Genomic DNA, 53,888 nt, shown 5'->3' on the forward strand with positions numbered 1-53,888 from the left:
CTCGAGGCCCTCATCCTCCTCTCGGCCCTGAGCGCCGTCTACACCGGCACCCAGACCCTGCGGCAGACCGTGGGGGAGGACCCATACCTCTACCTCAAGCTCCTCTCCACCGCCCAGGACCCCCTGCCCTCCTTCGTGGGCTTCCTTTCCTTCTTCGTCCCCCTGGCGGCCATCGCCCTGGCCTTTGACGCCGTGAACGGGGAGTACGCGCGGGGCACCCTTTCCCGCATCCTCTCCCAGCCCATCTACCGGGACGCCCTGCTCTTCGGCAAGTTTTTGGCGGGCCTCGGGACCCTCTCGGTCCTCCTCCTGGCCCTCCTCCTCCTGGTGCTGGGGCTAGGGCTTTTCACCCTGGGGGTCCCCCCGGGCGGGGAGGAGGTGGCCCGCATCCTCTTCTTTTTCCTGGCCACCCTGGCCTACGCCGGGGTCTGGCTGGCCTTGGGCCTCCTCTTCTCCGTCCTCTTCCGCCAGCCCGCCACCGCCGCGCTGGCCGCCCTAGGGGTCTGGCTCTTCTTCGCCGTCTTCTTCCCCATCCTCACGGACCTCATGGCCAACGCCCTTCTCCTCCGGGCCGACCCCTTTGACCCGGAAAGCCAGCTCCGCCAGGCCACCCTGGCCCTTTGGATCTCCCGTCTCTCCCCCAACACCCTCTTCGCCGAGGCCCTCACCGCCATCCTGAACCCGGCGGTGCGCTCCTTGGGGCCCATCCTCATCACCCAGCTGGAAGGGGCCGTCCTCGGCACCCCTCTGCCCCTGGGGCAGAGCCTCCTCCTCATCTGGCCCCAGCTCACGGGCCTCTTCGCCCTGGCGGTCCTCCTCTTCACCCTGGCCTATGTGGCCTTCCAACGGCAGGAGGTGCGGGCCTAAGTACCCCTTCGCCCAAGGCCAGGCGTGAGGGCTCTGCGGGCCTTCTTTACCGGGGCCCCGTGCTGGTCCAAGCCAGCATGGGGTGGTATCATTCCAGCCACTCCGTGGCGTAGGCGCTGGTTTTGGGGATGACGCAGAGGAACTCCACGGGCTCCTCCCCCTCGTTGACGTAGGCGTGGGGGGTTTCCGGGGGGATGTACACGGTTTGGCCTGCGGAAACCTCCCGCACCTCCTCCCCCAGCACCACCCGCATGCGCCCCGAGAGCACGTACTGCTCGTGCTCAATGGTGGGATGCTTGTGCTTGGGAATGCGCCCCCCGGGGAGCAGGGTGAACTTGCGCAGGATGAAGTGGGGCGCCCCGTCCTCGGGACCGATGAGCACCTGGATGAAGGCCTTTTCCCCCCGCTCCACGGGGCGGGCCTCCACGTGGGCCGCCTGCTTGACCACGGGCTTCATGGGGCCCATTGTAGCAAAAGGGCCTCCACGTCCTCGTCGGTGACCTCGCCGAAGTCCAGGTAGTAGGCCCCCACGGCGGCGAAATCCCTGGGGGCCGAGAGGGCCACCACCTCCGCCCGCTCCCTTAACCTTTCCAAGGCCTCGGGGCTTCCCACGGGCACGGCCACCACCACCCGCTTGGGGCCTTCCTGGAGGACCACGGAGAGGGCCGCTTCCACGCTGGCCCCCGTGGCCACCCCGTCGTCCACCAGGACCACCTCCCGGTCCTTCAAGGACACCTTGGGCCGGACCTTGCGGTAGCGCTCCGCCCGCTTGCGGATCACGTCCCTTTGCCGCGCGGCCTCCCGCTCCAAGTAGCTCATGTCGGCGTACTGCAGGGCGTAGGGCTTGAGGACGAGCTCCCCCTTCTCCCCCACCGCCCCCAGGGCGAACTCCGGGTTCCCCGGCGCCCCCACCTTGCGCACCAAGACCACGTCCAGCTCCCCGCCCAGGCGCCTGGCCACCTCGTCGGCCACCACCACCCCTCCCCGGGGGATCCCCAGGACCACGGGCCTCTCCAGGCCCAAGGGCTTCAGGGCCTCCGCCAAGAGGGCCCCCGCGTGCCTGCGGTCGCGAAAGCGCATAGGAAACCTCCCTTCCCATGCTACACCGGCCCCTGGTCTTGCACTCGGTATAAGGCTTTTGGTAGGGTGAGGGCAAGGAGGTAAAGCATGCAGGTAAGCGCAAAACCCTGGTTGGCCCACTACGACCCCGGTGTCCCCGCCGAGGTGGAGGTGCCCCCTATCCCTCTTTGGCGCTTCCTGGAGGAAAGCGCCCGCCGCTTCCCTGAAAACCCCGCCCTGGAGTTCCTGGGGAAGACCGTGAGCTACCGGGAGCTATGGGGGCTTGCCCGCCGCTTCGCCCAGGGGCTTAAGGACCTGGGGGTGCGCCCGGGGGACCGGGTGGCCATCATGCTCCCCAACACCCCCCAGTTCGTCATCGCCTTCTACGGCACCCTCCTTGCGGGAGGGGTGGGGGTGAACGTCAACCCCCTGTACACCCCGAGGGAGCTACGGCACCAGTTGGTGGACGCGGGGGCCGAGACCTTGGTGATTCTGGACCACCTCCTCCCCCGCTTTTTGGAGGTGGAAAGGGAAACCCCGGTGAAGCGGGTGGTGGTCACGGGGATCAAGGACTTCCTCCCCTTCCCCAAAAACCTCCTCTACCCCCTGAAGGCCCGAAGGGACCGGCTCCCCTTGGGCTTCCCCAAGCGCGAGGGGTTCCACGCCTTCGCCGACCTCCTGAAGCGCCCGCCTGCCGAACCCCTCCCGCAAGACCCCGAGGACCTGGCCCTGCTGCAGTACACCGGGGGCACCACGGGGATCTCCAAGGGGGCCATGCTCACCCACGGGAACCTGGTGGCCAACGTGCTCCAGATCGACGCCTGGGACCCCACCTCCCGGGAGCTTTTGGGCAAGGGGGTGATGCTGGGAGCCTTGCCCTTCTTCCACGTCTACGGCATGACCGTGGCCATGAACTACGGTCTCTTCGCGGGTTACAAGATCGTCCTCCTCCCTAGGCCCGAGATCCACGCCATCGTGGAGGCCATAGAGAAGCACGGGGTGACCCACTTCCCCGGGGTGCCCACCCTCTACGTGGCCTTCAACAACTTCCCCGAGATTGAAAAACGGAACGTCAAGAGCATCCGCATCTGCCTCTCGGGGGCCGCCCCTTTGCCGGTGGAGGTGGCCAACCGCTTCGAGGAGATCACCGGGGCCAGGCTCATCGAGGGCTACGGCCTTTCCGAGGCCAGCCCCGTGACCCACTCCAACCCGGTGCTGGGGGAGGTGCGCAAGGGGTCCATCGGCATGCCTTTCCCCAGCGTGGAGGCCAAGGTGGTGGACGAGGAGGGGAAGGAACTCCCCCCAGGCGAGGTGGGCGAACTGGTGGTCAAAGGCCCCAACGTCATGAAAGGCTACTGGAACCGCCCCGACGAAACCCAAAAAGCCCTCAAAGAAGGCTGGCTCTTCACCGGCGACCTGGCCAAAATGGACCAAGACGGCTACTTCTACATCGTGGACCGCAAAAAAGACATGATCATCGCCGGCGGCTACAACATCTACCCCCGCGAGGTGGAAGAAGTCCTCTACCAGCACCAAGCCGTCCAGGAAGCCGCCGTGGTGGGCGTTCCCGACCCCTACCGCGGGGAAACCGTGGCCGCCTTCCTCGTCCTCAAACCCGAGTACCGGGGCAAGGTCACGGAAAAGGACATAGAGCGCTTCTGCCGGGAAAACCTCGCCGCCTACAAGGTCCCCCGCATCATAGAGTTCCGCGAAAGCCTCCCCAAGTCCGGGGTGGGGAAGATCCTGAGGCGGGAGCTACGGGAGGAGTTCGCCCGGCGAAAAGCCTAGCGGGCCCGGGCCACCGCCTCCCGGAAGGCCTCCACCGCCCGGTCCACCTCTTCCTCCGTGGTGAAGCGGCCCAGGGAAAAGCGCAGGGAAGCCTTGGCCTCCTTGGGGGAGCGGCCGATGGCGAGAAGCACGTGGGAGGGCTCGAGGCTCCCCGCCGAGCAAGCCGACCCCGAGGAGACCGCCACCCCCAGGAGGTCCATGGCCAGGAGCAGGGCCTCCCCGTCGGCCCCCTTTACCGTGACGTTCACCAGCTTGGGGAGCCTCCTTTCGGGGTGGCCGTTGAGCTCCACCCCCTCCACGGCCAAGAGGCCGGCCTCGAGGCGCTTGCGCAAGCCGAGGAGCCGGGAGGTCTCCCCAGGAAGGAGCCGCAAGGCCTTCTCCAGGGCCACCGCCAGACCGTGGGCCAGGACGGGACTCTGGGTGCCACCCCGCCTTCCCCCCTCCTGCTTGCCCGGAACCAGGGGAAAAAGCTCCACCCCGTGGCGCACCACGAGGGCCCCAATACCCTTAGGCCCATAGAACTTGTGGGCGCTTAAGGAGAGGAGGTCCGCCCCCACCTCTTCCACGGAAAAAGGCACCTGGCCCACGGCCTGCACGGCGTCCGTGTGGAAGAGGGCCCCGTGGGCGTGGGCCACCTGGGCGATCTCCTTCACCGGGTAAAGGGTGCCGAGCTCGTTGTTGGCGGCCATGACGCTCACCAAAAAGGTGTCCTCCCGCAGGGCCTCTTCCACCTGCTCCGGGTAGACGAGGCCGTGGCGGTCGGGCCGGAGGCGGGTCACGGAAAAGCCCAGCCGCTCCAGGAGCCTCAAGGCCCCCAGGACGGCGGAGTGCTCCACCCCGGTGCTCACCACGTGGCCCCGGCCCCGGGCCAGGGCCACCCCCAGGAGGGCCAGGGCGTCGGCCTCAGAACCCGAGGCGGTGAAGACCACCTCCCGGGGCCTTACCCCCAGGAGGGCGGCCACCTTTTCCCGGGCGCTTTCCAGGACCTTCCGGGCCTCCTGGCCGAAGCGGTGGATGCTGGAGGGGTTGCCGAAGACCCCCTCCACCTCCCGCATGGCCTCCCGCACCTCGGGGTCCAGGGGGGTGGTGGCGGCGTAGTCCAGGTAAACCCTCAACTGGCCTCCAGTTGGATGAGGCGCTTGGCCTCCAGAAGCCTCCGCTCCTGGATGAGGTCCTGGAGGGTGGTGCCCCCCAGGACCTGGCGCATGGCCAGGTCCACCCGCTTCCAGAGGAGCTCCGTGGAGCACTGCCCCACCTTGGCGCAGGACTCGGGGTCCTCGATGCAGGAAACCGGGGCCAGGCTCCCCTCCAGGGCCTCCACCACCTCCAAGGCGGTCACCCGCTCGGGAGCGCGGGCCAGCCGGTACCCGCCCTTAGCCCCCCGGACGGAGCGGATGAAGCCCGCCCGGCGGAGCTGGGCGGCGATCTGCTCCAGGTAGTGCTGGCTGATGCCCTGGGCCTCGGCCACCTCCTTCAGGGGAACGGCCTCGGGAGCGCGGAGGCCGATCTCCACCAGGGCGCGAAGCCCGTATTGGGCCTTGGTGGATACCCACATGGCCCCATTATACCCCTATTTCCCACCCGAAAATCCCGTTTTTAGCAGGGCGAGGCCGAAGAGGAGGGCCTGGAAGAGGACCACGCTGGCTCCGCTGGGCCAGTCCAGGAGGAAGGAGAGGAAAAGCCCCCCGAAGGTGGAAAGGAGGGCCAGGAGGAGGGAAAAGAGGGTCATCTGGGCGAAGGTGCGGGAGAGAAGCCTGGCCGCCGCCCCAGGGATGACCAAAAAGGCCGCCACCAGGAGAATCCCCACCACCTTCACCGCCAGCACCAGGCTCACCGCCAAGAACCCCGAGAGGAGGTAGTCGTGAAGCACCACGGGCACCCGATCGGAAAGGGTCAGCTCCCGGTCCAAGGTGGCGTAGGCCAAGGGCCCCCAGAGGGGCAGGAGGAAAAGGGCCAGGAGGGCCATCAAGCCCACCGCCAGGAGGTCGGCGGGCCCCACGGCCAGAAGGGAGCCGAAGAGGTAGCCCATGGCGTCCCCCACATACCCCTTGGCCTTGGCGAGAAAGACGGCCCCCAGGGCCACGGACAGGGCGAAAAAGACCCCGATGGCCGTGTCCTCGGAAAGCTCGGTGCGCTCCTTGACCCAGGTGATGGCCAGGGCCACCAGGAAGGTGAAGGGCAGGGCAAACCAGAGGGGCTCCCCCCGGAGGAAAAGCCCCAGGGCCACCCCGGCGAAGGCGGCGTGGGCCAGGCCGTCTCCCAGGAAGGAGAGGCGCCTTTGCACCACAAAGGGGGAGGCGAGGCCCGAGAGGAGGGCCACCAGGAGGCCCGCCACAAGGGCCCGCTGGAAGAAGGGATAGCCCAGAGCCTCAAGCACGGCCACCCTCCACGAAAAGGCCGTGGGCGTGGCCCACGTGGCCGAAGGCCTGGCGCAGGCACTCCTCGGAAAGGGCCCTTTCGGGGGGGCCGAAGCCCACCACCCGGCGGTTTAAGACCAGGACGTGGGTGGCGTGGTGGGCCGCCTCCCAGTCATGGGTGATCATGAGGACCGTGGCCCCAGACTCCCTCTGGTAGGCCTCGAGGTAGCGGTAGAGGTCCTCCTCCCCCACCCGGTCCACCCCGGTGGCGGGCTCGTCCAGGAGGAGAAGCCGGGGCCTGCGGATCAGGGCCCGGGCCAGGTAGACCCGCTGAAGCTGCCCCCCGGAGAGCCGCCCTAAAGGGCGGTGGGCGAGCTCCCGGGCCCCCACCCGCTCTAGGGCGGCCAGGGCCCTCTCCCGCTCGCCCTTCCCCAGGCGGAAGGGCCAGCGCCGCCTCAGCCCCGTGGCCACCAGCTCCAGGGCCAAGGCGGGGAAGGAGCGGTCAAAGGTCTTGATCTGGGGCACGTAGCCGAACCAAAGGGGGTCGGCCCGCTCCGGGGGAAGGCCGAAGACCCGCACCTCCCCTCGGTAGGGCACCAGGCCCAGCACGGCCTTCAAGAGGGTGCTCTTCCCCGCCCCGTTGGGCCCCACGATGGCCACGAAGGCCCCTTCGGGCACGGAGAGCTGGACCTCCTCCAGGGCCCAAAACTCCCCAAAGCGCACGGAAAGACGGCGGATCTCCAAGGCGGTCATCACAAAAATGATGATGCATTCTCACTAAACTGTCAAGGGAAACCCCCAGGGACCTCTTTCCGGGGTACTCAAAAGCTGTGCTCCGGGCCCGGGAACACCCCTTGCCGCACCTCCTCGGCGTAACGGGCCAGGGCCTCCCTTAGAAGCCTTTCCCCTTCCAGGTAGCGCTTGACGAAGCGGGGCTTGAACTCCCCGTAAAGCCCCACCACGTCGTGGAAGACCAGGACCTGGGCGTCGGTGTGGGGCCCGGCCCCGATCCCCACGGTGTGGACGGAAAGCCTCTCGGTGATCTCCTTGGCCAAGCGGGCGGGGACCATCTCCAGCACCACCCCGTAGGCCCCGGCCTCCTCCAGGGCCAGGGCCCCTTTCAGGATGCGCTCCGCTTCCTCCGGGCGCTTGCCCTGGAGCTTGTAGCCCCCGAGCTGGCTTGCCGTCTGGGGGGTGAGGCCGACATGGCCCAAAACCGGCACCCCCGCTCGCACCAGGCCCCGGACGATCTCCGCCACCTCCTCGCCCCCCTCCAGCTTCACCGCGTCCGCCCCGCCTTCCTTAAGGAGGCGCTCGGAAGCCGCAAGCGCCCGGTCCAGGGTGGCGTAGGAAAGGTAGGGCAGGTCGGCCACCAAGAAGGTTTCGGGGGCCCCCCGCCGCACGGCCTTGGTGTGGTGGAGGATCTCCTCCAGGGTCACGGGCACCGTGGAGGGGTAGCCCAGGACCACCATCCCCAGGGAGTCCCCCACCAGAAGGGCATCCACCCCGGCCGCCTCGGCCAGGCGCGCCGTGGGGTAGTCGTAGGCGGTGAGGTAGACGAGCCGCTTCCCCTTGGCCTCACGGAAGTCTTTGACCGTCCTCCGCACGGGAAAAGGCTATCATGAAAGGGCGTGGACGTGACCCCGGACCTCGCCTTAAGGCCCAAGAGGCTAGACGAGTACATCGGCCAGGAGCGCCTGAAGAACAAGCTCCGGGTCTACCTCGAGGCCGCCAAGGCCCGGGGCGAGCCCTTGGAGCACCTCCTCCTCTTTGGCCCCCCAGGCCTCGGCAAGACCACCCTGGCCCACGTCATCGCCCACGAGCTCGGGGTAAACCTCCGGGTCACCTCCGGGCCGGCCATAGAGAAGCCCGGGGACCTGGCGGCCATCCTGGCCAACTCCCTGGAGGAGGGGGACATCCTTTTCATCGACGAGATCCACCGCCTAAGCCGCCAGGCGGAGGAGCACCTCTACCCGGCCATGGAGGACTTCGCCATGGACATCGTGGTGGGCCAGGGGCCGGCGGCCAGGACCATCCGTCTGGAGCTCCCCCGCTTCACCCTCATCGGGGCCACCACCCGCCCTGGCCTCATCACCGCGCCCTTGAGAAGCCGCTTCGGCATCGTGGAGCACCTGGACTATTACTCCGTGGAGGAACTGGCCGAAGGCATAAGGCGGGACGCCCGGCTCCTAGGGGTGGGCATCACCGAGGAGGCCGCCCGGGAGATCGCCCGGAGGAGCCGGGGCACCATGCGCATCGCCAAGCGGCTTTTCCGCCGGGTGCGGGACTTCGCCCAGGTGGCGGGGGATGAGGAGATCGGGGAAGGGCGGGCCAGGGAGGCCCTGGAGGCCCTGGGCCTGGACGAGCTGGGCCTGGAACGGCGGGACCGGGAGATCCTGGAGGTCCTCATCTTCCGCTTCGGCGGGGGGCCGGTGGGCCTGGGCACCCTGGCCACCGCCCTCTCCGAGGACCCGGGCACCCTGGAGGAGGTTTACGAGCCCTACCTCATCCAGCAAGGCCTCCTAAAGCGCACCCCCAGGGGCCGGGTGGCCACGGAGCTGGCCTACCGCCACCTGGGCCTTCCCCTTCCCTTGGAACCCCTCCTATGATCCGGGCCACCCTGGAGGAGCTGGACCTGGCCGAGCTCCTGAAGGCCCTGGAGGCCAATCGCAAAAGCGCGGTGGTGAGCTTGCAGGGCAGGGTCTACGGCCGGGTGCACCTCCTTTCGGGGCGCATCCTCTACGCCCGCACCGAGCCTGGCCCCCACCTGGGGGAGTACCTGGTGCGCCTGGGCCACCTGAGCCTGGAGGAGGTGCAGGAGCTGGTGGAGCGCCAGGGACGGGAGAACCCCGGCACCCCCCTGGGGGCTTTGGCCCTGGAACTCGGCCTCATCGGGGAGGAGGAGCTTAAAGAAGCCCTTCAGGCCCAGGTCCTCGAGGCCCTCGCCACCCTCCTGGGGGAAAAGGAGGGGGAGGTCCTGGCCGAGCCCCTGGTGGAGGGAAGCCAGGTGGCCCTCCCCCAGACCCTGGACACGGGCTGGGCCCTCATGGAAGCCGCCCGCAGGCTGGACGAGTGGCGGCGGGGCCAGGTGGGCCCGGACGAGGTCCTGCACCTGGCGGAGGACCCTACCCGCCACCCCCTCCCCCCGGAGGCCTGGACGGTCCTGGAGCTTTTAGACGGGGTCCGGCGGGCCCGGAGCGTGGCCCTGATGTCGGGTCTTCCCGAGGAGGAGGTCTACCACCTCCTCCACGAGATGAAGGCCCGGGGCCTCCTCCGCCCCTCCACCCTCCTCCTGGAGGACCCCCTGGTGGTGGTCCTGGCGGAAAGCGGGGTGGTGCGGAGGCTCCTCCTCTACCTCCTGGAGGCTCACCGCTTCCGGGTGGTTTTGGCCAAGGACCTGGAGGGGCTTTTGCGCCTTCTCAAGGAAAGGCCCAAGGGGGTGGTCCTCCAGGGGGAAAGGGCCCTGGAAGCCGCCCGCAGGGTGCGGGCCCATCCCGAGGGAAGGCTCGCCTCCCTCTACGTGGTGAGCGAAACCCCCCCAGGCCTCCTCTTCCGCCCCTTGCGGGTGCTCCACCTCCCCAAGCCCTTGAGGTCCCAGGAGGTGTTGAAGGCCCTTTCCCCCTTGCGCAAGGGGGCTAGTTAGGCCGCCGGCCTTCCCGGAGGAGGGCCTGGGCCCGCTCCCGGTAGGCCAGGAGGGCTTGGTGCCACTCGTCGGCGGGGTGGACGTGGGGCAGCACCGCCTCGGCCCGGGCCAGGATCTCCTCCGGGGAGCGGTAGCCCAGCTGGGCCAGGGTATCCACCACCATCTCCTGGGCCCCCACCCACTCCCGGCTCCCCTCCTCGGCGCTTTCCGCCGCCTTCCGGTAGTGGGCCAGGGCCTCCTCCAGGTGCATGAGGTCGTAGGCGATGTGGCCCAGGATGAGCTCCCCCGAGGCCTCGGCCCCCAGGTCCATGGCCTCCTTGGCCGCCTCCTCCGCCTCGGCGTAGCGCCCTTGGCGGTACAGGGCCTCGGCCAGGTCGGCCAGGGCCTGGGCCCGGTAGGGGTAGCCCTCTTCCCGCAAAAGCTCGCGGAGGTAGACCTCGGCCTCGAGGTAGGCCCCGTGGTCCAGGGCGGCCACCCCCATCTCGTGGAGGACGTAGGGGCGCTCGGCGGCCTCGGCCCGGTCCAGGGCCTCGCGGTAGGCGGCCATGGCCTCCTCGTAGCGGCCGAGCTGCAAAAGGGCCTGCCCCGCCACCATGGGGGTGCCGTAGGCCCTGTGACCGCTTTCCTCTTCCTTCTCCAGGGCCCTTCTGGCCTCCTCCAAAGCCCGGTTGGGGTTCCCAAGAAGGAGGTGGGCCCGGGCCAGGAGGTAGTGGCGGGTGGCCTCGTCCTCCGGGCCCTCCTCTCCCACGGCGGCCTCGGCCTCCTCCAGGGCCAAAAGGGCGCGCTCCCCCTCCCCTGCCTCCAGCCACATGGCGGCGGCGTCCAGGAGGAGCCAGTACCGTTCCAGGCCCAGGGCCAGCTCCGCCCCCCGCTCGTAGGCCCTGGCCGCCTCCGGGTAACGGCCCAGGCGCTCCAGGGCCCGCCCCTTAAGCCCCTCCCCCCGCCAGGCCAGGAAGGCGGGGAGGCCCTCCTTCAAGGTGGCCAGGGCCTCCTCCAAGCGGCCCAGGTAGAAGAGGGCCTGGGCCTGGTGGTAGCGGGCCCTGGGGTCCTCCGTGGGCAGAAAGAGGGGAAGGACCTCCCGCTCGGGCCGCCCCTCCAGGGCGAGGAGCTCCCCGAGGAGGGCCCGGTACCGGGGGTCATACTCCAGCCCCCCCAGCTCGTAAGCCTCCTCCAGGGCCCGGTGGGCCTTTTCCAGGCCCTCTGCCCCGTAGAGGCTATGGACCTCGGCGAGGAGCAAAAGGGCCTCCTTGGCCTCCTCCTTCCGCCCGAAGAGGGCCTTGCGGGTAAGGAGCTCAATGGCGGTGTCGTAATCCCCCTGGTGCAGGGCCTCGAGGACCCCCCTCATCGCCGCTAGAGGATACCACACCCCTCAATCCTCTCACCCGCCAGGCGCTACCATAGGGCAAGGGAGGTAGATGTTGCCGCAGCGAATCAACCCCTTCACCCTTGTCTTTTTGCTCCTTCTAGGCTACCTGGCCTACACCGCCTTCACCGGGCCCCCGGCCCCCACCCTTTCCTACACCGGCTTCCGGGAACTGGTGCGCCAGGGCAGGGTGGCGGAAGTTACCCTGGAGGAAACCCGCATCCTGGGTCTCCTCAAGGAACCCGAGCGCTTCCCCACCCCCCAGGGGGGAAGCCAGGTGGCGAGGCGCTTCCAGGTGCCCTTACCCCCGGCCCAGGTCCAGGACCCCGAGCTCCTGCGCTTCCTGGAAACCAACGGGGTCAAAGTGGTCACCAAGCCCCCCTCCTTCTGGCCCCAGCTCCTCCTCTACGTGGGACCCACCCTCCTCCTCATCCTTTTCTTCTGGTTCTTCTTCATGCGGGCCCAAGGGGGTGCGGGCCAGGTGATGCAGTTCGGCCAGAGCCGGGCCCGCCTCTACGGCAAGGAGAAGCGGGTCAGCACCACCTTTAAGGACGTGGCCGGCCACGAGGAGGCCAAGCGGGAGCTCATGGAGGTGGTGGATTTCCTCAAGAACCCCAAGAAGTACCTGGAGCTCGGGGCCGAGATCCCCAAGGGGGTGCTCCTGGTGGGCCCCCCCGGCACGGGGAAGACCCTCCTGGCCCGGGCCGTGGCCGGGGAAGCAGGGGTGCCCTTCTTCTCCGTCTCCGCCAGCGAGTTCATGGAGATGTTCGTGGGGGTGGGGGCAAGCCGGGTGCGGAGCCTCTTTGAGGACGCCCGCAGGAACGCCCCGAGCATCATCTTCATCGACGAGCTGGACTCCATCGGCCGCAAGCGGGGGGCGGGCATCGGGGGCGGCCACGACGAGAGGGAGCAGACCCTGAACCAGATCCTCTCGGAGATGGACGGTTTTGAGAAGGACACCTCCGTCATCGTCCTCGCCGCCACCAACCGTCCCGACATCCTGGACCCCGCCCTCCTCCGGCCCGGGCGCTTTGACCGCCAGGTGGTGGTGGGCCTCCCCTCCTTGGAGGAGCGCAAGGAGATCCTCCTGGTGCACATGCGCAACAAACCCATAGCCGAAGACGTGGACGCCCTGGAGCTCGCCCACCTCACCCCCGGCTTCTCCGGGGCGGACCTCAAGAACCTGGTGAACGAGGCCGCCCTCCTCGCCGCCCGGGACGGGGAAAAGAGGATCCGCAAGGAGCACTTCCTCAAGGCCCTGGACAAGATCGTCCTGGGCCTGGAGCGCCCCGCCCTGAAGCTCTCCGAGGAGGAGCGCCGGGCCGTGGCCTACCACGAGGCGGGACACGCCGTGGTGGGGGAGGTCCTGCCCCACGCCGACAAGACGGAGAAGGTCTCCATCGTCCCCCGGGGGATGGCCCTGGGGGCCCGCTGGAGCAAGCCCGAGGAAAGGGTCCTGGTCTCCCGGGAACACCTCATGGACGAGCTCGCCGTGCTCATGGCGGGCCGGGTGGCGGAGGAGCTCTTCACCGGCACCGTGACCACGGGGGCCCAGGACGACTTCAAGCGGGCCACGGGGATCGCCAAGCGCATGGTCCTGGACTGGGGCATGGGGGAACACTTCAAGAACATCGCCTGGGGCTCGGACTCGGGGCCCATCTTCCTGGGTGAGGAGATCGCCAAGAAAAAGGACCACTCCGAGGAGACGGCCAGGCTCATTGACGAGGACATCCGCAAGATCCTGGACGAGGCCTACGCCAAAGCCCGCCAGGTCCTCCTGGAGCACGCCGAGGCCATGCATCGGATCGCCGAGGAACTCCTCCGGGAAGAGACCATCCCAGGGGAGAGGGTCCGGGCCATCCTGAAGGAGACCATCCCCGTGGAACGGAGCCAAGAAAGCTAAGTGCCCGCACTTTGGTTTCGCAACATGAGGTGCCCGAACTAAGGCTGGGGAAAAGCTTTTTGGGGCCCCTGCCGCGGCGGGGTACTTAGCAAAGCCCAGGCAAGAGGGCCCGGGCCTCTTCCAACTCGGCCCGCTTCCTCTCCTCGCCCCAGCCCAAGAGGGGCGCCATGAGCTCCACCACCCGGGGAAGGGCCTTAAGGGCCTTCTCCCGGTCCAGAAAAGCGAGGCCCATCCTCCGGGCCAGCACGTCCAGGGGCTTCCTGGCAAGCTCCCGCCGCACCGCCCAGACCACCTCCCCCTCCAGGTAGGAAAGCCCGGGGAGGAGGGGCCTCTCCCCCAGGGCCAGGACCTCGGGGACCAGGGTCCCGTAGGTCTCGTAAAGGCGCCGGGCCTGGTCCTCGGGGAGGGGAAGGGGGGGCTGGGGCCCCGCCCCGAGGAGGGGGGTGGCGTGGCTCGCCGAGGGCGGCAAGGCGAGGCCCAGGTCCTTGGCCACGCGCTCCACGAGCTCCAGGGCCATGAGGCGGAAGGTGGTCCACTTCCCCCCCACCAGGGTGTAGAGGCCTTGCCTTTCCTCTATGTGGTGGTCCCGCACCAAAAGCTTCGTCTCCCCCTGGCCCACCAGGGGCCTTAGGCCCGACCAGACCGCCCGCACCCGGCCCGAGAGGTCCCCCAGGTAGGGCCTTATCTCCTCCAGGAGGTAGGCCACCTCCTCCTCCCGGGGGAGGGGGCAGGGCTCGGGCTCGGCGGGGAGGTCGGTGGTGCCCAGGAGGGCCATCCCCCGGTAGGGGAGGAGGAAGAGGACGCGGCCGTCCCGGGTCCTGGGGATGAGGAGGCCCGCCTCCAGGGGGTAGTCCAGGACGAGATGGACCCCGCTGGAGGCGGTGAGGAGGGGGGGAAGTTCGGGGTCCAGCAAGCGGCGCACCCGGTCGGCGAGGGGCCCGGTGGCGTTCACCACGGCCTTGGCGAAGACCTCCACCTCCTTCCCCGAAAGCCGGTCCCGCACCACCGCCCCCCGCACCCTGCCCCCCTCCAGGAGGAGGGCCGTGGCCTCGGCGTGGTTCAGGGCCACCGCCCCCCGCTCCAGGGCCGAGAGCACGAGGGCGAGGTTCAGGCGGAAGTCGGCGAACTGCCCGTCCTGGTAGGCCACGCCCCCTAGGGTCTTGGGAAGATGGGGGAAGAGTTTGTGCACCTCCCAAGGGGAGAGGTAGCGGCTTGGGGCGAGGCGCCTTTTCCCGGCGAGGAGGTCGTAGAGCTGGAGGCCCAGGTAGTAGTAGGGGAGCTCCAGGGGGCGGAAGAGGGGGGTGACCAGGGTGAGGGGCCAGGCCAGGTGGGGGGCGAGGCCCATCACCACCTTGCGCTCGTGGAGGGCGTCCACCACCAGCCTGAACTGGCGGCGGTCCAGCCGCCTCAGGGCGAGTTCCAGGTACCGCACCCCCCCGTGGAGGAGCTTGGTGGAGCGGCTGCTCGTCCCCGAGGCGAAGTCCCTCGCCTCCACCAGAGCGGCCTTGAGGCCCCTAAGCGTGGCCTCCCACAGGACCCCGGCCCCCGTGGCCCCGCCCCCCAGAATGAGGAGGTCAAAGGGTTCCTTTAGCCTTTCAAAGAGGGCCTCCCGGTCCACTACCCCTCCCCCGCAAAGCCCTTGGCCCTTTCCACCGCCTCCCGCCACCCACGGTAGAGGGCCTCCCGCCTTCCTTCGGGCATCGTGGGGAGGAACCGCTCCGCCTCGCGGAAGCGCCCCACCGCCTCCTCCGGGGAAAGAACCCCCGCCCCCACCCCGGCCATGAGGGCCACCCCCAAGGCGGTGGACTCCGTCACCTCCGGCACCGCCACCGGCACCCCCAGGAGCTCGGGAAGGACCTCCCCGAAGTCCCCGTCCGAAGGGCGCACCTCCGGGAGGAGGGAGGCGGGAATCCCTAGGGCCTCCAAAAGCTCCGGGTCCCAGGCCAGGGTGTGGAGGTTGAAGAGGAGGGTCCGGCTCGCGTTGGTGGGGTCGGTGGCGTGGACCCTGCCCCCGGTGAGCCGCCAGATGAGCCAGGTGTCCACGGTGCCGAAGAGGACCTCCCCCCGCTCCGCCTTCTCCCTTAGCCCGGGCACGTTCTCCAGGAGCCACATGAGCTTGGTCCCCGAGAAGTAGGGGTCAAAGAGAAGCCCGGTCCGTTCCCGGAAAAGGGGTTCCAAGCCCCGCGCCTTCAGGGCCTCGCAAAGGGGCGCCGTTCTCCGGTCCTGCCACACGATGGCGTTGTGGAGGGGTTTCCCCGTCTTCCGGTCCCAGAGGAGGGTGGTCTCCCGCTGGTTGGTGATCCCCAGGGCCAACACCTCCCCCGCCTCTACCCCAGCCCTCCGCAACGCCTCCCGCGCGGCCCACAAGGTGGTCTCCCAGATCTCCAGGGGGTCGTGCTCCACCCAGCCCGGCCTCGGGTAAAGCTGCCGGAACTCCCGTTGCGCCATCGCCACGGGCCTCCCCTCCGGGGTGAAGAGGAGGGCCCGGCTGGAAGTGGTACCCTGGTCCAGGGCAAGCAGGTACTTCATAGAACCTCCCTAAGCCTCTGCGCGGTCTCCTCGGGCAGTGCGTCCACCACGAAGGTGCCCGCCCCGAGCTCCGTGCCCGCCAGGAACTTGAGCTTGTCCCGGGTGCGCCTCGGGGGATAGAACTCCACGTGGAAGTGGAAGGTGCGCTCCTCCCCCAAGGGAGCAGCGTGGAAGACCATCACGTAGGGGAAAGGCTCGCCATAGAGGCCGTCGTAGCGGGCCACCACCCGGCCCAAAAGCCTGGCGAAGGCCGCCATCTCCTCCTCGGAGAAGGTCCAGGGGCCGGGGTGGCTTTCCACGGGGGCCACCCAGACCTCAAAGGGGTAGCGGGCGAAGGGCGGGACGAAGGCGAGGAAGCCCTCCTCCCTGTCCACCACGTAGGGCCCAAGCTCGGGAAAGAGCTCCTGGAGCACGGGCCTTTCCCGAAAGGCCTGGCTTTCACGCTCCAGGACGGGGGGCACGAAGGGGTAGGCGTAGATCTGGCCGTGGGGGTGGTGGAGGGTCACCCCCACCGCCTCCCCCCGGTTCTCAAAGGGCATGACGAAGCGCACCCTGGGAAGGGCATAGAGAGCTTGGTAACGGTCCCGCCACACCTGGGCGAGGAGGCGCCTTTCCTCCTCCTTCAGGGTGGCGAGGCTACCCGCGTGGGCCTCGGTGTAGACCACCACCTCGCACCGGCCCAAAGCCTCCCCCACGGGCACGGGAAGCCCCTCCGGGGGCGGGGGGGCCTCCTCCACGAAGGAGGGGAAGCGGTTCTCAAAGACGGCCACCTGGAACGAGGGGAAGGGGATCTCCGTGGGAAAGCCTCCCTCCCGGCTCGGGCACAAGGGGCAGTGCTCCTTGGGGGGAAGGAAGGTGCGCTCCTGGCGGTGAGCGGCGTAGACCACCCACTCCCCCCTTAAGGGGTGGTAGCGGAGGTGGGGGGCGGGGCGAAAGGGCTCGGCGTGTTCGGGGAGAGGGGGGTCCTCGAGGGGGTTCAGGCTGTAGAGGAGGAGCTCCCTCCCGTCGGCCTTCCTGTGGAGGCGCTTATAAAAGGGCGGCACAAAAAGCCTCCTTTGCATTCTACGGAAAGGCAGGCTATTCCAGGGCCAGTTCCACCAAGCGTTTTAGAAGCTCGGGGTAGCCCAGGCCCTTGGCAGCGAAGAGCCTGGGGAACATGCTGGTGGGGGTGAAGCCCGGGATAGTGTTGATCTCGTTGAGGTACACCTCCCCCTCGGAGAGGAAGAAGTCCACCCGGGCCATGCCCCGAATGCCCAAAAGGCGGTAGGCCTTCAAGGCAATTTCCTGGATGGTTTCCTCGGTGCCGGGGTCCAGAGGCGCGGGGATGAGGAGCTCGGCCCGGCCTGGGGTGTACTTGGTCTCGTAATCGTAGAAGGGGGCCTGGTAGCGCACCTCCCCCACCGGGCTCGCCTCGCCGAAGAGGTTTCCCAGCACCCCCACCTCCAGTTCCCGCACCCCGGGGAGGGCCTTCTCCACCACCACCTTGGCATCGTGGCGGAAGGCTTCCTCCAAGGCTCCCTCCAGGTCGGCGTAGCGCTCCACCCGGAGGATGCCGATGCTGGAACCCGTGTGGGCGGGTTTCACGAAAAAAGGGGGGTCAAAAGGAACCAGGGGCACCTCCCCCCGGTAGAGGGCCACCCAAGGCACCACGGGAATCCCCGCCTGGGCCAAGACCCTTTTAGAGAGGTCCTTGTCCAGGCAAAGAGCGCTGGCCGTTACCCCCGCCCCCACGTAGGGCTTACCCAAGAGCTCCAAAAATCCCTGAAGGGTGCCGTCCTCTCCAAAGCGGCCGTGGAGCAGAGGAAAAACCACATGGTAGGCGTCCCAGTCCAAGGGGGGGGGAAAGGAATGCTCCCCAGAAGGGGCCACCTTGGCGGCAAGGGCTTCCTGGGCCTCTTTCCCAAGGAGCCAACGCCCGTCCTTGGCGATGACGGCAAGCTCGGTGGGAAAGGGCATGTAGCGTAAAACCCCTTCGGCGGAGGAAAGGGAAACCTCGTGCTCGGCGCTTTTCCCCCCGGCAATGAGGAGAACCCTGGGCGAGGCCATACCCCAAGCTTACCTCGCCTGGCGGAGGTCCAGGCCGTTGTAGCGCTGGGCGCAAGGGAAAAGCCCCTCCTTTACCCAGCACAACACCGCCTCCTTGGCCACGGAAAGCACCCTTTCGGCCAAGGGCCACTCCTCGGGGGCAAAGGGGGAAAGGACGTACTGGGCACCCAGCTCCTTGGCGGGAGGCTTACCGATACCGATCCTCAGGCGGTGGAAAGCCAGGGTGCCCAAGGCCTCGGCGATGGAGGCCACCCCCCGGTTGCCGGCGGGGCTTCCCCCGGCCTTGAAGCGCAGGCGGCCCAGGGGGAGGTCCATCTCATCGTGGACCACCAGAATGCGCTCTGGGGGAATCTGGTAGAAGCGGGCCAGGGGGGCCACCGCCTGCCCCGTGAGGTTGTAGTAGGTAAGGGGCTTGAGGAAAAGGCCCTTTTGGCCCTCCACCTGGGCCTCGGCCAGGAGGGCCTCCCCCTTCCTCCGGAACTCCAGCCCCATCCGGTCCAAGACCATGAAACCCACGTTGTGCCGGGTGCGGGCATAGGCCTCGCCCGGGTTTCCCTGGCCCACCACCAAGAACACGGCCCCTCCTGGCAAAAGGCGGGGGTGGCTACCCCCGCCACAAGGCGCCCAAGCGGGATCAGGCCTCCTCTTCCTTCTTGCCCTTCTTGATGACCTCCGGCTCGGCGGGGGCCTCGGCGGCTTCGGCCTCGAGGCGCTCCACGTCCTCGGGCGGCACCACGGCGGCGAGGGTCTCCTCCGGGGAGATGGCGAGCTTCACCCCTTCGGGAAGCTTAAGCTCCGAGGCATGGAGGCTGTCCCCGATGCCGAGGCCGGAGACGTCCACCTCTATGTACTCGGGGATGTTCCGGGGGGAAACCCGCACCAGGATGTCCCGGTGCACCTCCTGGAGCACCCCGCCCTCGCGCACGCCCACGGGGGTGCCCACAAAGCGCAGGGGAACATACATCTCCACGGGCTCGTCGGAAAGAACGTAGAAGTCCACGTGCTCAGGGCGGCGGCGGCGCTTGTCCAGGTTCACCTGGCGCACCAGGGTAGGGAACTCCCCGTCGGGAAGCTCCAGGACGATGACGTGGTGGATGGAAGCTTGGCGGAAGACCTTGTCAAACTCCCCAAGCTCCACGTAGACCTTGCGGTTCAGGTTCTTGTTGTACATCACCCCGGGGAGCTTGCCCGCCCGCCTAAGGGCGCTGGGCTTCTCCCCCTCCCGGTAGTAAGCCTTCAGGCGATATTCCATGGCTCCTCCCAACACGCAAACCCTGGCCCCTCAGGGGCACACGAAGAAAAGCTTACCACATCCCCCCTAGATGAGGGCGCTCACCGACTGGTTGGTGTGGACGTGGCGGATGGCCTGGGCCAGGAGCTCGGCGGTGGAGAGGAGGGTGTAGCCCCCGTCCCTTAGGGGAATGGTGTCGGTGAAGACCACCTCCTTGATGGCCGGGTGGGCCAGGTTCTCCCTGGCCTCCCCCACCAGCACGGGGTGGGTGGCCATGACCACCACCTCGGGCAAGGCCCCCGCCTGGAGCAGGGCCTCCACCCCCCGCCGGATGGTCCCCCCGGTGGAGACGATGTCGTCTATGAGGAGGGGCCTTTTGCCCTCCACGTCCCCGATGACGTAGGTCACGGAGGTCTCCTTAGGCCCGTGGCGGCGCTTGGCCAGCATGGCGAAGGGAAGCCCCAGGCGCTCGGCGAGCCTTCGCGCCTCTTCCGCCCGGCCCGCGTCCGGGGAGACCACCACGGCGTTTTCCACGTACCCCCGCTCCGTGAGGTAGCGGGCGAAGAGGCGCACGGCGGAAAGGTGGTCCACGGGGATGTCAAAAAAGCCCTGGATTTGAGGGGCGTGGAGGTCTATGGCCATGACCCGGTGGATGCCCACCCGCTCCAGAAGCCCTGCCACCAGCCGGGCGCTGATGGGCTCCCGGCCCTCGGTCTGTTTGTCCTGGCGGGCGTAGCCAAAATAGGGGATGACGGCGTTGATGCGGGAGGCGGAGCTCCGCCTTGCGGCGTCGGCCAGAAGCAGAAGCTCCATCAAGTGGTCGTTGACCGGGGGACAGGTGGGTTGGATGAGGTACACGTCCTCCCCCCGCACGCTCTCCAGAAGCCTCACCCGCACCTCCCCGTCGGGAAAGCGGCCCACCAGGGCCTTGCCCAAGGGAACCCCCAAGGCCTCCGCCACCCTCTGGGCGAGTTCCGGGTGGGCCGTCCCGGTAAAGATCTTCACCTCCATGGCCAAAGGACCCCATTTTCATTCTACGAGGGCCCGGGCGAGGAGCCCAAGGCGCCTTGCGGCCTCCCGCAAAAAGGCCCGGAAGTCCTGCTCCGCCCCTTTCCCAGCCCCGTCCGTCACCACGCGCAGGAGGGCCATGGGGTGGCGGAAGCGCCAGGCCACCATGAGGGCCGCGGCCCCCTCCATCTCCACGGCGTCCGCCCCATGGAGGGCGCGAAGCCTTTCCGCCTCCCCCCGGTCCGCCAGAAACCGGTCCCCCGTGGCCACCACCCCCCGCCTAAAGGGCAAGCCCAGGGCCTTGGCCCCGGCTTCCGCCCGGGCGAGGAGGGCGGGGTCCGAGGGGAAGAAGCGCACCCCCAAGGCGGTCTCCCCGGGCTCCCGACCAAAGGGGGTGAGGTCCACGTCCCACTGGACCGCCTTCTCCGCCAGGAGGAGGTCCAAAGCTTTCAAGGAAGGGTCCAGGGCCCCCGCCACCCCCAGGAAGAAGCTCCCCGAGGGGCGAAAGCGGGTGAGGACGTGGGCCACGGCCATGGCGGCCGCCACCTTGCCCACCCCGGTTTCGGCCACCAGGACCCCCTTGCCCCGGTGGAGGGGAAAAGGGGCCTCCAGGGCCTCCCCCGCCCCCAAGGCCTCCCGAAGGGCGGAGGCCTCCTCGGGCTCGGCGGCGAAGAAGGCGGTCATGCCCTCTCCAGAGGGACGGTGGGCTGGACCCTAAGCCCGGCCTTCAGCACCTTCTCCGCCCAGGCCTTGGCGGCGAGGAGGTCGTGGTCCCGGTAGTTGCCGCATTCCTTAAAGCTCGCCCCGGGGACCTCCCCCTCGTGGGCGAGGACGTCCCTCAAGGCCTGGGCGAAGGCCTCGAGGACCTTTTCCTCCCCCACAGGGCCCTCCACCACCAGGTAAAACCCCGTGCGGCAGCCCATGGGGGAGAGGTCTATGACCCCCGGGAGGTGGTCCCTGAGGTACCCGGCGAGGAGGTGCTCCAGGGTGTGGAGGCTCGCCGTGGGCAGGGCCTCCCGGTTGGGCTGGGCGAGCCTCAGGTCGTACTTCTCCACCACGCCCCCCGCGAGGGCCTTCCTCCCCGCCAGGCGCACGTAGGGGGCCTTGACCTTGGTGTGGTCCAGGCTGAAGCTCTCCACCTCGGCCATGCCCCCATTACACCAAAAGGAGGGGCTCAAGACGAGTCCTCCCTCCGTCCAGCAGACTTGACCGCTATACTGCATAGAGCCCCAGGAACTTGAGGGCGGAGAGGGGATGGAAGGAGAAGGCCTCCATGGCCGCCTTCTTCTCCCTGACCCCTCGGCGGTGGAAGAGGGAGACCAGAAAGGCCCGGAGGACCGCCAAGACCCGCGCCCCCACCCCCCGCACCTGGCAGGCGTCTTCACGGAAGAGAACGTCCCGCACCCAAAAGGACCGGTTCTCCACCTCCCACCGGGAAAGGAGAAGCTCCCCAAGCCGCCTCGCCTCCGCCACCTCCGGCCCCAGGCTGGTGAGGGCGTAGCTCACCGCGCGCCGCACCTCCCCCGTCCCCTTGTGCACCACCTCCCGCTCCAGCCGCACCACCTGCCGGCACGCGGGAAAGGCGCGTATCTCTTCCGGCAAGTGGGGGGAGGCCCAGACCCGGTAGGTCCACACCTCCCCGTCCCGCGCCAGATTCCACACCGCCTCGGTCTCCCCGGGAAGCCGCCTCTCCTCCATCCCCTTGAACACCTCCAGAGCCCACTCCAGCAGTTCCCCCTGGTTGGCCTTCAAAAGGAAAAGGTAGGCCCCCCTTTTTGCACCACCTTCCCCGCCACCTCCGGGTACAGGTACCCCGCGTCCCCCACCACCACCTTCCCCTTGAGCCCCTCCGCCCCAAGGCGGTCCAGGAGCTCCAAGAGGGCTTGATCCTCCCTCCCCTCCGCCTGGGCCTGGGCCAGGGTGGTCCGCAGACCCAGGGCCAGGACCTCCACCAGCCTGACCTGGGGGCTTTTCCCCTTGCCGCTTCCCCGAAGGTGCTTCCCGTCCACCACCAGGACCTCCCCCAGCTCCACTTCGGGAAAGACCTTGAGCAGGGCTTCCTGGAGCTTATGGGGGTCCAGGCGGTGCAGGAGAAGGGTGAGGATGGTGTGGCCCGGGGGCTTGCGCAGGCCGAGGTGGGGCAAGAGGTGAGGGTTGGCGCGGGCGAAGCGTTCCACGCCCCTCAGGAAGTCCACGCGGGAAAGGAAAGCCACCAGGATGAGGGCCAGGAGGCTCCACAGGGGGTACCGCCGGTTGCGGGCCCGGGGGTCGGGGATCTGGGACAGGGCTTCGCGTAGGGTCATGCCTCTTCTTTACCCCAGGGGCCGTATATAGGTCAAGTCTGTCCGTCCAGGCTCCACCTGGAGGGGTGGTAGACTCTTGGCGTGGTCCTGGTCCTGGACTTCGGTTCCCAGTACACGCGGCTCATCGCGAGAAGGCTCCGGGAGCTCCGGGCCTTCTCCCTCATCCTCCCGGGGGACGCCCCCCTGGAGGAGGTCCTCAAGCACCGCCCCCAGGCCCTCATCCTCTCCGGGGGGCCAAGAAGCGTCTTTGACCCCGAGGCCCCCCGACCCGACCCCAGGCTCTTCTCCTCGGACCTGCCCCTCCTCGGGATCTGCTACGGCATGCAGCTCCTCGCCCAGGAGCTCGGGGGGCGGGTGGAGCGCGCCGGAAGGGCCGAGTACGGCAAGGCCCTCCTCACCCGCCACGAGGGCCCCCTCTTCCGGGGCCTTGAGGGGGAGGTCCAGGTCTGGATGAGCCACCAGGACGCCGTGACCGCCCCGCCCCCGGGCTGGCGGGTGGCGGCCGAGACGGAGGAGAACCCCGTGGCCGCCATGGAGTCCCCGGACGGCCGGGCCTTCGGGGTCCAGTTCCACCCCGAGGTGGCCCACACCCCCAAGGGGATGCAGATCCTGGAGAACTTCCTGGAGCTCGCCGGGGTCAGGCGGGACTGGACCCCCGAGCACGTCCTGGAAGAGCTCCTCCAGGAGGTGCGGGAGCGGGCGGGGAAGGACCGGGTCCTCCTCGCCGTCTCCGGGGGGGTGGACTCCTCCACCCTGGCCCTCCTCCTCGCCAAGGCGGGGGTGGACCACCTGGCCGTCTTCGTGGACCACGGGCTTTTGCGCCTGGGGGAGAGGAAGGAGGTGGAGGGGGCTTTGAGGGCCCTTGGGGTGAACCTCCTGGTGGTGGACGCCAAGGAGCGCTTCCTTAAGGCCCTAAAGGGCGTGGAGGACCCCGAGGAAAAGCGCAAGATCATCGGGCGGGAGTTCGTGGCGGCCTTCTCCCAGGTGGCCCGGGAGAAGGGCCCCTTCCGCTTCCTCGCCCAGGGGACCCTCTACCCGGACGTCATTGAGTCCGCCGGGGGGCACGGGGCGGCCAAGATCAAGAGCCACCACAACGTGGGCGGCCTCCCCGAGGACCTGGGGTTTGAGCTCTTAGAGCCCTTCCGCCTCCTCTTCAAGGACGAGGTGCGGGAGCTCGCCCTCCTCCTCGGGCTTCCCGACACCATCCGCCTGCGCCACCCCTTCCCCGGGCCTGGGCTCGCCGTGCGCGTCCTGGGGGAGGTGACGGAGGAGCGCCTGGAGATCCTGAGGCGGGCGGACGACATCTTCACAAACCTCCTCAAGGAGTGGGGCCTCTATGAGCAGGTGGCCCAGGCCCTGGCGGTCCTCACGCCCGTGAGGAGCGTGGGGGTGGCGGGGGACGAGCGGAAGTACGGGTACGTCCTCGCCCTCAGGGCCGTCACCACCGAGGACTTCATGACCGCCGACTGGGCGAGGCTTCCCCTGGAGTTCCTGGACGAGGCGGCCCGGCGCATCACCCGCAGGGTCCCGGAGATCGGACGGGTGGTCTACGACCTCACCTCCAAGCCCCCGGCCACGATAGAGTGGGAGTAATGGGCGAGCCCGCGAGGCTTAAGCGGCTTTCCCCGGAGGAGTACCTGAGGGAGGAGGCCACTTCCCCCGTGAAGCGGGAGCTGGTGGAAGGGGTTCCCTACGCCATGGCCGGGGCCACAACCTCATCGTGGGCAACCTCCACTACCCCCTCTACCCCCTGGCCCGCAGGAAGGGATGCCGCCTCTACGTGGCGGACATGAAGCTAAGGGTCGGGGAGGCCACCTTCTACTACCCGGACCTCATGGCGGTTTGCGCCCCGCCCCCGGAAAACCCCTTCTACGAGGAGGCCCCCTGCCTGGTGGTGGAGGTCCTCTCCCCCGCCACGGAGGGGGTGGACCGCAGGGAGAAGCTCTGGCGCTACCTCTCCCTTCCCTCCCTCGAGGGCTACCTCCTGGTGAGCGCCCGGGAGAGGCGGGTGGAGCTCTACCGGAAGGAGGGCGATATCCTCCACCAGGTGGCGGAGGAAGGCGAGGTCCCCCTGCCCTGCCTAGAGGGAAGCCTGCCCGTGGCGGAGGTCTACGCCGGGGTAGCGCTGGAGGGCCAAGAGGCGTAGACTGGAGGGGAAAGGAGGCAAGCCATGCCCACCTTTATCGTCCTCAGCACCCTGACCGACGACGGGGCCGAGACCCTGGTGAAGAACCCCGAGCGCATCAAGGAGGTGAATCAGGAGCTGGAGCGGGACTTCGGGGTCAGGGTGGTGGCCCAGTACGCCGTGCTCGGGCCCTACGACTTCGTAAACATCGTGGAGGCGGAGGACGCCGCCAGCGTGGCCCGGGCCATGCTCCACCTGGCCTCCAGGGGAAGCGTGAAGACGATGACCCTCGAGGCCATCCCCGTGGCCGACCTCATCGCCCGGCTCAAGTAGTGGAGGTTCTGGAAACTTCCGTCTACGCCGAGGACCTGGAGAAGGCCCGCGCCTTCTACGAGGGGATCTTGGGCCTTCCCTGCTTTCAGTTCAAGCCGCCTCGGCACGCCTTCTTCCGCGCCGGGCGGGGCGTTTTCCTGGTCTTCAACCCCAAGGAAACCGCCAAGGAGGCAACCCTGCCGCCCCACGGGGCCCAAGGCAGTGTCCACGTGGCCTTCCGGGTGGAGGAGGAGGAGCTTCCCATCTGGGAAGCGCGCCTCAAGGCGGCGGGCTACCCGGTGTGGTGGGCGGAGTGGCCCCGGGGAAAAAGCCTCTACACCCAAGACCCCGCTGGGAACCTGGTGGAGCTCGCCCCGGCGGAGATCTGGGGAAGCTGAGTGCCCGCACCTTGGTTTCGCAACATGAGGTGCCCGAACCAGGGCCGGGAGAAGGCTCTTTGGGGGCCCCCGCCGCGGCTTTCGCTGCGGCGGGGTACTTAATACCCCAGGGCCTCGAGGAGGGCCCGCACCCGGAAGCCCAAAACCTCCTCGGGGCCGTAAACCTGGTGCGCCCGCTCGGCCACGCCCCCTTCCAGGGGGGCGAGGGCGAGGACGGCGTGAAAGGGTTGGATCCAGTCCAAAGGAAACCTGCCCCCGGCGTAGAGGAGGAGGTCGGCCTTGAGGGCCAGGGCGGCCCCCTCCTCCCGCCGCAAGGCCACGTGCCCCCGGGCCCTTGGCGGCAAATGGACCAGGAAACCCTCCCCCTCGACGAAGCTTGGCGCCACCACCGAGACCTGGCCCAAAGCCCGCAGGAAGGGAACCAGGGAAGGGCGCAAGGGGCCAAGCCAAAGGGCCCTGGCCCCGGGAAAGTGGGCGGAAAGGAGGCGCTCCAGGGCCAGCCCCTCGGTGTAGTGGCCGTAAAGCTCCGAGAGGGCGGGCACCACCAGGTCCACCAGGCCGCCCGCCTCCGCCTCGGCCTCGAGGCGCACCCCCTTGGGCGGGGGCTGGGCCTCTTCCAAGGCCATCCCGGCGAAGTCCAAGGGGACCAGACAGGAAAGCGCCCCGAAGGGATCCTCCCCGGGAGGCACCTCTAGGGGGTAGGGGAAAAGGGGAAGGCGCAGGGCGGCCACCTCGGCCACCAGGCGGTGGAAGAGGGGTGAGGAACCCCTATGGGCCACCGCCAGGGGCCTCGCCTTGGAGTAAGGGGGCCAGGCCACCTTTCCCTCCTAGGCCGGGCGCAGGTCGGCGTACCTGAGGGAGAGGCGTTTCAGGCCCACCCCCTCAAAGTGCACCGTGACCTCGTCCCCCGCCGCCGCCACCACCGTTCCCGGGCCGAAGCGCGGGTGGACCACCCTCTCCCCCCCCTTGAAGGCCCCCGATGGGGCCCGGTGGGGGGGAGGGGCGGGTTTTTGGCGGTAGGGGTCGTAGAGCTCGTAGAGACCTTCCTCCACCTCCTCCAGGAAGCGGCTTGGCCGGGTGGCCTCGAGGCGGCCGTAGACCTCCCGCTCTTCGGCGTAGGAAAGGTAAAGCCGCTCCTGGGCCCGGGTTACCCCCACGTAGAAAAGGCGGCGCTCCTCCTCCAGGCCTTCCAGGGTGTTCACCGCGTTGCGGTGGGGCAGAAGCCCCTCCTCCACCCCCACCAGGAAGACCACGGGGAACTCCAGCCCCTTGGCGTTGTGCAGGGTCATGAGGGAAACCTTCCCCTGGGCCTCCCCCGGCTCCTCGGCCCGGGCGGTGAGGGCCACCTTGTCCAGGAAGTCCGGGAGGCTCTCCGCTTCCCTGGCGGCCCGAAGAAGCTCCTCCACGTTCTCCAGGCGGTCCTCGGCGTCCTCGGGGTAGGCCTCCTTGAGGTAGGCGGGGTAGTCGGTGGCCTCCAGGAGGTGGCGGAAAAAGGCCTCGGCCGAGTCCATGGCCAGGTCCTTTAGCTCCTCCAAAAGGGCCAGGAAGTGCCGGAGGGGCTCGGGCCGGGGAAGGAGGGAAGCCCCTTCCCGCAAGGCCTCCAGGAGGGCCAGGCCCCTCTCCCGAGCCAGGGCCTCCACCTTGGCCACCGTGGCGGGGCCGATACCCCGGGGAGGCGTGTTCAGGACCCGTTTGAGGCTCACGGCGTCCAGGGGGTTAAGGCTCAGGCGGGCGTAGGCCAAGAGGTCCTTCACCTCGGCCCGCTCAAAAAACCCCACCCCCCCCACCACCCGGACCGGAAGACCCCGGGAGGCCAGGGCCTGCTCCAGCAGGCGGCTTTGGGCGTTGGTGCGGTAGAGCACCGCCACCCGGTCAAAAGGAGGCCCCAGACGGGCGATCTCCTCGGCCACGAAGCGCGCCTCCTCCCGGGCGCTTTCCGCCCGGTAAAGCCGCACGGGCTCACCCCCCCCCTTCACCGGGCGCAGGGTCTTCTCCAGGCGGAGGGCGTTCTTGGCGATGACGGCGTTGGCGAAGCGCAAAATGGCCTCGGTGGAGCGGTAGTTCTCCTCCAGGCGGTAGACCTTGGCCTGGGGGTAGTCCCGGGTGAAGTCCAGGATGTTCTTGATGTCCGCCGCCCGGAAGGAGTAGATGCCCTGGTCCGGGTCCCCCACGGCCATGAGGTTGGCCTCCTCCCCGGCAAGAAGCCGGGTGAAGCGGTACTGCACGGGGTTCGTGTCCTGGTACTCGTCCACGTGGATGAAGCGGGCCCGCTGCCTTACCCGCTTCAGGACCTCGGGGTCCCCTTCCAGAAGCCTCAAGGCGTAAAGGAGGATGTCTCCGAAGTCCAAGGCCCCCTGGGCCCTTAAGGCTTCCTGGTAGCGGAGGAGCACGTCCAAAAGCCTTCCCCGGGAAAGGCCAGCGTAAAACTCGGGAAGCTCCGCGAGGAGGCTTTCCGGGGCCACTCCTTGGTTCTTGGCCCGGTCCAGAAGGCTCTTGATGGGCCCGGGCTTGGCGGCGAGGCCCAGCTCCTTGAAGACCTCCTTGAGGAGGGCGCTCTGGTCGTCCTCGTCGTAGACCACGAAGCCTGGCCGGAGACCCACCCGCTCCCCGTACACCCGGAGGATCCTCAAGGCGGCGGCGTGGAAGGTGGAGACCCAGACCTCCCCTGCCCCTCTTACCATGGTCTTGAGCCGCTCCCGCATCTCCTCGGCGGCCTTGTTGGTGAAGGTCACCGCCAGGATCTCCGAGGGAAAGATTCCCCGCCGGGCCACGAGGTAGGCCACCCGGTGGACCACGGTGCGGGTCTTGCCGCTCCCGGCCCCCGCCACCACCAAAGCGGGGCCCTCAAAATGGAGGACCGCCTGGCGCTGGGCCTCGTTCAGGGAGGAAAGGAGGGCCTCGTCCACGGGGGTGAGTGTACCACGGGGTAGACTCTAAGGCATGGAGCTCCACCCCACCCGAGAAGGCTTTTTGGGCGAGCTGGCCAAGGGCTTCACCTTCCAAGAGGTGGCCCGCATCGCCGCGGGCTTTGGCCAAAGGCTCCTCCAGGAGGGCAAAGACCAGGTGGTGGTGGGCCACGATGCCCGTTTCCTCGCCCGGGAGATGGCCGAGGAGGCCGCAGGGGTACTCTCCGGGATGGGCCTAAAGACCCACCTCCTCCAGGGGCCCGCCCCCTTTCCCCTCTTTGGCTACGCCCTCCACGCCCGGGAGGCCGCCGGCCTTTACCTCACGGCCAGCCGCAAGCCCCCCCGCTTCCAGGGGGTCAAGCTCCGCCTGGAGGCGGGGAAGCCCCTTTCCGGCGAAGCCCTCACCCTGCCCGAAGCCCCTCCGGAGGCCAGGGGAAGCTACGCTTCCCTGGACCTCAGGAAGGCGTACCTGGATCTTCTCCTGCAAAGCGCCGGGGAGGTGCCCAAGGAGCGCCCCGGGGTGGTCTACCTGGACGCCATGGGGGGAGCTGGCGGGGGGCTCTTGGGGCAAGCCTTCAAGGCCTTGGGGCTGAAGGCCGAGCTCCGGGAACTCCACACCCTTCCCCACCCTCTCTTCTATGGGGCGGACCCCGACCCCAGGCCGGAAAACCTCAAGACCCTCCTCGCCCTCCTCAAAGCCCAGGAACCCCCGGCCCTGGGCTTTGCCCTGGACGGGGACGCCGACCGGCTGGCCGCCTACCGGGTGGGGGGAGAGGCCGTGGGCGAGGAGGAGGTTCTAGAGGCCCTCCGGGAGGTTCTGGAAGGCCTCGAGGTCCAAGGGGACGGGGAAGGGGGCTTTCTCTTCCCCTGGCACCTCCCGGAGAAGGACCCCTACCTGGCGGCCCTGCTCCTCCTCAAGGTTCTCCTATGAAAGAGCTCCTTCCCGGCCTGTACCTCCTGCCCGTCCCCATCCCCTACCCGCTGAAGACGGTGAACCTCTACCTTCTGAAAGGGAGGGAAGAGGTCGTCCTGGTGGACAGCGCCTTGGCCACCCGCACCGCCCGGGGCACCTTGGAGCTTTACTTGGCCGAGCTTGGGCTCTGCTTCGCCGACGTAAAAACCGTGCTCCTCACCCACCACCACCCGGACCACTACGGCCTGGGAGGCTTTTTCGAGGGCCTGGGGGCCAGGGTCTACCTCCACGAGGAGGAACTCCCCCGGGGGCACCGCTTCTGGCAGGAACCCGAGGCCTTTGAAGCGGCCTCCTGGCGGCTCTTCCTGGACCACGGCACCCCGGAGGAGGCCCTTTTGGGAATCCGGGAGACCATGGCCAAAACCCGGGAGCGGGTCCACCCTCCGCAAAACCCCATCCCCATGAAGGACGGGGAGGTCCTTGAGCTTTCGGGAAAGCGCCTTTGGGTCCTCTGGACCCCAGGGCACGCCGACGGGCACGTGGCCTTTTTCCTAGAGGAAGAAGGGGTCCTCCTGGCGGGGGACGCCCTCTTGGAGCGGGTCTCCCCCAATGTGGGCCTTTGGGCCTACACCCGGGCCAACCCCCTGAAGGACTTCTTCTACTCCCTAAGGCGCCTGGCGGAGCTTCCGGCCCAGGTGGCCCACGCCGGCCACTTCGGCCCCATCCCCCAGGTAAAAAGGCGGGCGGAGGAGCTAAAGACGCACCACGAGGCGCGCCTTCAAGCTCTTCTTGGCCTCCTGGACCATCCCCAGGACGCCTGGTCCCTCTCCCTTAAGCTCTTCCCCCAGGAGCTGGACCCGGCGGGCCGCCGCTTCGCCTTCGCGGAGACCCTGGCCCACCTGGAGTACCTGCGCCAAGAAGGCCTCCTCCTGCGGGAAGGCCCCCCTTTCCGCTACTTCCGGGCCTAGGGAGAGGATGCCCCTTGCGGACCGCCCCAGGGGGGAATAAACTTTGACGCGGTTCAAGGAGGTGGCATGAAGCCCTGGTACGCCCACTACGATCCCGGGGTCCCCAAGGAGGCCCCCAGGCCCAAGCCTTTGCCCCAGGCCCTGGAGGAGACCGCCACCCGCTTTCCCGACCGGGTGGCCTTGGAGTTTTTGGGCCGAAGTCTCACCTATCGGGAGCTTTGGCGCCAGGTGCAAGCCTTCGCCAAGGGGTTGCAAGCCGCAGGGGTAGAGCCTGGGGAGCGGGTGGCCATCATGCTCCCCAACTCCCCTCAGTTCGTCATCGCCTTCTACGGCACCCTCCTGGCGGGAGGGGTAGGGGTGAACGTCAACCCCATGTACACCCCGAGGGAGCTACGGCACCAGCTCCAAGACGCCGGCGTCAAGGCCCTGGTCATCCTGGACCAGCTCCTTCCCCGCTACCAGGAGGTGAAAGGGGAGGCCCCGGTGGCCCTGGTGGTGCGCACGGGCATCCAGGACTACCTCCCCTTTCCCAAGAACCTCCTTTACCCCCTGACGCTCAAGCGCAAGGGGCAGTGGCCCCAAGAGCTGGAAGGCCTCCCCTGGCGGTCCTTCCTGCAAAGGGGCAAGCCCAAGCCCGTGCCCTTGGATCTGGACGGCTTGGCCCTCCTGCAGTACACCGGGGGCACCACGGGGATGGCCAAAGGAGCCATGCTCACCCACAGGAACCTCGCCAGCAACGCCCTTCAGGTCAAGGCTTGGACCCCCGATTTTCGGGAGGGCCAGGAAGTGGTCCTGGGCGCCATCCCTTTCTTCCACGTCTACGGCATGACCGTGGCCATGAACCTGGCCCTGCTGGGGGGGGCTAAGCTGGTCCTTCTGCCCAGGCCCGAGATCCACGCCATCGTGGAGGCCATAGAGAAGCACGGGGTGACCCTTTTCCCGGGAGTACCCACCCTCTACGTGGCCTTCAACAACTTCCCGGGAATCGAAAAGCGCAACCTGAAAAGCGTCCGGGCCTGCATCTCCGGCTCGGCCCCCCTGCCCCTGGAGGTGGCCGAGCGCTTTGAGAAACTCACCGGGGCCAAGCTGGTGGAGGGCTATGGCCTCACGGAGGCGAGCCCCGTGACCCACTGCAACCCCCTCTACGGGGAGAGGCGGCTGGGGAGCGTGGGTCTTCCCTTCCCCAGCGTGGAGGCCAAGGTGGTGGACGAGGAAGGAAAGGAACTCCCCCCAGGCGAGGTGGGCGAACTGGTGGTCAAAGGCCCCAACGTCATGAAAGGCTACTGGAACCGCCCCGACGAAACCCAAAAAGCCCTCAAAGAAGGCTGGCTCTTCACCGGCGACCTGGCCCAAATGGACCAAGACGGCTACTTCTACATCGTGGACCGCAAAAAAGACATGATCATCGCCGGCGGCTACAACATCTACCCCCGCGAAGTAGAAGAAGTCCTCTACCAGCACCAAGCCGTCCAGGAAGCCGCCGTGGTGGGCGTCCCCGACCCCTACCGCGGGGAAACCGTGGCCGCCTTCCTCGTCCTCAAACCCGAGTACCGGGGCAAGGTCACGGAAAAGGACATAGAGCGCTTCTGCCGGGAAAACCTCGCCGCCTACAAGGTCCCCCGCATCATAGAGTTCCGCGAAAGCCTCCCCAAGTCCGGGGTGGGGAAGATCCTGAGGCGGGAGCTGCAAAAGGAAGCGGCGGCGAAGCGGTAAAATACCCCCATGAGCAAGGTTTACAAGAAGGTGGAGCTCGTGGGGACGAGCGAGGAGGGCCTCGAGGCCGCCATCCAGGCCGCCTTGGCGCGGGCGCAGAAGACCCTGCGCCACCTGGACTGGTTTGAGGTGAAGGAGATCCGGGGCACCATCGGCGAGGCGGGGGTGAAGGAGTACCAGGTGGTCCTGGAGGTGGGGTTCCGCTTGGAGGAGTAGGCGAACTTGGCTCAACAAAAGCAATAGGCTTGACAACACTAGGCTCACACCCCTACCTTGAAGGTGGGAGGTGAGGCCTATGAGCGCCACCGGGCTGGAGGTCTTTGACCGGACCCTCCACAAGACCCACACCTGGCTCAAGGAGATTATGGAGGAACTGGGCACCGAGGACCGCCACCGGGCCTACATGGCCTTGAGGGCCGTGCTTCACGCTCTTAGAGACCGCCTCACCGTGGAGGAGGTGGCCCAGCTGGGGGCCGAGCTACCCATGCTCATCCGCGGCCTCTACTACGAGGGATGGAACCCCACGGGCAAGCCCCTTAAGGAGCGGCACAAGGAGGAGTTCCTGGCCCACGTGGCCCGGGAGCTGAAGACCCCCTCCGGGCCCGCCCTGGACCCCGAGGCCGCCACCCGGGCGGTGTTCCAAGTACTAGCCCTGAAGATCTCCCAAGGGGAGCTGGAGGACATCCGAGGCCTGCTGCCCAAAGAGATCCGGGAGCTATGGCCTGAGGCTTGATACTGGCCATCGCCTCCTACCACCCCGGCAAAAGGGCCCTGGGGGAACAGGGCGGGAAAGAAAAGGGATCAGTCTAGAACAAAACGGTCCTCGCTTTCGTGCAAACGCACGCGGTGAACGATGCGCTGGTCCTGGCCGCTTTGCCCGTCGGTCATGGCCACCACGGTCACGTAGGGGCGGAGGGGGCTTCTCAGCACCTTCTTGGTGAGGGTTTCCTCCACCTGGAAGATCCCGGCGGAGTTGTTCATGAGGACCTGGATCTCCACCGGGTACTTGTCCCCCTTGAGGATGCGCACCTCGTCCACGGCCAGGGCGCTGATGGAGTGGATGTCGATGCTCCCCAGGGCGAAGGCCTTGCGCCCCCGGCCCTTGGTGATGTCGGTGCCGTCGGCCACGGCGGTGATGCCGGCCTCGAGGGTGAGGGGCTCAGGGGCGAGGTCGTGGCTGTAGATGCTGTGGAGCATGAGGGCCCGAAGGGCGGTGCGCTGCTCGGGATCCGGGTAGATCTTCTCCAGGATACGGTTCAGGATGGGCAGGGCCAGGGCCACGCCGAAGGCCTCGTGGTGGTGGCGGTGCACCTGGTTGCCCAGGTCGTGGAGCATGGTGGATAGGAGGACCACCACGTAGGCGTCCTCCAGCTCCCCTGCCCCGGACTCCACGGTGTCCAGCCGCACCCCGGCCTCGGCGAGGAGGCCCAGAATGGCCACCCCTGCCGCTCCCGTGAGGAGGGCGTGGACCCGGCCGTGGTCGTTGTAGCCCAGCTTGCGCATGGTGATGTAGTTGGCCATGTTCCACCCGGAGCGGGCCTCGGGGTCTTGGATCAGGAGTTCATAGGCCTTGAGGGCCTTGGGAAAGGGCTTTAGCCGCTCACGGATGGCCTGGTCGGCCTCGGCGTAGAGCTTGGCCTTGGGGCTGGCGACGTGGACCACGCGCTCTTCCGTCATGGGCAACCCCTACTTTACCTCAAAGGGGAGCTCCCTTATACCACCCAGCCAGCATGGGAATCCCGGGGGCTTCCGCGGGCCAAGGAGAAGGTCAGACCCGGAGGTCCCGCCGCGCGAAGCGAGCGAGGCCCCCCAGGAGAACGAGGGCGCTGAGGAGGAGGAGCGCCCCCAGGTGCCCGAGGGCAATCCCGTGCCTGAGGGGATCGTAACCTACCCCCCAATAGAAAGGAGAGAGGTCCTGAAGGGGGGCAAGCCTAGCGGAAAGGGGGGTAAGGGCGTTCCACAGGTAGCTCACCACCGCCACCAAAGCACTTCCCGCCAGCGCCCAGGCCCGCCTACCGAAGAAGGCCCCCAGGCCCAGGGCCAAGGTGCCGAAGAAGAGGGCCAGCAACACGGTCATAAAGGTGGCCGCCGCCAGGCGGCCCACCCCTATGGCCATCTTCACCTGAAGCACCCCCACTAAGAGCCCCAGAAAGAAGAGGAGCCCGGTGAGGAGCAAAGCCAGGACCAGAGCGCCCCACCTTTCCAAAACCACCTGTCCCCGGCCCACCGGCTGGGCCAGAAGAACCTCCAGGGTCCCCCGCTCCTCCTCCCCGGCGACGGCATGGGCGCCGAGGAAAATGGCCTGGATGGCCAGGATCAAGGGCACCATGAACGCGAAGAGCTGGCTCTGCAGGAAACCCTCCGGTGAGGTCAGATCCAGCTCCGGGGTAATGCCCAAAAGGCTGAGGAGCTCCTTAGGGGCGCTCTCAAAAAGGCCCTGAATATCGCCGAAGCTCTCCTTCACGGAAGGGTAAAAGAGCGCGGCCACGTAGGCCAAGAGGGCTAGGCCAAGCCCGTAGCCCAGAACGGAGCCCCGGGCAAAGGCCAGGCTCTGGCGAAGGATCGTCCCCTTAGGCATGGCCGCCCCCGTAGTAGGCCAGGACCAACTCCTCGAGGTCCGGCTCCTCCACGGTGAGGTCCTGGACCTCGTACCGGGCCAGGGCCTTGATAAGGGGGTCCGGCGAACCCAGCACCGTGGCCGTGAGCCACGAGCCCTCCACGCGCACGTCGCGAAAACCGGGAAGGACGGAGAAGGCCTCCTCGGGGACGGGCCCGGCGAACCGCACCCGAACGCGCCGCAGGCCCTGAAGCCTCCCCACCTCCTCCACCGCCACCAGCCTACCCTCCCGGACGATCCCCACCCGGTCGCACAGGGCCTGCGCCTCGCTCAGCACGTGGGAGGACAGGAAAACCGTGGCCCCCTCCCGAACGGCCTCGCGCACGAGCTCCTGGAACGTCCGCTGGGCCAGGGGGTCCAGGCCCGAGGTAGGCTCGTCCAGGATGAGGAGCTCGGGGCGGTGCATGAAGGCCTGCACGAGCCCCAGCTTCTGCCGGTTGCCCTTGGATAGGGTGCGGATGGGGCGGGTGAGGTCAAGCTCCAGCCGCTCGGCCAAAAGGCGCACGTGGCCCCAGTCCACACCTCCCCGCAAGGCCGCCAGGTAACGCAAGAAGGCGAGACCGCTGAGCTCCTCGTAAAACGCCAGCTCCCCGGGAAGGTAGCCCACCCGGCGCCGCACCTCGAGGCTTTCCGAAGGCAGGGGCCGGCCCAGCACGAAAGCCTGCCCCGCAGTGGGGCGGAGGAGATCCAGGAGGAGGCGGATGGTGGTGGTCTTCCCCGCCCCGTTGGGGCCTAGGAAACCAAAGATCTCTCCCCGCTCCACCTCCAGGGAAAGCCCGAGGATACCCCGCCGCCTCCCGTAGTACTTGGTAAGGTCCTGGGTTAGGATGGCCTTCAACGGCCTCATTCCCCCTTGAAGTTAGGGGCGCGCTTCTCCAGAAAAGCCCGTACCCCCTCCTTCATGTCCTCCGTGGCGGCGGCGTAACCGAAGAGGTCGGCCTCTATCTCCAAAGCCTCCGCCAGGTCCAGGCCCTCGCCCCGCACCACGCTCTCTTTGGCCAGGGCCAGGGCCACGGGGGCGTTTTTCAGGATCTTCTGGGCGAGCTTCTTGGCCTCCTCCAGGGCGTCCTCCCCCACCCGGTTCACCAAACCCAGGGAGAGGGCTTCCTCGGCGCTCACGTGCCGCCCGGTGAAGATCAGGTCTAAGGCCCGGCCCCGCCCGATGAGCCGGGGCAGGCGCTGGGTGCCGCCGAAGCCGGGGATGAGGCCCAGGCCCACCTCGGGAAGGCCCAGCTTGGCCTCCTTGGCGGCTACCCGGAGATCGCAGGCCAAGGCCAGCTCCAAGCCCCCGCCTAGGGCGTAGCCGTGGATGGCGGCGATGGTGGGGATGGGTAAGGCGGCGATCTCGGCGAAGACCTGCTGGCCCAAAAGGGCATACTCCCGGGCCATGAAGGGGTCCTTGAGGGCGGCGATCTCCTTGAGGTCCGCCCCGGCGGCGAAGGCCTTCCCCTCCCCGGTGAAGATGGCCACCCGGGCCTCGGGGTCCTGGGCAAGAACCTCCGCCACCTCGGCCAGCTCCCTGAGAAGGTCCTGGGAAAGGGCGTTCAGGGCCTCGGGCCGCCTTAGGGTGACCAGGGCCACGCCCTCCTCCACCTCGTAGGAGAGGTACTGGAACTCGGGGATCTCCAGGATGAACTCGTGCTCGTGCGCCATACTAAACCTCCAGAAGGGCTTCGAGGGCCACCTCCACCATCCGCCGCACCCCCTCTTGGAGGACCTCCAAAGGAGCGAGCTCCGGGTCGCCGATGCGGTTGGAAACGGTGAGGATGGCCCCTGCCCGCACCCCCCGCATCCTCCCCAAGAGGAAGAGGGCGCTGGCCTCCATCTCAAAGGCCAATACCCCGTACCGGGCCCAGGATCGGGCGGCCTCGGGGGTGGTGGCGTAGAAGGCGTCCTCCGTGGCCACGAGGCCCACGTGGTGCGGATACCCTAGGGCCTCCGCCCTCTCCCACAGAGCCCGGAAGAGGGAAGGATCGGGCACGGGGGCGTAGGGGCGGCCTTCCAGGTACTGGCGGGTGGCCCCGTCCAAGGGCACCGCCCCCTGGGCGATGACCAGATCCCCGGGGACCAGACCGGCGTCCACCGCCCCACAGGTGCCCACCCTAAGGAGGACCCTCGCCCCGAGCTCCACCAGCTCCTCGGCCACGATGCTGGCGGAAGGGGCCCCCATCCCCGTGGTCTGCACGGAAACGGGCCTCCCCCTGTAGCGCCCGGTGAAGCCCAGCAATCCCCGGTGGGAGGTGTAGAGAACCGGGTCTTCCAAGAAGGTCTTGGCGATCCACTCCGCCCGGCCCGGGTCCCCCGGGAGAAGGACCCGCTCGGCTACCTGTCCCTTCTGCCCCCGCAGGTGGATGGGGCTCATACCGTCTAAGGATACACCAGGCGCAGGGCCGGAAGGCCCTCCACCAGAGCCTCGTCGTGGGTGGCCAGGACCAGGGCCGCCCCCACTTCCGAGGCGAGCCCCCGCATGAGCCCAAGGACCTCCCGGGCCTGGCGGCGGTCCAGGCTCGCCGTGGGCTCGTCGGCCAGGAGGAGCCGGGGCCTCAAGTAGAGGGCCCGGGCCACGGCCACCCGTTGCCTCTCCCCCCCGGAAAGCCTTTGGGGAAGGAAGTGGGCCCGCTCCTTAAGCCCAAGCCTGGCCAAAAGGGAAAGGGCCCAGGCCTTGTCCACGCGGCCCGCGAGGTAGCCCGGGGCCAGGACGTTTTCCAGGGCCGTGAGCTCGGGGAAGAGGAAGTGGTGCTGGAAAACGAGGCCCAGGAAGCGAAGCCGCCTGGGAGCCAAGCGGGCCTCGCTAAGGTCCCGGATGGCCTCCCCTTCCCAGAAGACCTCCCCTTCCTGCAGGGGGAGGAGGCCGGCCAGGAGGTGAAGCAGGGTGGTCTTGCCGCTCCCCGAGGGCCCGAGCACGGCCAGGGCTTCCCCCCTAGCCAAGGCGAAGGACACCCCTCGGAAGAGGACCCCATTCCCATAAGCAAAGCCCAACTCCCGCACCTCCAGCACCGGGCGCACCTCCTCATCCTCTAGGCAAAGGATGAAGCTTCGGTTAGAGTGGGGCCGATGACCTCGAGCCCCCTTTTCCAGGACCTCGGCCCGGAGGAGGTGGACCTGGCCTTAAGCTACTTCGTCCGCCTGGCCCACCCCAGGGGAAAGGTCCTCTTCCACCAGGGGGACCTGGGCCAGAGCCTGTACCTGGTGGAGAAGGGGCGGGTGCGGCTCTACCGCACCCACCTAGGGGGGCAGGAAAAGACCCTGGGCGTGGTGGGGCCCGGGGGGGTCTTCGGGGAGATGAGCCTCCTGGACGGGGGCGAGCGGAGCGCCAGCGCCGTGGTGGAGGAGGAGGCCACCCTCTTGGTCCTTTACAGGGAGGCCTACCTGGGCCTCCTCCGCCGCCTGCCCCTCTTCGCCCACAACCTGGCCCGCCTGCTGGCCCACCGCCTGCGGGAAGCGGATCTGGAGTTGGACCTGTTGGCCTTTGAGGAGGCGGAAAGCCGGGTGGCCTACGCCCTTTTGAAGCTCCTGCGCCAGGGGTACGGGCCGGAGCTCCGCCTGCGTCACCAGGACCTGGCCCACCTGGCGGGGGCCAGCCGGGAGACGGTCACCCGGGTCCTGCACGCCTTCCGGGACCAGGGGGTGGTGCGTCTGGCCCCCGGGGTGGTGGAGGTGGTGAGCCCGGGACTATTGGAAGAGCTGGCCTTTGGCCTGGTGTAGGGAGGAAGCATGCGCCTACGGGTGGACCCTTTACCCACGGAAGAGCTGGTGTACCCCGATGTGGTCCTGGTGGTGGACGTGATCCGCTCCACCACCACGGCGGTGGCCCTCCTGGAGGCCGGGGCCGAGGCCCTTTACTGGGTGGCGGGCCTCGAGGCCGCCAGGGCTTTCAAGGACGCCGACGTCCTCCTGGCGGGGGAGGCCTTGGGGCTCAAGCCCCCCGGCTTTGACCTGGGGAACTCCCCCAGGGAGGCCCTGGAGGCCCCGGTGGGGGGCAAGATCGTGGTGATGAGCACCACCAACGGCACCAAGGCCGCCCACGCCGCCGCCAAAACCGCCAAGCACGTCCTCTTGGCCTCCCTCTACAACGCCCACGCCGCCGCCCGCAAAGCCTTGGAGCTGGCCACGGAGGAGGTGGCCATCCTCTGCGCCGGGAAGGAGGGCCGGGTAGGGTTGGACGATCTCTACACCGCCGGGGTCCTGGCGGAGTACCTGGGGCTCCTGGGGGAGATGGAGCCCGAGGACGGGGCCCGCATCGCCTTGGCCCTCAAGCGGGCCTACCAGGACCCCTTGGAGGCCTTAAGTCTTTCCGCCGCCGCCCAGGCCCTAAGGGGGGTGGGCCTCGAGGCCGACGTCCCCTTCTCGGCCCAGGTGGCCAAAAGCCCCCTGGTTCCCCTCCTCTCGGGGCGGGTGGGGGAGGCCCTCATCTTCAAGGGAAGCCTGCCGGGCCAGGGCTAAGCTCCTCCGCCAGAAGCCCGTGGAAGCGCCGGATGGCGGCCACGCCCTTTTCCAGGTTGACCAGGTCCAGCTTCTCGTTGGGGGCGTGGAGGTTGTCGTCGGGAAGGCCCAACCCCAAGAGGACGATGGGCGCCCCCAGGGTCTCCTGGAGCTCGGCCACCACGGGGATGGTCCCCCCTTCCCGGGCGTAGACGGGGGGCCGCCCCCAGACCTCCTCCAAGGCCCTGGCCATGAGGCGCATGGGGGGGCTAAAGGGGTCGGTGAGGACGGGCCTTCCCCCGTGGAGCCTAAGGACCTCCAGGGTGTAGCCGGGGGGGCAGACCGCCTTCAGGTAGGCCTCGGCCAGGTCCGCCACCTCCTCCGGGTCCTGGTCCGGCACCAGGCGCATGGAGAGCTTCATCCCGGCCTCGGCGGGGATCACGGTCTTGGACCCCTCCCCTTGGTAGCCCCCCCACACCCCGTTCGGGTCCAGGGTGGGCCGGGCCCAGAGGCGTTCCAGGGGGGAATAGCCTTCTTCCCCCGGAAGGACCTCCACCCCAAGCTCCCGCTTCAGGGCCTCCTCGTCCAGGGAGGGCCAGAGGGCCTTTTCCTCCTGGGGGAGGGGGCGCACCTTCTCGTAGAAGCCGGGGATCAGGACCCTACCGGTTTTTTCGTCCTTCAGCCGGGCGAGGAGCCACCCCAGGGCCTGGATGGGGTTCGGGGCCACGCCCCCGAAGGCCCCCGAGTGGAGGTCCCGCCTGGCCCCCCTGAGCCGCACCTCCAGGTAGCAAAGCCCCCGGAGGCCGTAGGTGAGGGTGGGGGTTTGGGGAGCGAACATGGCCCCGTCGGAGACCACCACCACGTCCGCCCGGAGCTTCTCCCGGTTCGCCCGCACGAAGGGGGCGAGGTGGGGGCTTCCGATCTCCTCCTCCCCCTCCACCAGAAACTTCAGGTTGACGGGAGCCCCCTCCGCCGCCAGGAGGTGGGCGAAGAGCTGGCCCTTGTCGTCGGAGGCCCCCCGGGCGTAGACCCGACCCTCCTTCACCACCGGGGAGAAGGGTGGCGTCTCCCAAAGCTCTAGGGGGTCCGGGGGCTGGACGTCGTAGTGGCCGTAGACCAGGACCGTGGGAGCCTTCTCGTCCACGAGGCGCTCGGCGTAGAGGATGGGGTGGAGGGGGGTCTCCACGAGCTCGGTGCGAAACCCCAAGGCCTTAAGCTTTTCCCGAAGCCAAAGGGCCGCCCGGAGGACGTCTTCCTTGCGGGCGGGATCGGTGGAGACCGAAGGGATGGAAAGGAACTCCAGAAGGGGCGCTAGGGCGTTCACGCGCCCATACTACTCCCTGGGGCTAGGCCCTTGCTCTCCTCCAGGAGAAGGAGCCTGAGGCGGGCCACCTCGGCCTCAAAGCGGGCTTGGAGGGCCTCGAGCTCCGCCCGAAGCCGCATGATCTCCTCCACCCCCGCCAGGTTCACCCCCAGCTCCTGCGTCAGGCGCCGGATCTCCCGCAGCCTCTCAATGTCCCGCTCGGAATAAAGCCGCGTCTTCCCAGAAGACCGCTTCGGCTTGATGAGACCCTTCCGCTCGTAAAGCCGAAGGGTCTGCGGGTGCATCTCCACCAGCTCCGCCGCCACGCTGATCACGTACACGGGACGGTCCTTGGGGGAGGGCTTGGCCACCTCCCCAGGGGGGGGGAGGGCCTTCCGCTCCAGCTCCTGGAAGCGGTGGCCGATCTCCCGCTTGAGGCGCTCCACCTCCTCTTCAAAGCGGGCTTGCAGGGCCTCGAGCTCCGCCCGAAGCCGCATGATCTCCTCCACCCCCGCCAGGTTCACCCCCAGCTCCTGCGTCAGGCGCCGGATCTCCCGCAGCCTCTCAATGTCCCGCTCGGAATAAAGCCGCGTCTTCCCAGAAGACCGCTTCGGCTTGATGAGACCCTTCCGCTCGTAAAGCCGAAGGGTCTGCGGGTGCATCTCCACCAGCTCCGCCGCCACGCTGATCACGTACACGGGACGGTCCTTGTCCATGGCCTTCAGCTCCTCCCGCTAAGGCGTCCTCACCCTTTTCATTATACAGGTCCTGTAAAGCCTAAGCGCAGGGAAGCTCTCCGGGCCGCCTCCACCACCCGGGGGGCGAGGCGGTGGGCCTCTTCCAGGGAGAGGCGGCTTGCGGGGGCGGAGAGGGAGAGGGCGGCCACCACCTCCCCCGAAGGCCCGAAGACCGGAGCGGCCACGCACCGCACCCCGAGCTCCTTCTCCTCGTTGTCCAGGGCGTAGCCCCGCCCGCGCACCGCCTCAAGCTCCCGAAGGAGGTCGGGAAGCCGGGTGAGGGTGTGGGGGGTGTAGGGCGTGAGGCTAAGCCCCTCGGGCACCCCCAGATAGGCCAGGAAGACCTTGCCCACCCCCGTGGCGTGGAGGGGGGCCCGGGAGCCGGGGGCGGTGAAGAGGCGGACGAGCTTCGTCCCCTCCACCTGGTCCAGGTACAACGCCTCCCGCCCCAGGGGCGCCGCCAGGTTTACGCTCTCCCCCGTCTCCTTGGCCAAGGCCTCCATCTCGGGGCGGACCGCCCTGAGGAGGCTCCGCTTGGGGTAGGCCTGGCCCACGGCGAAGGCCTTGGGCCCCACCCGGTAGACCCCGCCCTCCTCCTCCACGAAGCCCGCCTGGGCCAGGGCCCGGAGGAGGCGGTAGAGGGTGCTCTTGGCGAGGCCCACCCGCTCGGCCAAGGGGCCCAAGGGGCTCTCCCCCGCCTGGGCCAGGGCCTCGAGGACCCGAAGCCCCCTTTCCAGGGTCTTCACCGCCTGGGGCGGCTTCTCCCGAGGACGCGCCATGCCGCTTAGGGTAACGGGGGCGGCCCTGTTTTTCAAGATGCAAAAAATCTTTTTGCGTCTTGACAATCCTGTCCCACCTCCCGTAAGCTCGGACCACCATGAAGGGCGTGGAGATCCGCAAAGACCACCCCCTCCTGAAGGAGGTCCTGACGGAGGAGGCCCTGAGGTTCGTGGTGGCCCTGCACCGGGAGTTCAACCCGGTGCGCAAGGCCCTCCTGGAGCGGCGCAGGGAGCTTTGGGAGCGGTACAAGGCCGGGGAGAAGCCGGACTTTCTCCAGGAGACCGCCTTCGTCCGGGGCGGGGACTGGAGGGTGGCCGAGGCCCCCGAGGACCTCCTGGACCGCCGGGTGGAGATCACGGGCCCCGTGGACCGGAAGATGATCGTGAACGCCCTGAACTCGGGGGCCAAGGTCTTCATGGCGGACTTTGAGGACGCCCTCTCCCCCACCTGGGACAACGTCATCCGGGGCCAGAAGAACCTCATGGACGCCGTGCGCCGCCAGATAGATTTCGTCTCCCCCGAGGGCAAGGAGTACAAGCTCAAGGAGAAGACGGCCACCTTGGTGGTGCGCCCAAGGGGCTGGCACCTCGTGGAAAAGCACGTCCACGTGGACGGGGAGCCCATCTCGGCGAGCCTCTTTGACTTCGGGCTCTACTTCTTCCACAACGCCCACGAGCTCTTAAGGCGGGGAAGCGGGCCCTACTTCTACCTGCCCAAGATGGAAAGCCACCTCGAGGCCCGCCTCTGGAACGAGGTCTTCAACTTCGCCCAGGACTACCTGAAGATCCCCCGGGGCACCATCCGGGCCACGGTCCTCATTGAGACCATCCTGGCGGCCTTTGAGATGGAGGAGATCCTCTACGAGCTCAAGGAGCACGCCGCCGGGCTCAACGCGGGGCGCTGGGACTACATCTTCAGCTGCATCAAGAAGTTCGCCACCACCGCCCCCATCTTCCCCGACCGGGCCCAGGTGACCATGACCGTGCCCTTCATGAAGGCCTACACCGAGCTTCTGGTGAAGTCCTGCCACATCCACGAGGCCCACGCCATCGGGGGCATGGCCGCCTTCATCCCAAGCCGCAAGGACCCGGAGGTGAACGAAAGGGCCTTCCAGCAAGTCCGGGCGGACAAGGAACGGGAGGCCTCCCAGGGCTTTGACGGCACCTGGGTGGCCCACCCCGACCTGGTGCCCGTGGCCATGGAGGTCTTTGACCGCTACCTGGGGGATAGGCCCCACCAGAAGCACGTGAAGCGGGAGGACGTCCACGTGACCGCGGCGGACCTCCTGGACTTCCAGGTCCCCGGGGGAAAGGTGACGGAGGCGGGGCTTCGCAACAACATCTCCGTGGCCCTCCAGTACCTGAACCAGTGGCTTCTTGGCAACGGGGCCGCCGCCATCTTCAACCTCATGGAGGACGCCGCCACCGCCGAGATCAGCCGGGCCCAGCTCTGGCAGTGGGTGCACCGGGAGGCCACCTTGGAGGACGGCCGCCCCGTCACCCCGGAGCTTTACCAGAAGGTCAAGGAGGAGGAGCTCGCCAAGCTCGGCGGCCGGGAGAAGGAGCGCTACCGGGAAGCCGAGGAGATCCTGGACAAGCTCGTCCTCTCGGAGGAGTTCGTGGAATTCCTGACCCTGGTGGCCTACGACTACATTGACTGAGTACCCCAAAAGGGGGGAAGCCCCCCTTTTGCCCTAAAGTGGAGGGGAAGGGAGGTCCAGGGTGGGCTTCTTGGAGGAACTCAAGGCCCTTTTACCCGGAAGGGTCCTCACCCGGGAGGCGGAGCTCGCCCCCTACGAGTCCGACGCCCTCACCGCCTACCGCAAGCGCCCCCTCGCCGTGGTCCTACCGGAGAGGAAGGAGGAGGTCATCGGGGCGGTGCGCCTCTGCCACCGATACGGCGTCCCCTTCGTGGCCCGGGGAAGCGGCACGAGCCTCTCCGGGGGCTCCCTCCCCGTGGAGGGCGGGGTGGTGATCGCCCTGAACCGGATGAACCGCATCCTCAGGCTGGACCCCAAGGCCCGGATCGCCGTGGTGGAGCCTGGGGTGGTGAACCTCGAGGTCTCCCGCCAGGCCGCTCCCCATGGCCTCTACTACGCCCCGGACCCCTCCAGCCAGCCCGTCTCCACCATCGGGGGCAACGTGGCCTTCAACTCCGGGGGGGCCCACTGCCTGAAGTACGGGATGACGGCGAACCACGTGCTGGGCCTCGAGGTCGTCACCCCCACGGGGGAGGTGGTGCGCTTAGGGGGGGAAAGCCTTGAGGGCGTGGGCCCGGACCTCCACGGCTTCTTCGTGGGGACGGAGGGGCTTTTGGGGGTGGCGGTGGAGATCACCCTAAGGCTTCTCCCCAGGCCCGAGGCTTACCACACCGTCCTCGCCGCCTACCCGAGCCTCGAGGCGGCCGGGGAGGCGGTAAGCCGCGTTATCCGGGCGGGGCTCCTTCCGGGGGCCATGGAGATCATGGACCGCCTGAGCATAGAGGCCGCCGAGAAGGCGGTGAAGGCGGGCTACCCCCTGGTGGAGGGCCTCCTCATCGTGGAGCTGGAGGGCCCCAAAGAGGAGGTGGCCGCCGAGGCGGAGGTGCTCCACCGGGTCCTGGAGGAAAGCGGGGCCCTGGAGCTCAGGGTGGCGCGGGACGAGGCCGAGCGCCAGGCCATCTGGAAAGGCCGCAAGGCCGCCTTCAGCGCCGTGGGGAGGCTTTCCCCCGACTACCTGGTCCAAGACGGGGTGGTGCCCCGCTCCCGCCTCGGGGAGGCCTTGCGGGAGATCCAGCGCCTCTCCCGGGAGTACGGCCTGAGGGTGGCCAACGTCTTCCACGCCGGGGACGGGAACCTCCACCCCCTGGTCCTCTACGACGGGAAGAAGCCCGGGGAGCTGGAAAGGGCCGAGGCCCTGGCCGGGGAGATCCTGAGGCTTTGCGTGCGCCTGGGAGGTTCCCTCACGGGGGAGCACGGCATCGGGGTGGAGAAGAAGGCCTACATGCCGGAGATGTTCGCCCCGGAGGACCTCTTGGCCATGGAAGGGGTGAAGCGGGCCCTGGACCCCCAGGGCCTCGCCAACCGGGGCAAGGTGCTGCCGGAGGGGGTCGGTGTCGGTGCTTAGGCCGGAAAGTCTGGAAGAAGTACAGGAAGCGGTGCGGGCCTACCCCCGGCTCCGGGTCTGGGGCGGGGGGACGAAGCCCGCCCTCTCCACCCCAAGGGAGGGGGAGGTCCTTTTGGACCTCTCCCGCCTCCGGGGCCTTTTGGCGTACGAGCCCGAGGAGTTCGTCTTCACCGCCTGGGCAGGCACGCCCATCGCCGAGGTGGAGGAGGCCCTAAGGGCCCACGGCCAGTACCTGCCCTTTGACCCGCCCCTCGCGGGGAAGGGGGCCACCCTGGGAGGGACGGTGGCCGCGGGGCTATCCGGCCCCCTGCGCCACCGCTATGGGGGCCTGAGGGACTTCCTCCTGGGGGTCCGGTTCGTGGACGGGGAGGGGAGGGCGGTGCGGGGCGGGGGCAAGGTGGTGAAGAACGCCGCGGGCTTCCCCTTCCACCGCCTCATGGTGGGCTCCTTGGGGGCCTTCGGGGTCATGGTGGAGCTTTCCTTCAAGGTCTTCCCCAGGCCCCGGACCACGCGCACCCTCAGGGTGCGGCGGGAAGGCCTGAAGGAGGCCCTCGCCGACTTAGAAAGGCTTAGGCTTCTTCCCTTAGACCTCCTCGCCCTGGACCTCGTCCCCCCCGCCACCTTGGAGCTTCGCCTCGGGGGATTTGAAAGGAGCGTGGAGGCCCGCCTCAACCGCCTCCAAGACCTCCTCGGGGAGGGGGAGGTCCTGGCGGAGGACGAGGCCCACTGGCAGGCGGTGCGGGACCTTAGCTTTTTGGAGGGAAGCCCCATCTGGGTCAAGGTCCCCGCCAAGCCCCACCTCATCCCCCGCCTCGAGGCCCTCCCCTTGGGCCCGAGGCGCTACCTGGACGGCGGGGAGGTGCTCTACGCCGGAACGGCGGAGGAGGGCCTAAAGGCGCTAAGGGAGGAGGGGCTTCCCCACCTGGTGCTAAGGGGGGCGGAAACGCCCCTCTTCCCCGAGCCCCAAGGGGCCTTCTTCGCCGGGGTCAAGAAGGCCCTGGACCCCAAAGGCCGCTTTCCCTTAGGGTGAGAGCATGCAACACCAAATCCCCGTAGACAAGCTGGGCAAGGAGGGGGAGGTGATGGCCCACGCCATTGAGGCCTGCGTGCACTGCGGCTTCTGCCTCCCCACCTGCCCCACCTACGCCGTCCTCCAGGAGGAGATGGACTCCCCGAGGGGTCGGATCTTCCTCATGAAGGAGGTCCTGGAGGGGAACCTCGAGCTGGAAGAAGCCCTCCCCTACCTGGACCGCTGCCTCGCCTGCCAGGCCTGCGTCACCGCCTGCCCAAGCGGCGTCCCCTACGGCGAGCTCATCGCCACCTTCCGCCTGTGGAGCGAGGAAAAGCGGCACCGCTTCCCCCTGGAGAGAGTCTTCCGCCTGGGCCTCCTCCGCACCCTCCCCTACCCGGAGCGCTTCCGGCCCCTGGCGGGGCTCGGCGCGCGCCTGAAGCCCCTCCTCGAGCCCCTCCCCCTTCCCAAGCCCCTGAAGGCCCCCCTCGCCCTCCTCCCGGACCGCCTTCCCGAGGAGGCCCCCTACCGGGAGGTCTACCCCGCCAAGGGGGAGAGGAAGGCCCGGGTGGGGATCCTTTTGGGGTGCGCCCAGAGGGTCCTCAGGCCCTCCATCAACCAGGCCACCATCCAGGTCCTCCAGGAAAACGGGGTGGAGGTCTTGGTTCTAAAGGAGCAGGCCTGCTGCGGCGCCCTAAACCTCCACGCCGGGGACAAGGAGGGGGCGAGGGGCCTCGCCCGGAAGAACCTGAAGGCCTTCCGGGACGTGGACTACGTGGTCACCAACGCCGCCGGGTGCGGCTCGGGGATGAAGGAGTACCCCCTCCTCTTCCTGGGAGAACCCGAGGAGGAGGAGGCCCGGGCCCTCGCCGCCAAGGTGAAAGACGTAAGCGTCCTCCTAGAGGAGCTGGGCTTCACCCCGCCCCCGCCTCCCAGGCGTCCCTTGCGGGTGGCCTACCACGACGCCTGCCACCTGGCCCACGCCCAGGGGGTGAGGGAGGCCCCGAGGAGGCTTCTCAAGGCGGCGGGCCTCGAGGTCGTGGAGCCCAAGGAGTGGGAGCTCTGCTGCGGCTCCGCCGGGACCTACAACCTCTTCCAGCCGGAGATCGCCGAGGCCTTAGGGAAGAGAAAGGCGGAAAACCTCAAGGCCACGGGGGCGGACCTGGTGGCCACGGGCAACATCGGCTGCCTCACCCAGATCCAGGCCTACCTGGACCTCCCCGTCCTGCACACCGCCGAGCTCCTCGCCCTCCTCTACGAGGGGAGGGAGCCCTTGGCTTGACATGCATACCTTTGTACAGCCATGCTGAAAGCATGGCCCTCACCATCCGCAACCGGGAGGTGGAGCGCCTGGCCGAGGAGGTGGCCCGCCTCGCCGGGGAGACCAAGACGGAGGCCGTGAGGAAGGCCCTGGAGATGCGCCTTAGGGAGCTTCAGCGGAAGCGAAGCTTTGACCGGGTGATCCGCTTCCTGGAGGAGGAGGTCTGGCCCCAGATCCCGCCGGAGCTTTTGGGGAAGGGACTCTCCAAGGAAGAGGAGGAAGAGATCCTGGGGTACGGCAAGGAGGGGTACTGATGGTGCTGGACACCTCCGCCCTCCTGGCCATTCTCCTCCGGGAAGAAGAGTACGAGGAGCTCTTGGAGCAACTCCGGCGCACCCGCCCCCACAAGGTGGCCGGCCCCACCTTGGCCGAAGCGGGGATCGTCCTGGGCGCCCGGCTGGGCTTTGAGCGGGTGCATCTTCTCTTTGAACTCCTAACCGAGCTCCAGGCCGAGATCGTGCCCTTCACCGAAAGGCACGCCCGAGAGGCCATCTCCGCTTACCGGCGCTACGGGCGGGGCAGGCACCCCGCCGGGCTCAACTTTGGGGACTGCCTGAGCTACGCCTTAGCCCGGGTAGAGGGGGAACCCCTCCTCTACAAGGGCCAGGACTTCGACCGGACGGACCTGGCGTGGAAGCCCTCCTGAGGGAAACCTTCCTCGAGGCCCTGAAGGCCACGGACCCCTACCGCCTCACGGCGAAACACCTCCCCCCTTGGCGGCCGGACCTCGTCCTGGCGGTGGGGAAGGCGGCCGCCCCCATGCTCCGGGCCGCCATGGACCGCTACGGGGAGGTTCCCTACTACCTCACCCTGCCCAAGGGGCAGGAGGCCCCTGGGCTCAAGGCGGTCTTCGCCCGCCACCCCCTCCCCGACGAGGAGAGCCTCCGGGCGGCCGAGGAGGTCCTCAGCCTCCTCCAGGGCCTTTCCCCAAGGGCGCGGGTCTTGGCCCTGGTCTCGGGCGGGGGAAGCGCCCTGTGGTGCGCCCCCCTGGGGATCACCCTGGAGGAGAAGCGGGCCCTCACCGAGGTCCTCCTCAAAAGCGGGGCGAGCATCCACGAGATGAACGCCGTGCGCAAGCACCTCTCCCGCATCAAGGGGGGAAGGGCCCTTCTCGCCACCAGGGCGAAGGTCCACGTCCTCCTCCTCTCCGACGTGCCGGGGGACGACCCCTCGGTCATCGCCTCGGGCCCCTTCCACCCGGACCCCACCACCTACGCCGAGGCCCTGGCCGTCTTGGACCGCTTTGGCCTCGCCTTCCCGAGGGTGCGGGCCGTCCTCCGGCAGGGGGCGGAAGGGCGCCTCCCCGAGACCCTGAAGCCCCAAGACCCCGCCCTAAGGCGCCTCGCCTGGCGCCTCGTGGGGACGAACCTCCACCTCCTCCAGGCGGCGCAAAGGTTCTTGCGGGGCCAGGGCTTCCGGGCGGTTATCCTTTCCGACCGCTTCGGGGGGGAGGCCAGGGCCCTCGCCCGCTTCCACGCCGAGTTCATAGAGGTCATCCGCGCCCACGGGGTGCCTTTCAAAAAGCCCCTCTTCCTCCTCTCCGGGGGGGAGGCCCAGGTGCGGGTGGTGGGGAGGGGAAGGGGCGGGCGGAACCTGGAGTTCCTCCTCGCCCTCTACGCCCACCTCAAAACCCCCCTCCACGCCCTCGCCGCAGACTCCGACGGCCTGGACGGGAATAGCGGCGCCGCCGGGGCCCTCCTCACCCCGGCGGTGTGGGAGAAGGGGCTGGACCCCAGGCCCTTCCTCGAGGAAAACGACAGCCTCGGCTTCTTCCAGGAGGCGGGAACCCTTCTGAAGACCGGCCCCACGGGGACCAATCTCAACGATTTCCGGCTCCTCTTTGTAGACTGAGGGAGTGGAGTACCCGGAGCTTGCCCCGGTCCTCGAGGCCATCCTCAAGACCGTCCCGGCGCAAAAGGTCATCCTCTTCGGCAGCCGGGCGCGGGGGGAAGCTCGCCCAGAAAGCGACTACGATCTCCTCGTGGTGGTGCCTCCCGAGTACAAGACCATGCGGGTGTGGAAGGACCTCTACCTGGCGGCGAGCAAGGCCACACAGGGCTTCAGCCTGGACCTCCTTCTGGCCACCGCGGAGGACCTGGAAAAGTACCGGGACGCCTGGACCACCCTTTACCCCAAGGTCCTAAGGGAAGGCCGGGTGCTCTATGCCGCATGAAGCCACAGATCCCTTGGCTTGGCTCGTCCGGGCCAAGAGCAACCTGGCCCGGGCCCGCCTTGGGCAGATAAGCCCCGAGGTCGTTTGGGAGGAACCTTGCTTTGATGCCCAGCAAGCCGCAGAAAAGGCCCTCAAAGCTCTTCTGGTTGCCTTAGGCATACCCTTTCCCAAGACCCACGACCTGGAAAGGCTTTTGGAGCTGATCCGCCCCCATCTCCCCGTGCCTCTGGAGCTGGAAGCCCTTGCCCGGCTTAACCCCTTTGCCGTCGCCAGCCGCTACCCCGGGGACCTCCCGGAAGCCACGGAGGAGGACTGGAGGGAAGCCCTCGCGCTCGCGGAGCGGACCGTGGCCTGGGTGGAGGAGGTCTTGAAAAGTGGCCGTGGCTAGCCTCTACGTCCACGTCCCCTTCTGCCCCACCTTATGCCCCTACTGCGACTTCCACGTGGTCCGGCGGGGGCCGGGGTGGGTGGAGGCCTACTTAAGGCGCCTTGGGGAAGAGGCCCAAGCCCTCCACGAGCGCTTTCCCGAAGCCCTAGACACCCTCTACCTGGGCGGGGGAACGCCGAGCTACTTAAGGGACCGGGAGCTGGTGGCCCTCTTCCAAAGCCTTCCCTGGCGGCTCGCCAAAGGGGCGGAGGTGACCCTCGAGGCCAACCCCGGCACCCTCTCCCCAAGCCGCCTCCGGCTCCTCAAGGACCTCGGGGTGAACCGCCTCTCCCTAGGGGTGCAAAGCTTCCAGGACCCGGTGCTCAGGTTCCTGGGGCGGGCCCACGGGAGGAAGGGGGCGCTCAAGGCGGTGGAGATGGCCCTGGAAGCGGGGTTTCGCGTCTCTATAGACCTCATCCTGGGCCTTCCCATGCAGGAGGTGGAAGGAGACCTGAAGGAAGCGGCTTCCTTGGGCGTGGGCCACGTCTCCGCCTACACCCTCCAGGTGGAGAAGGGCACCCCCTTCGCCCTCCTGGGCCTAAAGGAGGACCCCGAGGGGGAGGCCTGGGCCATGGAGCGGGCGGAGGAGGTGCTGGGGGAAGCCGGGCTATTCCGCTACGAGGTCTCCAACTTCGCCAGGGAAGGGGAAGAGGCCCGGCACAACCTGGTCTACTGGCGCGCGGGCTTCTGGCTCGCCCTGGGCCCCGCGGCCACGGGGCAGTACCCCGGGGAGGGGGAGGCCTATGCCTTGAGGCGCACGAACCCGCCCCTTCCCCGCTGGCTCCGAGGGGAGCCGCCGAAGGAGGAAGCCCTCTCCCCCCTAGAGCACGCCAAGGAAAGCCTCATGCTGGGCCTAAGGCTCAAGGAAGGGGTGGACGTGGGAGCCGTGGAGGAGAGGACGGGGCTCGTCCTCTTCCCCCTCCTTCGCGAAGCGGCGGAGGAGCTCGCCCAAGAAGGCCTCCTCCGCGTCCGGGGGAAAAGGCTTCTTCCCACCCCCCGGGCCTTCCCCCTCCTCCACCGGGTGGTCCTGGCCCTCTGGGAGGCCCTGGAGGGCTAGGCGAAGGCCAGGGCCTCCCGCGCCCGATCCGCCAGGGCGAAGAAGCGCTCCTTGGTGAGGGGGATCTTCCCCGTGACCAGGCCCTTGCCCGGCTCGTAGTGGGCGTGGAGGTGGATGTGGGCCCGGGGCAGGCGGAGGCCGATGCGCTTGAGCGTGGCGTGTCTCGGGGAGACGTCGGCGAGGAGGAAGGGTTCCCCGAGCCCGTCGGAGAGGGAGGCGGTCATGATGGTGGTGGGGAGGTCGTAGGGGCGTTCCATGCGGTAGATGAAGTCGGGGAAGTCCGCCTCCTTCTCAAAGCGCACGCCCTTCTCCCGGGCGTACTCCCGCATCCAGGAGAGGAGCTCCACCCAGGCCTCGTAGAGTTGGCGCTCGGAAGACGCGCTCATGGCCTAAGTATACGCCGCCGGGGCGCCTAAATACCCCACCGCGGCGGGGACCCCAAAAGGGCCCTCTCCTAGCCCTAACTTAGGCGTCCCGTGTTGTGAAAACAACGTGCGGGCCCTTAGTACAGGAACTCCCGGATATCGTACCGGCCCGCCTTCAGGCCCAGGGCCCTGAGGGCCCGCACCCAGGTTTGGAGCTCCCCCTCGAGGTCCTCCAAGGGCTCGAGGGCCAGGCGGGCGTAAGGGGCGTGGGGGTTCTCCTGGAAGGGGGAAAGGTAGACCAGGTCCTCCGGCCCCAAGGGAAGCTCGGAGAGAAGGGCGAGGCTTTCCCGGAAGTGGGCCTCCCGGAAGGCTTTTCCCCCCGCCCCCACCATGAGGATCACCCCCACGGAAAGCCCGGCCTCCTTCAAGGCCCGCACCAGGGGAAGGGCCTCCTTGGGGTGGCCGGGCTTCTGGAGGAGGGCGAGGAGGGGAGCGTGCCCCGTCTCCAAGCCGATGTAGACCCGCCTCAAACCCATACCCCCAAGCCTTTCCCACCAGGAAAGGGCTTTCTTCAGGCCGGTGAAGAGGTCCAGAAACCCCATCACGGGCTCCCCGGGGAAGTGGGCCCGTACGAGCTCCAAGAGGGGAAGAAGGGGCTCGGAGAGGGCGAGGGCGTTCCCGTCCGCGAGGAACACCCCGCGCCTGAGAAGCCTTCCCCGCCCCAGGAGGGCCAAAACGGCCTGGATGTGCTCCCGGAAGGCCTCGGGGCTTCGCTTCTGGAAGGGGCGGTCCTGGTAGAAGCTGCAGAAGGCGCAGCGGTTCCAGGTGCAGCCGGTGGTGGCCTGGAGGACCACGGAAAGGTAGGCGTCGGGGGGGAGGATGCCGATGGGCCAGGGGTAGGCCTCCCGGTAGGGCCGGGAGTCCAAGAGGCCTTCCGGGGTCCAGCGCAAGACCTCCCGCCGCCTTTGCGCGTCCTTCAGGTGGACCTCCGCCAGGGCCAGGACCTCCCGGTAGACCTCCAGGGCCTCCTCCCGGGTGAGCTTCCGCCGCCTCCTCTCCCCCTCCCGGTAGCGCAGGTGGAGGCTTCCGTCCAGGGACCGCTTGAAGGTGAGGCCTCGGCGGAAATAGTGGTAAGGACGGCCCTCCCGGTCAAAGGAAAGGACCCGGTCTCCTAGGGAGAGGAGGGTGGCCTCGAGGCGCAGGAGCTCCACACGGCTAGAATAAGCCCCGTGGCCGTGGCCGCCCTGAAGGGCCTCCTCCCCCCCGAAGGCTTCGCCCGCCTGACCCCGCTGGGGGGGTTTGAGGCCCGGGTCTACACCGACGGGGAGCGGGTCTACAAGGTCTACCGAAAGGAGGAGGCCCAGCTGGCGGCCCTGGAGGCCGAGCGAATGGCCCGGGCCGGCCTGGGAAGCTTCGTCTTGGGGGTGGCGGAGGTGGAGGGCCAGGGAGTCCTCATCACCCGCCGCTTCCCGGGGAAGCCCTTCGCACCGGAGGCCTTCTCCTCCAAGACCCTGGCCGCCCTTTCCCACCTCTTCCTCGCCCTTCACCGCCTGCCGGAGCCGGGGTACGTTTCCGAGGAGGAGCTCCTTGCCCGGCTAGAGGCCTTTGCCGAGAGCCTCCGGGAGGTGCCCGAGGCCCTGGGGCTGGTCCGGGCCCTGAGGCGGGAGGTGGCCCTGGCCGCCGGGGTGGAACGCCGCTTCTGCCACCGGGACGCCTGGGCGGGCAACCTGCTGGTAAAGGCCCCGGGGGAGGAAGGCCCGGAGGTGTTGCTGGTGGACTGGGTGCGCTCGGGAGGCGACGACCCCGCCAGGGACCTGGCCCTCCTGAAGACGGGAAGCCTGGACCTTTTGGGAGAGGAAGCCGCCCGGGAAAGCCTTTTCCGCATGGCTCGCCTCTACCCCAAGGAGGTCCGGGAACGCCTCGCCTTCTACGTGCCCCTCACCTACCTCCACGACCTTCACTGGTTCCGGACCAAGCATCCGGCGGGCTTCCTCGAGGCCCTCAAGGAAAAGCTCCCCAGGGCCCTAAGTTTCTTCCGGGACTGCCTTCCCCTCCGGGGAAGGGGGTGTTAGGCACCCCACCGCGGCTTTCGCCGCGGTGGGGGCCCCAAAAGAGCCTTCTTCCAGCCCTAGTTCGGGCACCTCATGTTGCGAAACCAAGGTGCGGGCACTTAGGTTGCGCAACCCCCGCGCGGGGGCTTAGGCTCATGGGGATGAGGATCACCCTGGTGGACCACCCCCTGGTCCAGCACAAGCTGGCCCACCTCCGGGACAAAAGCACGGGCCCCAAGGACTTCCGGGAACTGGCCGAGGAGGTCTCCCTCCTCATGGCCTACGAGGCCATGCGGGACCTCGAGCTCACCGAGGCCTGGGTGGAAACCCCCGTGGCCCCGGCCAAGGTCCAGGTGCTCTCGGGGAAAAAGCTGGCCCTGGTGGCCATCCTCCGGGCGGGGCTCGTCATGGTGGAGGGCATCTTGAAGCTCGTACCCCACGCCCGGGTGGGGCACATCGGCCTCTACCGGGACCCCGAGTCCTTGAACCCCGTGCAGTACTACGCCAAGCTCCCCCCAGATATCGCCGAGAGGAGGGTCTTCCTCCTGGACCCCATGCTGGCCACGGGGGGAAGCGCTAGCCACGCCCTCGCCCTCCTCAAGGAAAGGGGGGCCACGGGCATCAAGCTCATGTGCATCATCGCCGCTCCAGAAGGCCTAGAGCGCATCGCCCAGGACCACCCCGACACCGAGGTGGTGGTGGCGGCCATCGACCGGCACCTCAACGACCACGGCTACATCGTCCCCGGGCTTGGCGACGCCGGGGACCGGATCTACGGGACCAAATGAGCGAGCTTCTAAGACGCCTTGGCATCGCCGACCCCACGGGGCCGGGATGGCTCACCGTGGCCTTCGTCTTCCTCCTGGCCCTCTTCTTCACCTGGCGCTTCCTGCCCCAGGTGCGCCGCTTCGCCCTGAAGGTGGGCTGGGCCGACCTGCCCAACGAAAGGCGCCTCAACCGGGAACCCCTCCCCAACGCCGGGGGGCTCGCCGTCTACGCCGGGGTGGTCCTCGCCCTGGTGGTGGCGGCCTTCCTCCGGCCCATCCTGGTGGAACAGGTGCTCATCCAGGTCCTCGCCATCCTCCTGGGA

57 protein-coding genes and 3 pseudogenes (2 of these 60 running past the window's edge) are annotated in these 53,888 nt (G+C 68.4%); 29 read left to right on the top strand and 31 right to left on the bottom strand.

What is annotated here, in order from left to right:
- Nucleotides 1-867, top strand: partial view of an ABC transporter permease gene (locus ACY5J6_RS08885; RefSeq protein ID WP_462844614.1) — the 3' portion only. 90 nt of this gene lie to the left of the window's left edge; 867 of the gene's 957 nt are visible here — the last part of the coding sequence; its start codon lies off the left edge, out of view; the stop codon is at nucleotides 865-867.
- A gap of 88 nt (nucleotides 868-955) precedes the next feature.
- On the opposite strand, the gene ACY5J6_RS08890 is transcribed toward ACY5J6_RS08885, so the two are convergent.
- Together ACY5J6_RS08890 and ACY5J6_RS08895 are read right to left on the bottom strand one after the other, a co-directional pair.
- A complete protein-coding gene (locus ACY5J6_RS08890) occupies nucleotides 956-1,333 on the bottom strand; it encodes a cupin domain-containing protein (protein ID WP_054638734.1) in 378 nt (125 codons plus the stop codon).
- Nucleotides 1,321-1,947 carry a phosphoribosyltransferase gene (locus ACY5J6_RS08895; RefSeq protein ID WP_462844615.1) on the bottom strand — a complete coding sequence of 209 codons (627 nt, stop codon included), beginning with the start codon at nucleotides 1,945-1,947 and terminating at the stop codon, nucleotides 1,321-1,323. Before ACY5J6_RS08895 ends, ACY5J6_RS08890 begins: the two co-directional genes overlap by 13 nt.
- 87 nt (nucleotides 1,948-2,034) lie before the next feature.
- Between ACY5J6_RS08895 and ACY5J6_RS08900 the strand changes: the two genes are divergently transcribed.
- Complete coding sequence (locus ACY5J6_RS08900; protein ID WP_462844616.1) at nucleotides 2,035-3,714, top strand: long-chain-fatty-acid--CoA ligase; 1,680 nt, start codon at nucleotides 2,035-2,037, stop codon at nucleotides 3,712-3,714.
- Here ACY5J6_RS08900 and ACY5J6_RS08905 read toward each other — a convergent pair.
- From ACY5J6_RS08905 to panB, 5 genes are all read right to left on the bottom strand, one after another.
- Nucleotides 3,711-4,829: a cysteine desulfurase family protein gene (locus ACY5J6_RS08905; protein ID WP_462844617.1), complete on the bottom strand. Its 1,119-nt coding sequence runs from the start codon at nucleotides 4,827-4,829 to the stop codon at nucleotides 3,711-3,713. The genes ACY5J6_RS08900 and ACY5J6_RS08905 overlap by 4 nt on opposite strands.
- A complete protein-coding gene (locus tag ACY5J6_RS08910) occupies nucleotides 4,826-5,269 on the bottom strand; it encodes an Rrf2 family transcriptional regulator (RefSeq protein WP_054638642.1) in 444 nt (147 codons plus the stop codon). The genes ACY5J6_RS08905 and ACY5J6_RS08910 overlap by 4 nt, the downstream gene beginning before the upstream one ends.
- 15 nt (nucleotides 5,270-5,284) lie before the next feature.
- Nucleotides 5,285-6,091: a metal ABC transporter permease gene (locus ACY5J6_RS08915; RefSeq protein ID WP_462844618.1), complete on the bottom strand. Its 807-nt coding sequence runs from the start codon at nucleotides 6,089-6,091 to the stop codon at nucleotides 5,285-5,287.
- On the bottom strand, nucleotides 6,084-6,824 hold the full coding sequence (locus ACY5J6_RS08920) for a metal ABC transporter ATP-binding protein (protein WP_462844619.1): 741 nt from the start codon (nucleotides 6,822-6,824) through the stop codon (nucleotides 6,084-6,086). The genes ACY5J6_RS08915 and ACY5J6_RS08920 overlap by 8 nt, the downstream gene beginning before the upstream one ends.
- Before the next feature lie 68 nt (nucleotides 6,825-6,892).
- Nucleotides 6,893-7,678, bottom strand: coding sequence for a 3-methyl-2-oxobutanoate hydroxymethyltransferase (panB, locus tag ACY5J6_RS08925; protein ID WP_462844620.1), 786 nt, complete (start codon nucleotides 7,676-7,678; stop codon nucleotides 6,893-6,895).
- Between the two features lie 30 nt (nucleotides 7,679-7,708).
- On the opposite strand from panB, the gene ruvB reads away from it, so the two are divergent.
- Both ruvB and ACY5J6_RS08935 read left to right on the top strand, forming a co-directional pair.
- Nucleotides 7,709-8,680 carry a Holliday junction branch migration DNA helicase RuvB gene (gene ruvB, locus ACY5J6_RS08930; protein ID WP_462846517.1) on the top strand — a complete coding sequence of 324 codons (972 nt, stop codon included), beginning with the start codon at nucleotides 7,709-7,711 and terminating at the stop codon, nucleotides 8,678-8,680.
- Entirely contained in the window at nucleotides 8,677-9,714 is a 1,038-nt protein-coding gene (locus ACY5J6_RS08935) for a DUF4388 domain-containing protein (protein ID WP_462844621.1), read from the top strand. Before ruvB ends, ACY5J6_RS08935 begins: the two co-directional genes overlap by 4 nt.
- Here the strand turns inward: ACY5J6_RS08935 and ACY5J6_RS08940 are convergent.
- On the bottom strand, nucleotides 9,707-11,059 hold the full coding sequence (locus ACY5J6_RS08940) for a CDC27 family protein (protein WP_462844622.1): 1,353 nt from the start codon (nucleotides 11,057-11,059) through the stop codon (nucleotides 9,707-9,709). The genes ACY5J6_RS08935 and ACY5J6_RS08940 overlap by 8 nt on opposite strands.
- 73 nt (nucleotides 11,060-11,132) lie before the next feature.
- Between ACY5J6_RS08940 and ftsH the strand changes: the two genes are divergently transcribed.
- A complete protein-coding gene (ftsH, locus tag ACY5J6_RS08945) occupies nucleotides 11,133-12,980 on the top strand; it encodes an ATP-dependent zinc metalloprotease FtsH (RefSeq protein ID WP_462846518.1) in 1,848 nt (615 codons plus the stop codon).
- An 85-nt stretch (nucleotides 12,981-13,065) separates the two neighbouring features.
- On the opposite strand, the gene ACY5J6_RS08950 is transcribed toward ftsH, so the two are convergent.
- From ACY5J6_RS08950 to ACY5J6_RS08995, 10 genes and pseudogenes are all read right to left on the bottom strand, one after another.
- A complete protein-coding gene (locus tag ACY5J6_RS08950; RefSeq protein ID WP_462844623.1) occupies nucleotides 13,066-14,598 on the bottom strand; it encodes a glycerol-3-phosphate dehydrogenase/oxidase in 1,533 nt (510 codons plus the stop codon).
- A gap of 203 nt (nucleotides 14,599-14,801) precedes the next feature.
- Nucleotides 14,802-15,509: pseudogene (locus ACY5J6_RS08955) on the bottom strand (FGGY family carbohydrate kinase); the annotation flags it as partial.
- On the bottom strand, nucleotides 15,506-16,552 hold the full coding sequence (gene galT / locus ACY5J6_RS08960; protein ID WP_462844624.1) for a galactose-1-phosphate uridylyltransferase: 1,047 nt from the start codon (nucleotides 16,550-16,552) through the stop codon (nucleotides 15,506-15,508). The pseudogene ACY5J6_RS08955 and the gene galT, both read right to left, overlap by 4 nt.
- 34 nt (nucleotides 16,553-16,586) lie before the next feature.
- A complete protein-coding gene (gene ddl, locus ACY5J6_RS08965; RefSeq protein ID WP_462844625.1) occupies nucleotides 16,587-17,555 on the bottom strand; it encodes a D-alanine--D-alanine ligase in 969 nt (322 codons plus the stop codon).
- A 9-nt stretch (nucleotides 17,556-17,564) separates the two neighbouring features.
- Nucleotides 17,565-18,131 (bottom strand): aminoacyl-tRNA hydrolase, encoded by a 567-nt coding sequence (pth, locus tag ACY5J6_RS08970; protein WP_054638479.1) that lies wholly within the window; start codon nucleotides 18,129-18,131, stop codon nucleotides 17,565-17,567.
- Nucleotides 18,132-18,189: 58 nt separating this feature from the next.
- The gene (locus ACY5J6_RS08975) at nucleotides 18,190-18,807 is read right to left on the bottom strand and encodes a 50S ribosomal protein L25 (protein WP_462844626.1); all 618 of its coding nucleotides are present in this window, start codon (nucleotides 18,805-18,807) and stop codon (nucleotides 18,190-18,192) included.
- 66 nt (nucleotides 18,808-18,873) lie between these two features.
- A complete protein-coding gene (locus tag ACY5J6_RS08980) occupies nucleotides 18,874-19,797 on the bottom strand; it encodes a ribose-phosphate diphosphokinase (protein WP_462844627.1) in 924 nt (307 codons plus the stop codon).
- Between the two features lie 18 nt (nucleotides 19,798-19,815).
- The gene (gene mtnN / locus ACY5J6_RS08985; RefSeq protein WP_462844628.1) at nucleotides 19,816-20,478 is read right to left on the bottom strand and encodes a 5'-methylthioadenosine/S-adenosylhomocysteine nucleosidase; all 663 of its coding nucleotides are present in this window, start codon (nucleotides 20,476-20,478) and stop codon (nucleotides 19,816-19,818) included.
- Nucleotides 20,475-20,942, bottom strand: coding sequence for an S-ribosylhomocysteine lyase (locus tag ACY5J6_RS08990; RefSeq protein ID WP_462844629.1), 468 nt, complete (start codon nucleotides 20,940-20,942; stop codon nucleotides 20,475-20,477). Before ACY5J6_RS08990 ends, mtnN begins: the two co-directional genes overlap by 4 nt.
- Before the next feature lie 64 nt (nucleotides 20,943-21,006).
- Nucleotides 21,007-22,097 (bottom strand): annotated as a pseudogene (locus tag ACY5J6_RS08995) (ISAs1 family transposase).
- Nucleotides 22,098-22,178: 81 nt separating this feature from the next.
- Between ACY5J6_RS08995 and guaA the strand changes: the two are divergent.
- The 4 genes and pseudogenes from guaA (at nucleotide 22,179) to ACY5J6_RS09015 (ending at nucleotide 24,932) form a co-directional block, all read left to right on the top strand.
- A complete protein-coding gene (guaA, locus tag ACY5J6_RS09000) occupies nucleotides 22,179-23,690 on the top strand; it encodes a glutamine-hydrolyzing GMP synthase (protein ID WP_462844630.1) in 1,512 nt (503 codons plus the stop codon).
- Nucleotides 23,690-24,243, top strand: a pseudogene (locus tag ACY5J6_RS09005) (Uma2 family endonuclease). Before guaA ends, ACY5J6_RS09005 begins: the two are co-directional and overlap by 1 nt.
- A 24-nt stretch (nucleotides 24,244-24,267) precedes the next feature.
- Complete coding sequence (locus tag ACY5J6_RS09010; RefSeq protein WP_462840641.1) at nucleotides 24,268-24,555, top strand: glutamine synthetase/cystathionine beta-lyase binding protein; 288 nt, start codon at nucleotides 24,268-24,270, stop codon at nucleotides 24,553-24,555.
- Nucleotides 24,555-24,932, top strand: coding sequence for a VOC family protein (locus ACY5J6_RS09015; protein ID WP_054638197.1), 378 nt, complete (start codon nucleotides 24,555-24,557; stop codon nucleotides 24,930-24,932). Before ACY5J6_RS09010 ends, ACY5J6_RS09015 begins: the two co-directional genes overlap by 1 nt.
- A gap of 98 nt (nucleotides 24,933-25,030) precedes the next feature.
- Here the strand turns inward: ACY5J6_RS09015 and ACY5J6_RS09020 are convergent, their stop codons facing one another.
- Both ACY5J6_RS09020 and ACY5J6_RS09025 read right to left on the bottom strand, forming a co-directional pair.
- Entirely contained in the window at nucleotides 25,031-25,750 is a 720-nt protein-coding gene (locus ACY5J6_RS09020) for a hypothetical protein (protein WP_462844631.1), read from the bottom strand.
- A gap of 9 nt (nucleotides 25,751-25,759) precedes the next feature.
- On the bottom strand, nucleotides 25,760-27,838 hold the full coding sequence (locus ACY5J6_RS09025; protein ID WP_462844632.1) for an ATP-dependent helicase: 2,079 nt from the start codon (nucleotides 27,836-27,838) through the stop codon (nucleotides 25,760-25,762).
- 34 nt (nucleotides 27,839-27,872) lie between these two features.
- Between ACY5J6_RS09025 and ACY5J6_RS09030 the strand changes: the two genes are divergently transcribed.
- The 5 genes from ACY5J6_RS09030 to ACY5J6_RS09050 all read left to right on the top strand — a co-directional run bounded on the left by ACY5J6_RS09030 (nucleotide 27,873) and on the right by ACY5J6_RS09050 (nucleotide 32,165).
- Nucleotides 27,873-28,769: a phosphohexomutase domain-containing protein gene (locus ACY5J6_RS09030; protein ID WP_462844633.1), complete on the top strand. Its 897-nt coding sequence runs from the start codon at nucleotides 27,873-27,875 to the stop codon at nucleotides 28,767-28,769.
- Nucleotides 28,766-29,719 carry an MBL fold metallo-hydrolase gene (locus tag ACY5J6_RS09035; protein ID WP_462844634.1) on the top strand — a complete coding sequence of 318 codons (954 nt, stop codon included), beginning with the start codon at nucleotides 28,766-28,768 and terminating at the stop codon, nucleotides 29,717-29,719. The genes ACY5J6_RS09030 and ACY5J6_RS09035 overlap by 4 nt, the downstream gene beginning before the upstream one ends.
- 66 nt (nucleotides 29,720-29,785) lie before the next feature.
- The gene (locus ACY5J6_RS09040) at nucleotides 29,786-31,432 is read left to right on the top strand and encodes a long-chain-fatty-acid--CoA ligase (protein WP_462844635.1); all 1,647 of its coding nucleotides are present in this window, start codon (nucleotides 29,786-29,788) and stop codon (nucleotides 31,430-31,432) included.
- Between the two features lie 9 nt (nucleotides 31,433-31,441).
- Entirely contained in the window at nucleotides 31,442-31,648 is a 207-nt protein-coding gene (locus tag ACY5J6_RS09045) for a dodecin (RefSeq protein WP_462844636.1), read from the top strand.
- 79 nt (nucleotides 31,649-31,727) lie between these two features.
- Nucleotides 31,728-32,165, top strand: a complete 438-nt coding sequence (locus ACY5J6_RS09050) for a DUF2267 domain-containing protein (RefSeq protein WP_462844637.1) — start codon at nucleotides 31,728-31,730, stop codon at nucleotides 32,163-32,165.
- Nucleotides 32,166-32,233: 68 nt separating this feature from the next.
- On the opposite strand, the gene ACY5J6_RS09055 is transcribed toward ACY5J6_RS09050, so the two are convergent.
- The 6 genes from ACY5J6_RS09055 to ACY5J6_RS09080 form a co-directional block, all read right to left on the bottom strand.
- Entirely contained in the window at nucleotides 32,234-33,109 is an 876-nt protein-coding gene (locus ACY5J6_RS09055) for a phosphohydrolase (protein WP_462844638.1), read from the bottom strand.
- 91 nt (nucleotides 33,110-33,200) lie between these two features.
- Nucleotides 33,201-34,010, bottom strand: a complete 810-nt coding sequence (locus ACY5J6_RS09060; RefSeq protein ID WP_462844639.1) for an ABC transporter permease — start codon at nucleotides 34,008-34,010, stop codon at nucleotides 33,201-33,203.
- Nucleotides 34,003-34,896: an ABC transporter ATP-binding protein gene (locus tag ACY5J6_RS09065; RefSeq protein ID WP_462844640.1), complete on the bottom strand. Its 894-nt coding sequence runs from the start codon at nucleotides 34,894-34,896 to the stop codon at nucleotides 34,003-34,005. Before ACY5J6_RS09065 ends, ACY5J6_RS09060 begins: the two co-directional genes overlap by 8 nt.
- Nucleotides 34,893-35,702: an enoyl-CoA hydratase/isomerase family protein gene (locus ACY5J6_RS09070; RefSeq protein ID WP_462844641.1), complete on the bottom strand. Its 810-nt coding sequence runs from the start codon at nucleotides 35,700-35,702 to the stop codon at nucleotides 34,893-34,895. The genes ACY5J6_RS09065 and ACY5J6_RS09070 overlap by 4 nt, the downstream gene beginning before the upstream one ends.
- Nucleotide 35,703: 1 nt before the next feature.
- Nucleotides 35,704-36,411 (bottom strand): phosphorylase family protein, encoded by a 708-nt coding sequence (locus ACY5J6_RS09075; protein WP_462844642.1) that lies wholly within the window; start codon nucleotides 36,409-36,411, stop codon nucleotides 35,704-35,706.
- Between the two features lie 5 nt (nucleotides 36,412-36,416).
- Nucleotides 36,417-37,055, bottom strand: a complete 639-nt coding sequence (locus ACY5J6_RS09080) for an ABC transporter ATP-binding protein (protein WP_462844643.1) — start codon at nucleotides 37,053-37,055, stop codon at nucleotides 36,417-36,419.
- A gap of 48 nt (nucleotides 37,056-37,103) precedes the next feature.
- Between ACY5J6_RS09080 and ACY5J6_RS09085 the strand changes: the two genes are divergently transcribed.
- Both ACY5J6_RS09085 and ACY5J6_RS09090 read left to right on the top strand, forming a co-directional pair.
- Nucleotides 37,104-37,754: a cyclic nucleotide-binding domain-containing protein gene (locus ACY5J6_RS09085; protein WP_054638038.1), complete on the top strand. Its 651-nt coding sequence runs from the start codon at nucleotides 37,104-37,106 to the stop codon at nucleotides 37,752-37,754.
- 9 nt (nucleotides 37,755-37,763) lie between these two features.
- Entirely contained in the window at nucleotides 37,764-38,492 is a 729-nt protein-coding gene (locus tag ACY5J6_RS09090) for a 2-phosphosulfolactate phosphatase (RefSeq protein ID WP_462844644.1), read from the top strand.
- Here the strand turns inward: ACY5J6_RS09090 and ACY5J6_RS09095 are convergent.
- Genes ACY5J6_RS09095 through ACY5J6_RS09105 form a run of 3 tightly spaced genes read right to left on the bottom strand, consistent with a single transcriptional unit; the run spans nucleotide 38,464 to nucleotide 41,290 of the window.
- Complete coding sequence (locus ACY5J6_RS09095) at nucleotides 38,464-39,795, bottom strand: dipeptidase (protein WP_462844645.1); 1,332 nt, start codon at nucleotides 39,793-39,795, stop codon at nucleotides 38,464-38,466. The two genes, ACY5J6_RS09090 and ACY5J6_RS09095, sit on opposite strands and share 29 nt — an antisense overlap.
- A complete protein-coding gene (gene hspR / locus ACY5J6_RS09100; protein WP_462844646.1) occupies nucleotides 39,792-40,490 on the bottom strand; it encodes a heat shock protein transcriptional repressor HspR, fused homodimer type in 699 nt (232 codons plus the stop codon). The genes ACY5J6_RS09095 and hspR overlap by 4 nt, the downstream gene beginning before the upstream one ends.
- A 41-nt stretch (nucleotides 40,491-40,531) precedes the next feature.
- Complete coding sequence (locus ACY5J6_RS09105) at nucleotides 40,532-41,290, bottom strand: IclR family transcriptional regulator (protein ID WP_462844647.1); 759 nt, start codon at nucleotides 41,288-41,290, stop codon at nucleotides 40,532-40,534.
- Nucleotides 41,291-41,388: 98 nt separating this feature from the next.
- Between ACY5J6_RS09105 and aceB the strand changes: the two genes are divergently transcribed.
- The 10 genes from aceB (at nucleotide 41,389) to hemW (ending at nucleotide 50,382) form a co-directional block, all read left to right on the top strand.
- Nucleotides 41,389-42,951, top strand: a complete 1,563-nt coding sequence (gene aceB, locus ACY5J6_RS09110; protein WP_462844648.1) for a malate synthase A — start codon at nucleotides 41,389-41,391, stop codon at nucleotides 42,949-42,951.
- Nucleotides 42,952-43,012: 61 nt separating this feature from the next.
- Nucleotides 43,013-44,395, top strand: coding sequence for an FAD-linked oxidase C-terminal domain-containing protein (locus ACY5J6_RS09115; RefSeq protein ID WP_462844649.1), 1,383 nt, complete (start codon nucleotides 43,013-43,015; stop codon nucleotides 44,393-44,395).
- A complete protein-coding gene (locus ACY5J6_RS09120) occupies nucleotides 44,382-45,425 on the top strand; it encodes an FAD-binding protein (RefSeq protein ID WP_462844650.1) in 1,044 nt (347 codons plus the stop codon). The genes ACY5J6_RS09115 and ACY5J6_RS09120 overlap by 14 nt, the downstream gene beginning before the upstream one ends.
- Before the next feature lie 4 nt (nucleotides 45,426-45,429).
- On the top strand, nucleotides 45,430-46,686 hold the full coding sequence (gene glcF / locus ACY5J6_RS09125; RefSeq protein WP_462844651.1) for a glycolate oxidase subunit GlcF: 1,257 nt from the start codon (nucleotides 45,430-45,432) through the stop codon (nucleotides 46,684-46,686).
- 32 nt (nucleotides 46,687-46,718) lie between these two features.
- The gene (locus ACY5J6_RS09130; protein ID WP_054638686.1) at nucleotides 46,719-46,979 is read left to right on the top strand and encodes a type II toxin-antitoxin system VapB family antitoxin; all 261 of its coding nucleotides are present in this window, start codon (nucleotides 46,719-46,721) and stop codon (nucleotides 46,977-46,979) included.
- A complete protein-coding gene (locus tag ACY5J6_RS09135) occupies nucleotides 46,979-47,371 on the top strand; it encodes a type II toxin-antitoxin system VapC family toxin (protein ID WP_462844652.1) in 393 nt (130 codons plus the stop codon). The genes ACY5J6_RS09130 and ACY5J6_RS09135 overlap by 1 nt, the downstream gene beginning before the upstream one ends.
- A complete protein-coding gene (locus ACY5J6_RS09140) occupies nucleotides 47,356-48,576 on the top strand; it encodes a glycerate kinase type-2 family protein (protein WP_462844653.1) in 1,221 nt (406 codons plus the stop codon). The genes ACY5J6_RS09135 and ACY5J6_RS09140 overlap by 16 nt, the downstream gene beginning before the upstream one ends.
- 4 nt (nucleotides 48,577-48,580) lie before the next feature.
- Nucleotides 48,581-48,898: a nucleotidyltransferase domain-containing protein gene (locus ACY5J6_RS09145; RefSeq protein ID WP_462844654.1), complete on the top strand. Its 318-nt coding sequence runs from the start codon at nucleotides 48,581-48,583 to the stop codon at nucleotides 48,896-48,898.
- Entirely contained in the window at nucleotides 48,888-49,286 is a 399-nt protein-coding gene (locus ACY5J6_RS09150) for a HEPN domain-containing protein (protein WP_462844655.1), read from the top strand. The genes ACY5J6_RS09145 and ACY5J6_RS09150 overlap by 11 nt, the downstream gene beginning before the upstream one ends.
- Complete coding sequence (gene hemW / locus ACY5J6_RS09155) at nucleotides 49,279-50,382, top strand: radical SAM family heme chaperone HemW (protein WP_462846519.1); 1,104 nt, start codon at nucleotides 49,279-49,281, stop codon at nucleotides 50,380-50,382. Before ACY5J6_RS09150 ends, hemW begins: the two co-directional genes overlap by 8 nt.
- Here the strand turns inward: hemW and ACY5J6_RS09160 are convergent.
- A complete protein-coding gene (locus ACY5J6_RS09160) occupies nucleotides 50,379-50,768 on the bottom strand; it encodes an NADH-quinone oxidoreductase subunit 15 (protein ID WP_462844656.1) in 390 nt (129 codons plus the stop codon). The two genes, hemW and ACY5J6_RS09160, sit on opposite strands and share 4 nt — an antisense overlap.
- A 116-nt stretch (nucleotides 50,769-50,884) precedes the next feature.
- Nucleotides 50,885-51,958, bottom strand: a complete 1,074-nt coding sequence (locus ACY5J6_RS09165; RefSeq protein WP_462844657.1) for a radical SAM protein — start codon at nucleotides 51,956-51,958, stop codon at nucleotides 50,885-50,887.
- 18 nt (nucleotides 51,959-51,976) lie between these two features.
- Here ACY5J6_RS09165 and ACY5J6_RS09170 point away from each other — a divergent pair, with 18 nt between their 5' ends.
- The 3 genes from ACY5J6_RS09170 to ACY5J6_RS09180 all read left to right on the top strand — a co-directional run.
- A complete protein-coding gene (locus ACY5J6_RS09170) occupies nucleotides 51,977-52,819 on the top strand; it encodes a phosphotransferase (RefSeq protein ID WP_462844658.1) in 843 nt (280 codons plus the stop codon).
- Nucleotides 52,820-52,959: 140 nt separating this feature from the next.
- A complete protein-coding gene (upp, locus tag ACY5J6_RS09175) occupies nucleotides 52,960-53,586 on the top strand; it encodes a uracil phosphoribosyltransferase (RefSeq protein ID WP_462844659.1) in 627 nt (208 codons plus the stop codon).
- A protein-coding gene (locus ACY5J6_RS09180) for an MraY family glycosyltransferase (protein WP_462844660.1) crosses the window boundary here: on the top strand, nucleotides 53,583-53,888 show its 5' end (the start). The gene runs 780 nt beyond the window's last position; only the first 306 of its 1,086 coding nucleotides appear in the window; its start codon is at nucleotides 53,583-53,585; the stop codon falls past the right edge of the window. The genes upp and ACY5J6_RS09180 overlap by 4 nt, the downstream gene beginning before the upstream one ends.

The organism is Thermus sp. H19.2, assembly GCF_054979525.1.

Excerpts from the sequence above, each read along its gene's own strand:
- ACY5J6_RS08890 (WP_054638734.1), bottom strand. The coding sequence starts at position 1,333 with ATGGGCCCCATGAAGCCCGTGGTCAAGCAGGCGGCCCACGTGGAGGCC.
- ACY5J6_RS08895 (WP_462844615.1), bottom strand. The coding sequence starts at position 1,947 with ATGCGCTTTCGCGACCGCAGGCACGCGGGGGCCCTCTTGGCGGAGGCC.
- ACY5J6_RS08900 (WP_462844616.1), top strand. The coding sequence starts at position 2,035 with ATGCAGGTAAGCGCAAAACCCTGGTTGGCCCACTACGACCCCGGTGTC.
- ACY5J6_RS08910 (WP_054638642.1), bottom strand. The coding sequence starts at position 5,269 with ATGTGGGTATCCACCAAGGCCCAATACGGGCTTCGCGCCCTGGTGGAG.
- ACY5J6_RS08920 (WP_462844619.1), bottom strand. The coding sequence starts at position 6,824 with ATGACCGCCTTGGAGATCCGCCGTCTTTCCGTGCGCTTTGGGGAGTTT.
- ACY5J6_RS08935 (WP_462844621.1), top strand. The coding sequence starts at position 8,677 with ATGATCCGGGCCACCCTGGAGGAGCTGGACCTGGCCGAGCTCCTGAAG.
- ACY5J6_RS08940 (WP_462844622.1), bottom strand. The coding sequence starts at position 11,059 with ATGAGGGGGGTCCTCGAGGCCCTGCACCAGGGGGATTACGACACCGCC.
- ddl (WP_462844625.1), bottom strand. The coding sequence starts at position 17,555 with ATGGCCTCGCCCAGGGTTCTCCTCATTGCCGGGGGGAAAAGCGCCGAG.
- ACY5J6_RS08975 (WP_462844626.1), bottom strand. The coding sequence starts at position 18,807 with ATGGAATATCGCCTGAAGGCTTACTACCGGGAGGGGGAGAAGCCCAGC.
- ACY5J6_RS08980 (WP_462844627.1), bottom strand. The coding sequence starts at position 19,797 with ATGGAGGTGAAGATCTTTACCGGGACGGCCCACCCGGAACTCGCCCAG.
- mtnN (WP_462844628.1), bottom strand. The coding sequence starts at position 20,478 with ATGACCGCCTTCTTCGCCGCCGAGCCCGAGGAGGCCTCCGCCCTTCGG.
- ACY5J6_RS08990 (WP_462844629.1), bottom strand. The coding sequence starts at position 20,942 with ATGGCCGAGGTGGAGAGCTTCAGCCTGGACCACACCAAGGTCAAGGCC.
- ACY5J6_RS09010 (WP_462840641.1), top strand. The coding sequence starts at position 24,268 with ATGCCCACCTTTATCGTCCTCAGCACCCTGACCGACGACGGGGCCGAG.
- ACY5J6_RS09030 (WP_462844633.1), top strand. The coding sequence starts at position 27,873 with ATGGAGCTCCACCCCACCCGAGAAGGCTTTTTGGGCGAGCTGGCCAAG.
- ACY5J6_RS09035 (WP_462844634.1), top strand. The coding sequence starts at position 28,766 with ATGAAAGAGCTCCTTCCCGGCCTGTACCTCCTGCCCGTCCCCATCCCC.
- ACY5J6_RS09040 (WP_462844635.1), top strand. The coding sequence starts at position 29,786 with ATGAAGCCCTGGTACGCCCACTACGATCCCGGGGTCCCCAAGGAGGCC.
- ACY5J6_RS09045 (WP_462844636.1), top strand. The coding sequence starts at position 31,442 with ATGAGCAAGGTTTACAAGAAGGTGGAGCTCGTGGGGACGAGCGAGGAG.
- ACY5J6_RS09050 (WP_462844637.1), top strand. The coding sequence starts at position 31,728 with ATGAGCGCCACCGGGCTGGAGGTCTTTGACCGGACCCTCCACAAGACC.
- ACY5J6_RS09055 (WP_462844638.1), bottom strand. The coding sequence starts at position 33,109 with ATGACGGAAGAGCGCGTGGTCCACGTCGCCAGCCCCAAGGCCAAGCTC.
- ACY5J6_RS09060 (WP_462844639.1), bottom strand. The coding sequence starts at position 34,010 with ATGCCTAAGGGGACGATCCTTCGCCAGAGCCTGGCCTTTGCCCGGGGC.
- ACY5J6_RS09065 (WP_462844640.1), bottom strand. The coding sequence starts at position 34,896 with ATGAGGCCGTTGAAGGCCATCCTAACCCAGGACCTTACCAAGTACTAC.
- ACY5J6_RS09070 (WP_462844641.1), bottom strand. The coding sequence starts at position 35,702 with ATGGCGCACGAGCACGAGTTCATCCTGGAGATCCCCGAGTTCCAGTAC.
- ACY5J6_RS09075 (WP_462844642.1), bottom strand. The coding sequence starts at position 36,411 with ATGAGCCCCATCCACCTGCGGGGGCAGAAGGGACAGGTAGCCGAGCGG.
- ACY5J6_RS09085 (WP_054638038.1), top strand. The coding sequence starts at position 37,104 with ATGACCTCGAGCCCCCTTTTCCAGGACCTCGGCCCGGAGGAGGTGGAC.
- ACY5J6_RS09090 (WP_462844644.1), top strand. The coding sequence starts at position 37,764 with ATGCGCCTACGGGTGGACCCTTTACCCACGGAAGAGCTGGTGTACCCC.
- hspR (WP_462844646.1), bottom strand. The coding sequence starts at position 40,490 with ATGGACAAGGACCGTCCCGTGTACGTGATCAGCGTGGCGGCGGAGCTG.
- ACY5J6_RS09105 (WP_462844647.1), bottom strand. The coding sequence starts at position 41,290 with ATGGCGCGTCCTCGGGAGAAGCCGCCCCAGGCGGTGAAGACCCTGGAA.
- aceB (WP_462844648.1), top strand. The coding sequence starts at position 41,389 with ATGAAGGGCGTGGAGATCCGCAAAGACCACCCCCTCCTGAAGGAGGTC.
- glcF (WP_462844651.1), top strand. The coding sequence starts at position 45,430 with ATGCAACACCAAATCCCCGTAGACAAGCTGGGCAAGGAGGGGGAGGTG.
- ACY5J6_RS09130 (WP_054638686.1), top strand. The coding sequence starts at position 46,719 with ATGGCCCTCACCATCCGCAACCGGGAGGTGGAGCGCCTGGCCGAGGAG.
- ACY5J6_RS09135 (WP_462844652.1), top strand. The coding sequence starts at position 46,979 with ATGGTGCTGGACACCTCCGCCCTCCTGGCCATTCTCCTCCGGGAAGAA.
- ACY5J6_RS09150 (WP_462844655.1), top strand. The coding sequence starts at position 48,888 with ATGCCGCATGAAGCCACAGATCCCTTGGCTTGGCTCGTCCGGGCCAAG.
- ACY5J6_RS09160 (WP_462844656.1), bottom strand. The coding sequence starts at position 50,768 with ATGAGCGCGTCTTCCGAGCGCCAACTCTACGAGGCCTGGGTGGAGCTC.
- upp (WP_462844659.1), top strand. The coding sequence starts at position 52,960 with ATGAGGATCACCCTGGTGGACCACCCCCTGGTCCAGCACAAGCTGGCC.